This window comes from Actinophytocola gossypii, assembly GCF_025165815.1.
Taxonomy (GTDB): Bacteria; Actinomycetota; Actinomycetes; order Mycobacteriales; family Pseudonocardiaceae; genus Actinophytocola; species Actinophytocola gossypii.
Map to the genome: position 1 here is coordinate 1 of NZ_JAFFZE010000034.1, position 41,955 is coordinate 41,955.

The following is a 41,955-nucleotide window of genomic DNA, read 5'->3' on the forward strand; positions in this document are numbered from 1 at the left end:
TTTGCCACAGGCCCCCCGGTTTCGCCGGGGGGCCTGTTGGCTTTTCGGGGCTTCTGCGGAAGGGTGGGCGCGTGGCGACCTACGTACTCATCCACGGAGCTTCCGACGCGTTCTACTGGCATCGGGTGATCCCGTTGCTCACCGAGCTCGGTCACGACGTCGTCGCGCCCGATCTGCCGATCGGGGACGAGAAGGCGACCTTCGCCGACTACGCGGACACCGTCGTGCAGGCCGTGGCGGACACGGTGGGACACCGGTCGGACCTGGTCGTCGTCGGGCAGTCGATGGGTGCCTACACCGCGCCGATCGTGTGCCAGCGGCTCTCGGTCGCCCAGCTGGTGCTGGTCGCGCCGATGATCCCGGCGCCGGGCGAGACGCCGGCCGAGTGGTGGGACAACACCGGGCAGCCGCGGGCCCAGCGCGAACTGGACGAGCGTGCGGGACGTGACCCGAACGCCACCTTCGACGTGCTGACCACGTTCATGCATGACGTGCCGCGCGAGGTCGTCGTCGCGGTGCTCGACCACGGGGTGCCGGCGCAGGCCGAGAGCATCTTCGGGCAGCCGTGGCCGCTGGAGGCGTGGCCGGACGTGCCGACCCGCGTGGTGGTGGGCCGGGACGACCGGCTGTTCCCGCTGGAACTCGCCCGCCGGGTCGCCAAGGACCGGCTCGGCGTCGTCCCGGACGAGATGCCCGGCGGGCACCTGCTGGCCCTCGGCCACCCGGACGCGCTCGTCGACTGGTTCGAGTCGTACCGCCGTGACCAGGAGCAGGCCGGCTAATTCGCTGGACCGGTCACCGGTGGGCGGGCCACCGTATGGCCATGGACGTCCAGGTGTACGACGACCCGCGCCAGTTCCGCGCCGCGTACGGCGACCTGTACTCGGCCGACCCGGTGCGGCACACGCTCGCGCTCACCGTGATCCGGCGGTTCGTGGAGGACGACAACAACCTGGACGGCGACCGGCCGGTCCCGGTCATGCTCACCGCCCACCACGACGGCCGCCTGCACGGTGTGGCGCTGCGGACTCCGCCCTGGCCGCTGATCGTCAGCGGTCTGCCGGCCGACGCCGCCCCGGCAGCGGCCGCGCGCCTGCACCAGGTCGACCCGGACCTGCCGGGCGTCAACGGCCCGCGCGAACTGTCCGAGGCGTTCGCCGCGGCCTGGGCCGCGCACACCGGTGCCGCCACCCGCGAGGTGATGGCCGGCCGGCTCTACGGCCTCGGCGACCTGCGTCCGCCCGGTGTGCCCGGCCGCGCGCGCCTGGCCACGGAGGCGGACCTCCCGCTGCTGGTCGAGTGGCGGCGCGCGTTCCTGCGCGAGGCGGTCGGCCACGAGCATCCACACGACTTCGAACGCCAGCTGCGCCGGTACCTGGAGATCGGCGACGCCCTGGTGCTGTGGGAGCACGACGACCGGACCGTGTCGTGGGCCGGGGCGAGCGCACCCGTCGCGGGCATGTCCCGCATCGGACCCGTCTACACCCCGCACGACCAGCGCGGCCACGGCTACGGCTCGGCGGTGACCGCGGCCGCGTCCCGCTGGGCGCTCGACGCCGGTGCCGAGCACGTGCTGCTGTTCACGGATCTGGCGAACCCGACGTCCAACTCGATCTACCAGAAGATCGGCTACCGCCCGGTGTCCGACATCGCGGAGATCGCGTTCACCGCCCCGTTCCGACTCGGCGGCGCGTGACTACCCTGGAGCCGTGACCAGCGTGCTCGTGATCCAGCCGGACCCGTCGGACCCGCTCGGCCCGCTCGGCGACTGGCTCACCGCGGCCGGCGCCGAGCCGCGGGTCGTCACCCCCGGCGGCAACGGCGACGGCGGCGGCGACGGCGACGGCGACGGCAACGACGGCAACGGCAACGGCAACGACGGCAACGACGGCAACGGCAACGGCATCTACGGCGACCGGCTGCCGGCCGACCTCGACGGCTATGCCGGGCTCGTCGTGCTCGGCGGCGCCATGGGCGCCAACGACGACTTCGACCATCCGTGGCTCGCCGACGTCCGGCGGCTGCTGGCGAACGCCGTCACCCGGCAGGTCCCCACGCTCGCGATCTGCCTCGGCGCCCAGCTGCTCGCGGTCGCCGCCGGCGGCGGGGTGAGCGTCGGCGACGAGGGCCCCGAGGTCGGCCCGGACGTGGTCGCCAAGCGGGACGCGGCCTGGACCGACCCGCTGCTCGCCGAACTGCCGCTGATGCCGGACGTGCTGCACTTCCACTCCGACGTCGTCGACCGGCTGCCGCCGAACACCGAGCTGCTGGCCTCCGCCGCCCGCTACCCGAACCAGGCGTTCCGGGTCGGCCGGTGCGGCTACGGCTTCCAGTTCCACATCGAGACCACCACCGACACCGTGCTCGCCTGGGCGCGCGACAACCCGGAGCCGGTCGAGTTCGCACGCCCGGACGCGCTGACCGTCGAGCGGCTCGACCGGCTGCACGCCGACCTCGAGGAGACCTGGCGACCGGTGGCCGAGCGGTTCGTCCGCCTCGCGGCCGGTGAGCTGGACGCGGCCGCGCGCCCGCAGCTGCCGCTGCTCGGGCACTGAGCGCCGGCATGGCCGACCCCGTCCGCTCGACGCCCTCGATCGCCAGGTACGGGCTCACCGACGACCGCGCCGCCGAGTACCTGCGCGCCGCTGGCTGGTGGTCCGACACCGGGCCGGCGCCGGACCACGAGGCCAGCATGGTCGGCCTGTCCCGCGCGCCCGACCCGGACCTGGCGCTGCTCGCGATCGACCGGCTGCGTGCCGCCGAGGAGGACGGCTGGTCGGCCGTCGACCGCGCGGTCGCGACCGACCGGGGGCTGCGCGGCCGGCTGCTCGCCGTGTTCGGGGCGTCCAGCGCGCTGGCCGACTTCGTCATCGCCCGGCCGGGGGAGTGGCGGCGGCTGCTCACCGACCGGCAGCACTCGGTTGCCGACTACACCAGGGTGCTGTTGGAGGCCGTCGAGGCCGACGAGCACGGCACCGCGGCGCTGACGGGCTCGGACGCGGTCCGCGCGCTGCGCGCCGCCTACCGGGGGCTGCTGCTGGAGATCGCCGCCGACGACCTCGGCCACCTGGTCGAGCGGGACCTGCCGGCTCCCGGCTACACCGCGACCACCACCCGGCTGACCACGCTCGCGGAGGCCGGGATCCGGGCCGCGCTCGCGGTGGCCGCCACCGAGGTGGGTGACGCCAGGAAGGCGTGCCGGCTGGCCGTGATCGCCATGGGCAAGTGCGGCGGCCACGAGCTGAACTACGTCAGCGACGTCGACGTGCTGTTCGTCGGCGACGGCGACCTGGACGTCGCGACCCGCCTGGCCAGCACCATGCTGCGGGTCGCGGGCCAGGCGTGTTTCGAGGTCGACGCGGCCCTGCGGCCCGAGGGCAAGGCCGGTCCGCTGGTCCGCACGCTCGACGGGCACGCCGCCTACTACGAGCGCTGGGCCCGCACCTGGGAGTTCCAGGCGTTGCTCAAGGCTCGCCCGCTCGCCGGTGACGCCGAGTTGGGTCAGGAGTACCTGGACGTGGTCGAACCACACGTCTGGGCGGCGGCCGACCGGGACAACTTCGTCGACGACGTGCGGGCGATGCGCCGCCGCGTCGAGGACCACGTGCCAGCGGAGCTGGCTGACCGGGAGCTCAAGCTGGGCCGGGGTGGCCTGCGCGACGTCGAGTTCGCCGTTCAGCTGCTGCAGCTCGTGCACGGCCGCAACGACGAGTCGCTGCGGCACCGCTCCACCGTCGACACCCTGGCCGCGCTCGGCGGGGGCGGCTACGTCGGCCGCACCGACGCCGCCGAGCTGGGGGAGTCCTACCGCTTCCTGCGCATGCTGGAGCACCGCCTGCAGCTGCAGAAGCTGCGCCGCACGCACGTGTTCCCCGCCGAGTCCGACCGCGACGAGCTGCGCCGGCTCGCCCGTGCCGCCGGCATCCGGCCGGACCGGGGCCGGGGCGCGGACCAGATCCTGCTCGAGGAGTACCGCCGGCACGTGCGGCGGGTCCGCAGGCTGCACGAGAAGCTGTTCTACCGCCCGCTGCTGGAGGCCGTGGCCCGGGTGCCGGGCGAGGCGTTGCGGCTGTCGCCGTCGGCCGCGCAGGCCCGGCTGGCCGCGCTCGGCTACGCCGCGCCGGACGGCGCGCTGCGGCACATCGCGGCGCTGACCACCGGGGTGTCCCGGCGCGCGGCGATCCAGGGCACGCTGCTGCCGGCGCTGCTGGAGATGCTGGCCGAGACCCCCGACCCGGACGGCGGGCTGCTGGCCTACCGGCGGGTGTCCGAGGCGCTGGCGGGCACCGACTGGTACCTGCGGGTGCTGCGCGACGAGGCGGCCGTCGCCGAGCGGCTCGCGGTGCTGCTCGGCACGTCGAAGCTGGTGCCGGACCTGGTGGTGCGGGCCCCCGAGGTGCTGCGGCTGCTCGGCGACCCGGACCGGCTCGCCGGCCGGGACACCGCCGAGGTGGCCACCTCGCTGCGCCAGGCGGTGGCCAGGCACAGCCACCTCGGCGAGGCGGTCGCCGCGGCCCGGTCGCTGCGCCGGCACGAGCTGCTGCGGGTGGCGTCGGCGGACCTGCTGGGGTTCATGGACGTGCTGACCGTGTGCCACGCGCTGTCGAGCGTGTGGGTGGCGGTGCTGCGCGCGACGCTGGCGGCGGCCGAGCGGGCGGAGAGCGTGGCCGCCGGCCGGCAGGCGCGGATCGCGGTCGTCGGCATGGGCCGGCTGGGCGGCGCCGAGCTGGGCTACGGCTCCGACGCCGACGTGCTGTTCGTGTGCGAGCCGGTCGACGGTGTGGCGGACTCCGACGCGGTGAAGTACGCGTCGCGGGTGGCGCAGAGCGTGCGCAAGCTGCTCGGCGCGCCGAGCCAGGACCCGCCGTTGCAGGTGGACGTCGACCTGCGGCCGGAGGGTCGGCAGGGCCCGATCGTGCGCACGCTGGAGTCCTACCGGTCCTACTACGGCCAGTGGGCCGAGGTGTGGGAGGCCCAGGCGCTGCTGCGGGCCCGCCCGATCGCCGGCGACGAGGACCTCGGCGCGCGGTTCGTCGAGCTGGTCGACCCGCTGCGCTACCCCGACGGCGGGCTGGACGCCGACCGGGTGCGGGAGATCCGCCGCATCAAGGCCAGGGTGGACACCGAGCGGCTGCCGCGCGGGGCCGACCCGGCGCTGCACACCAAGCTCGGGCGGGGCGGCCTGGCCGACGTCGAGTGGACGTTGCAGCTGTTGCAGCTGCGGCACGCCTCGGCGGTGCCCGCGCTGCGCACGACGTCGACGATCGAGGGGCTCGGCGCGGCCGAGGACGCCGGCCTGGTCGACCCGGTCGACGCGACCGCGCTGCGGGAGGCGTGGCTGCTGGCGACCAGGACCCGCAACGCGCTGACCGTGGTGCGCGGCAAGGTCACCGACCAGCTGCCGACCTCGGGCCGCGACCTGGTCGCGGTGGCCGGCGTGCTGTGGCAGACGACGGACCCGGACCCGGGGCAGTTCGTCGACTCCTACCGGCGGACCACCCGGCGCGCGCGGAGCGTGGTGGAGCGGCTGTTCACGGAGGACTGAGCCGGGACTGAGCCGTCGGTCACGAACGCGCGGAACTGTCGGGCCACGCTCATACAGTGGGCGGGTGACGTATCGGATCCCTCTCACCGTGCGCAGCTACGAGCTGGACTCGCTCGGGCACGTGAACCACGCGGTGTACCACCAGTACGCCGAGGTGGCCAGGATGTCGGGCTTCCAGGCGGCCGGCTGCGAGTGGGAGGACATGCGCGGCGGGCGGGCGGCACCGGTCCTGCTGTCCACGACGGTGCACTTCCGCCGGGAGCTGCGGGCCAACGAGTCGATCGAGGTGTCCTGCGAGGCGAAGTTCGGCACCGGCAAGACGTTCGCCGTCGACTCGCTGATCACCAAGGCGGACGGCACGGTCGCGGCCGAGGTCACCTGCGTCCTCGGGGTCATGGACCTCGACGCGCGCAAGCTGGTCGCCGACCCGAGGGCGGTCCTCGAAGCGGCCGGTTTCCGCGCCGAGGTCCTCGCCGCGGGCGACTAGCCCCGACGAAACGGGCCGGCGGCCGGGCTGCCCCAGGACCGCCGGCCCGAGGCCGGTGACGTGCGGTCACACGTCGTAGTAGAGCGCGAACTCGTACGGGTGCGGGCGCAGCCGCAGCGGGTCGATCTCGTGCTCGCGCTTGAAGTCGATCCAGGTCTGGATGACGTCGGGGGTGAACACGCCGCCCTCGAGCAGGAATTCGTGGTCGGCCTCCAGGCTGTCCAGCACCGCGTTCAGCGAGCCGGGCACGGTGGCGACGTTCTTGGCCTCCTCGGGCGGCAGCTCGTAGAGGTCCTTGTCGATCGGGGTCGGCGGCTCGATCTTGTTCTTGATGCCGTCGAGGCCGGCCATGACCATCGCGGAGAACGCGAGGTACGGGTTGCCGGAGGAGTCGGGGCAGCGGAACTCGATGCGCTTGGCCTTGGCGTTGTCGCCGGTGATCGGGATGCGGACGCAGGCCGAGCGGTTGCGCTGCGAGTACACCAGGTTGATCGGCGCCTCGTAGCCGGGCACCAGGCGGTGGTAGGAGTTCACCGTCGGGTTGGTGAACGCGAGCAGGCTGGGCGCGTGGTGCAGCAGGCCGCCGATGTAGTGGCGGGCGGAGTCGGACAGTCCCGCGTAGCCGGACTCGTCGTAGAACAGCGGCTCGCCGTCCCGCCACAGCGACTGGTGGCAGTGCATGCCGGAGCCGTTGTCGCCGAAGAGGGGCTTGGGCATGAACGTCGCGGTCTTGCCGGCGGCCCACGCGGTGTTCTTGACGATGTACTTGAACAGCTGCAGGTCGTCGGCGGCGTGCAGCAGCGTGTTGAACTTGTAGTTGATCTCGGCCTGGCCGGCGGTGCCGACCTCGTGGTGCGCGCGCTCCACGGTGAAGCCCGCCTCGGCGAGCTTCAGCGAGATGTCGGCGCGCAGGTCGGCGAAGTGGTCGACCGGGGCGACCGGGAAGTAGCCGCTCTTGTACTTGGTCTTGTAGCCGCGGTTGCCGCCCGGCTCGTCGGCGCCGGTGTTCCACCAGCCCTCGACGGAGTCGATCTCGTGAAAGGAGCCGTTCTCGGCGGAGTCGAAGCGCACCGAGTCGAAGATGTAGAACTCGGCCTCTGGCCCGAAGTAGGCGGTGTCGGCGACGCCGGACTCGGTCAGGTACTCCTCGGCCTTGCGCGCGATGTTGCGCGGGTCGCGGCTGTACGCCTCGCGGGTCAGCGGGTCGTGCACGAAGAAGTTGATGTTGAGGGTCTTGTTCTTGACGAACGGGTCCAGCCGCGCGGTGGCCAGGTCCGGGAGCAGGAGCATGTCCGACTCGTGGATCTCCTGGAAGCCGCGCACGGAGGAGCCGTCGAAGGCCAGGCCCTCGTTGATCGTGTCCTCGTCGAACGACTGCACCGGCACGGTGAAGTGCTGCATGATGCCCGGGAGGTCACAGAACCGGACGTCGACGAACTTCACCTCTTCGTCGGAGATGAAGCTCAGGACCTCGTCGGAAGTGTTGAACACGCTCGTTGGCTCCTTAACTCGCTGGCCGGCTACGCCGTCGCGGCCAAGTTATGAGTGCGGTGTTGCCCGACCATCACCCGCGTGTTTCGCGGATGTTAACGACCGCGTGCGAACCCCTGAGCATGCCAGTTGGCGGGCGGTGGCGCACCCGGCCGTACGCTGGAGGGGTGAGCGAGAGGTGGACCGGAACGTGGTTGTCGGGGCCGGGCTCGGCCAACGGCCCGGACGACGAGTCGCAGCGGTGGCCGGGGGAGCGCTTCGGCCTGCCCCAGGAGGGGGTCGGCTCGGTGGCCGGCCGGGGGGTGCGGCTGGGCGCGTTCCTGCTGGATCTCGTGGTCGCGGCCCTGCTGACCAGCCTGTTCGTGGAGATGGACGTGCAGCGCCCGGAGGTCATGCAGACGTTCAACTACTGGGCGCTGCTGGTGTGGTTCGTGGTGTCGGCGGTGGCCGTGTCGCTGTTCGGGTTCACGGTGGGCAAGTTCGCCCTCGGCCTGCGCGTCGTCCGCCTCGACGGCACACCGATGGTCGGCCCCCTGCGCGCGATCCCCAGGACCCTGCTGACCGCGATCATCCTCCCGGCCGCCCTCGCCGACGCCAACGGCCGCGGCCTCCACGACCGCGCCGTCGGCACGATCGTGGTCCGAACCCGCTAGCGCAGCCGTCCGAGGTCGACCTCGAACGAAAACGGCGACCGGGTCCGGAAGATCCCGGTCGTGACCTGGTCGTCCTGGTAGCCGAACTCTTCGGTCCAGTGGCACGCGGTGATAGCAGGCGGGTAGTCGATGTCGAGCATCCAGTAGTGCGGGATGCCGGCGTCCGCGTATTCGCGACGTTTGTCGACGTGATCCGTGCGTCGGGAACCGGGCGAGACGATCTCGACAACGAGGATCACCTCGGACGCGCGAACGAGCCCACCTTCGTCCGCGATCCGCTTGCCGGCTTCCTCCTTCACCACCATGATGTCGGGCCTGCGGCTGTGCCCTGGCTCATCGGGCGCGGTCAGTTCGAGGTCGACGTCGAGTTCGGGAATCGCTTCGAGGTCGGCGGGGAGTTGCTGCGACAGCTGCACGTGGAGGCGCCCGAGTGCGCGGTTGTGGTGAAACGTGGGACTGGGCGACATGAGCAGGCGGCCTTCTACGAGCTCGGTGTAACCGTGCTCGGTCTCACCCAGCTCGGCGTACTCCGCGATGGTCAGCGGATGGAGCGAATGGGCTGGCTCAGGTGCGGGCCTGGGCATGGCGATCACGGCTCCTCCTTTTCGATGCTGGCCAATGCTGGCACGAAGTACGGATCTTTGATTGTGTCCGCTGGTCAACGCCGGCGCATGGCGCGCTGGACGCTGCGCATCTTGGCGCCCTGCGGCATCGGACCCTTCGGCATCTGCGGACCGGCGGCGCGCTGCGCGAGGGCCGACATCCGCTTCTCCAGGGTGTCGATCTGCACCGGCTTGAGGTTGTTCGGGAGCTTCATCAGCCGGTTCTGCAGACGGCGCAGCGGGACCTGGTCCTCGTCGTTGCCGACGACGAAGTCGTAGATCGGGGTGTCGCCGACGACCCGGGACACCCGCTTCTTCTCCTGCGCGAGCAGGGACTTCACCCGGTGCGGCGCGCCCTCGGCGACCAGGATCACGCCCGGGCGCCCGAGCACGCGGTGCACGAAGTCGCCCTGGGTGGTGCCGGCCACGGCCGAGGTGACGCGCCAGCGGCCGCGCATGTTGTCCAGCGCCCAGCCGGCGGCACCTGGCTGGCCGTCGGCCTTGGCGTAGACGTTGCGCTGCACCCGGCGCCCGAACAGGATCACCGCCGCGAGCAGGCCGAACGCGATGCCGACCGGCAGCAGGAACCACTGCACGCCGAGCAGCCAGCCGATGCCGAACACCACGCCGGTCACCACGAGGAACGCGGCGACCATCAGCGGGATGAGCGCCTTGTCCTCCTTGCGTTGCATGTTGAACGCCTGGAAGAGCTGCTGCCGCTTGGCCTTCGACGCCGCCTTCCGAGCCTTCTTCGCCTCGGCGGCGGCCGCCTTGTCCTGCTTCTGCGCCATAAGTACAGGATACGGGCCCCGCCTACCCCTCGGTCGGGCCGTGTCCGTGTCCGTCCCCGACTCGATCACCTCGGTCTGTCAGGATGCCCTCCATGGTTGGGCGGCAGGTAGCGCATGGGGAACCGGCGGACACTCTGCTCGCCGGTCTGGACCCGGAGCAGCTCGCCGCGGTGCGGGCACCCCGCGGCCCGGTCTGCGTGCTGGCCGGCGCGGGCACCGGCAAGACCCGCACGATCGTGCACCGGGTCGCGCAGCTCATCCACTCCGGGCACGTCGCCCCCGGGCAGGTGCTCGCGGTGACGTTCACCGCGCGTGCCGCCGGGGAGATGCGGACCCGGCTGCGCGGGCTCGGCGTGCACGGCGCGCAGGCCCGCACCTTCCACGCGGCGGCGCTGCGGCAGCTGCGGTACTTCTGGCCGAGGGTGGTCGGCGGTCCGCAGTGGGACCTGCTCGACGGCAAGCTGCGGATCGTCAGCCAGGCCGCGCACCGGGCCGGGGTCGGGACCGAGTCCGAGGTGCTGCGTGACCTGGCCACCGAGATCGAGTGGGCCAAGGCGTCGCTGGTCGCCCCGGACGACTACGTCGCGGAGGCTGGGCGGGCCGGGCGCGCGTCGCCGGCGCCGGCGGAGCAGGTGGCGAGCGTGTACCGGTGGTACGAGTCGCTGAAGGCCAAGGCGAACCTGCTGGACTTCGACGACCTGCTGCTGCACACGGCGGCCGCGCTGGACGAGCACGCGGCGGTGGCCGAGGAGTTCCGCGACCGGTACCGGTGTTTCGTGGTCGACGAATACCAGGACGTCACCCCGCTGCAGCAGCGGGTGCTGGACGCCTGGCTCGGCGACCGGGACGACCTGACCGTGGTCGGCGACGCGAACCAGACGATCTACTCGTTCGCCGGTGCGTCGCCGCGGCCGCTGCTCGGCTTCACCCGCCGGTTCCCGCACGCCGCGGTGGTGCGGCTGGAGCGGGACTACCGGTCGACGCCGGAGGTGGTGTCGCTCGCCAACCGGGTGATCGGGGCCGCGCGGGACCGGCCGGCTGGGTCGCGGCTCAAGCTCGTCGGCCAGCGGGAGTCCGGCCCGGAGCCGTCGTTCGCCGAGTTCGAGGACGAGCCGACCGAGGCGGCGGCGGTGGCCCGCCGGATCGGGGAGCTGATCGACGCGGGGACGCCAGCCAGCGAAATCGCGGTGCTCTACCGGGTGAACGCGCAGTCGGAGGCCTACGAGCAGGCGCTGTCCGAGCTGGACATCCCGTACCTGGTGCGCGGCGGCGAGCGGTTCTTCGCGCGGGTGGAGGTGCGGCAGGCGATGGCCGCGCTGCGTACCGCGGCCGGGTCGGCGCCGACGGGGGAGCTGCCGAAGGTCGTGCGTGAGCTGCTGGAGCCGCTCGGGTTGTCGCCGGAGCCGCCGGCCGGGGGCGCGGCGCGGGAGCGGTGGGAGTCGCTGCTGGCGCTGGTCGAGCTGGCGGAGGAGCTGGCGAGCCACGTCGAGGGCGCGGACCTGGCGCAGTACGTCGTCGAGCTGGACGTACGGGCGCGGGCGCAGCACCCGCCGACGGTCGAGGGGGTGACGCTGGCGTCGCTGCACGCGGCGAAGGGGCTGGAGTGGGACGCGGTGTTCCTGGTCGGGCTGGTCGAGGGGACCATGCCGATCCAGCACGCGGACGGCAACGACGCGGCGGTCGAGGAGGAGCGGCGGTTGTTGTACGTGGGGGTGACGCGGGCGCGCCGGCACCTGGCGCTGTCGTGGTCGCTGTCCCGGGGTGACGGCAACCGGCGGCCGCGTAGGCGGAGCCGGTTCCTCTACGGCCTGATTCCGGAGGAGCACCCGACCGCGCGGTTGACCAGGGCCCGCCGGGCGGGCGGTGCGGCGACCGGGCCCGCGGCGGCCGCGCGCTGCCGGGTGTGCGGTGCGGCGCTGATCAACGCGGTGGCGACGAAGCTCGGCCGGTGCGCGACCTGCCCGGCCGACCTGGACGAGGAGCTGCTGGCCAGGCTCAGGGAGTGGCGCGCGAAGCGGGCGCGGGCGCTGAAGGTGCCCGCGTACGTGGTGTTCACCGACGCGACGCTGATGGCGATCGCCGAGCAGCGGCCGGCGGACGCGTCGGCTTTGGTGTCGATTGCCGGGATCGGGGCGACCAAACTGGACAAGTTCGGCAGCGAGGTGCTCGCGTTGCTGCGTCCTGGGGTGTGACCCGTAACGCTCCAGAGGGAAGTACCGAAAAACCTGTTGCACGCCTGTGGTGTGGGCGAATAGCCTGCACAGGCAGGACAGAAGCGCCCGAGATCTTCGGAGGAGGTGGCCAGTCGTGGAGAACATCACGTTGATGCGGACCCCTGGCCTCCCCGTGTCCGGGGCCACTGGTGCGTTCCCGGTGAGTGGAGCGTTTCTCGCGCAGATGCCGCAGGTGAAGTGTGTCCACGCGATGAAGCCGGTGCGCCGCGAGCGCATCTCCGCCGTCGTCACCATCACCGCCGCCACCACCGTCCGCGTCCAGGCGCCGATCGCCGCCGTCGATTACCTGTCCGACCCGTCCGCTTTAACTCGCGAGCGCAGAACTTGACGCCACGTCAAGTCGCCAGGCTCACGAAGGCCGCGGACCCGTAATCGGATCCGCGGCCTTCGTGTTTTTTGAGGTATGGCAAGAAAAACCGCGATGAGAGAACTGGAGTTCCCACTGATGAGTACCGCGACTGTCCCGCTGCAAGGTGGGGCACCTCCGGAACTGCTCGGCCAGGGGCCCGGCGTGAGCGACCTGCTCGACGTCGCGCCGTCGGCCGGCCTCGACCTGCCCTGCCGGTCGAGCGACAACCCCGACCTGTGGTTCGCCGACACCCCCGCCGACCTCGAGCAGGCGAAGCGGCTCTGCCTGGACTGCCCGGTCCGGAACGAGTGCCTCGCCGGCGCGTTGGCCAGGCAGGAGCCGTGGGGTGTCTGGGGCGGCGAGATCTTCGAGCGCGGCGTGGTGATCGCCCGCAAGCGGCCGAGGGGCCGCCCGCGCAAGGAGGACGTTGCTCGTGAGGCGGCCGAGCGGGCCGCACGCGCCCAGGAGGCAGCCGCATGAACCCGGCCGTGTTCGACCAGCACAACAACCACATGAACGACATCCGCCCGAAGGGTTCGAAGACAATGTTGATCTACGAAAATCTCGCCAGAGAACGAATGCGCGAGGCGGAACAGGCTGCGCGAGAGTACCGCCTGGTCCGCCGCTTGAGCTCCGTCAGGCGCTGGGAACGGCTGTCCGCCTGGGCCGCCCGCCGCGCCGAACGAGCCCAAGAACTGGCCTGAGCCCCAACCGAACGGCGAACCGCCCGTCACCCCGCCCCGGGGAGGCGGGCGGTTCGCCGTTCCGCATCCGGCCCGGAGCCGTGCCAAGCTGCCTCCATGGGCAGAGCAGAAAGCGAGAACCTCGACGAGGCGTTCCTTGCCGGCGCCGCCGTGGCGGCGGACCTCCTCCGCACCGACCCGGTGAGCGGAGGCTGGACGGAGCCCAGCGCGCTACCCGAGATGTCGGTCGGAGCCCTGGCCTGTCACCTGGCCCGCCAGGTCACCCGCGTTGCCGAGCTGCTCGTCACACCCACGACACTGCCCGTCCTCACCTCGGTCGACGAGCACTACGCGCGCGCCGCCTGGGTCACCGCCTCCTCTCTCGCCGACCCCGCCAACGACCGCCACGACGATGACGCCGAAGCAAGCCTCAGCCGTGCCTGGATGCTCGACCGTCTGGACGACGACCTGTCCAGGGCGACGCGCTGCCTGCGCAACGGCAGCGCCCAGGAGATCGTCCCCGTCCCGTGGCAGGGCTGGGCTCTCCGTCGCCACGACTTCCTGCACACACGGTTGCTCGAGATCGTCGTCCACTCCACCGACCTCGCCGTGAGCCTCACGCTGCCGCCCCCCGAGTTCCCCGAGCCGGCCTTCGCGCCGGTTCGCGACCTGCTCGTGCGCCTTGCCGTCCGCCGGCACGGCCAGGCAGCGGTGGTCAGCGCCCTCACCCGTCGCGAACGCGCCAAGAACATCAGCGCCTTCTAGCCGTGTTCGTGACACCCGCCTCCGGTACCGGTGACGATCGGGTCATCACGTTCTCGAGGTGATCACCTCCTCCGCATCTTGTCGGCGAGCGTTTAGGCTCGCGGGAATGGCGCACACGCACGACGGGATCGACTGGGACGAGCGGCTCACCGCGCTTCGACGGGCCGACGAGGTTTCGGCGGCGGTTGACCGGCGGGTCGCCGAGCGATTGGTCGGGATGTTGGCTTCTCGTGCTGAGCCTCCTGTCGTGGTGGACGTGGGGTCGGGTGCCGGCGGCATGGGTGCCGCCTTCGCCGCCGTGCTCGCTGAGCGTGGTGGCGGGCGGGTGGTACTGGCCGACGCGGTGGACGCGTTGCTGTCGGCCGCCAGTGAGCACGTCCGTGCGGTCGCCGGTGAGCGGGTGCGGGTCGACGCCGTGTCGGTCGACGCGGCCGACGAGGGGTTGGCCTCGGTGTTGCCGTCGGCGGATCTGGTGTGGGCGTCACGCGTCGTGCATCACCTGCCTGACCAGCAGCGGGCGATCAACCGGTTGGCGACCACGTTGGCGCCGGGCGGGTGGCTGGCGCTGTCCGAGGGCGGGTTGCGGACCGAGTGCCTGCCGTGGGACGTCGGACTCGGCGAGCCGGGGCTCGGCGATCGGCTGACCGCCGCCGGCAACGCGTGGTTCGCCCGGATGCGGGCGGAGATGCCGGGCGCGGTACGCCTGCCCGTCGGATGGACCAGAGCGCTCGACGGCGCCGGGCTGGTCGACACGTCGTCGTTCAGCTACCTCACGGACCTGCCGGCACCGGCGGACGAACTGGTGCGTCTGTCCGTTGTGGACTGGCTGAACCGCGTGTCGAGCGCCGCCGAGGAGTACCTCGACGAGCCGGACCGCGCCGTGGTGCGGCGGCTGTTGGACCCGGCCGACGAGGCGTACGTCGCCAGGCGCGACGACGTGTTCCTGCTCTCCGCCACGACCGTCCATCTGGGACGGAGAAGTGCCTGACGTACGATGACGCGTCATGGCGGACCGCTCCCAGGAACCCCCGATATGTGAACGCTGCGGACGATCGCGAGCCGACTCGCCACCGGCCGAGGCGCTCGCGTGGAGCATGGAGAACGACCGGCGAGGCCCGCGCTGGCTGTGCCCGGGATGCGCTCGGACGCATGTTCGTGACATCGAGGGGAAACTGCCTTCCGAGTACTGGTGATCATGCTGACTCCGTGGTTCGGGTTCGACCGGATCGGTGTTGTCGACGGTCCTTGGTGATCGACGCGCAGAGCAATTACGCCGAGCTGTGGCGCGAGGAAATCCGACTCGCTGGGCTCGCGCGGCGGCCATCGCGTCCGCACTGATCGAGACCGGCGGGTGTCCTCAACGACCTCGTCGTCGACAAATGCGAGCCGTGCGGGTTCTCGAGCTGCGCCCCTGGCCAGAGGACGGCAAACTCCGTGATGGTGGAGGCCGGCCTAATGGCGTAGCGGCCGAAGCCTGACCACCCCCGATTTCAGAAAATGCGCACCAGCAGCGACGGCGGCGCGTTCGGCAAAGCGGCCCTGTGGCGTGGCCGTGGCCTCCACCACGGCGAGGCCATCGATCTTGCCGTTTGAATCAGCGACGGGTGCGTCGGTCGGAGCGGTGAAGCTTTGTTACCTGGGTCGTGTCGATGGGTCCTTTGCTGGTGACGCGATGGATCGGGGTGGCCGCTGGGCGCGTGAGCCTGGTGCCGACGTGTGTGGTGGACGGTGGATGTCATCGGCTTCTTCGTGACCTTTCGTGAAGGAGGTGCGGAGGCCAGTGCGGAGGGAGGTGGTCGGTTGTTGGGATGAGGTTGAAGTTGTTCATTCGATTCGGGGGGCTGGCGTCTATTGGAATGGTGGCAGTTGGGGAATCGTGTTCATGGATCGCAATCCGTGGGGTTTTGATCAATCGTGGACATCGTGTTGAGTGGTTGTCAGGCTTTGCCACGCGGACCCATCTTTGGGTTTGGTGTGGGTCTCTTGTATCGATGACGAAGTTTGCTGGGCGGGCGCTTTCTGGGTGGAGATGGGCTTGATTTGTTGGTAGCTCGGTTGTCGGTGTGGTGTCGGGGGATGGTTGGCGAATCTGGCCTCGGAGTGGTGGGAACTGGTGGTCGTGAGGGCGGTTATCGGCGGTGGGGGTTCTTGCTGGCGTAGGTGAAGGCGTCGACCAGTTCTGCGACGACGTCGGTGGGGTGGGTACTCAGGCGGGCCGGGTCGGTGTGGAGGACGGTGATGCCGGCGGCCGCCAGGAGCGGTTTCGCTTGTTCGGTGGTCGGGAGGGGGTGGTGCTGGGCGCCGAGGTTCCAGGCCAGACCCGCTTCCGGCCACCATGCGTCCGCTACGCCCAGTTTCGTTCCTTTCGCGGTGTGGAGGGGGACCTGCCAGCGTGGCGGGGGGAGTGGGGCGGAACGGAGCAGCCGGGTGGCCAGGGCCTGAATGAAGGGGACCACCTCGTGGTCCTTGTCGGCGAGTAGGGCTCGGGGGCCCGCGCTGCCGCGTTGGTTGCCGACGTTCAGCTCCTGTCGCAGGTCGGCGATGGTGCAGCTGCCGGCTTGGACGGGAGCGAACAGGGTGGTTCTCAGGCGCTCGCGGTCGCGTTCGTGGCGGGCGGCGTCGGTGGTGGCCCGGGCCAGGGGAGCGGTGGGTAGGCCGTTGCGGCGGACGGGCGTGGGGAGGCGGGTGGTGCGTTCGACCGTCACGTACGAGCGGCTGGTTGCTCGGCGGGCGGCGGGCACGAGGACCAGGACCTCGTCGCTCTGGGGCACGGGGACGCCGTGGGCGGTGATGGCGTCGGTGCCGGTGAGGACGGCCTCCGCACCCGCGTACGTGAGGGCGGCGCGAACGCGCTGGCGTCGGGTCGGCGGGGTGTTGGAGAGCAGGACCACGCCGGGTAGCAGGCGTTGCCAGGGGCCGGAGGGACGGCATCTGACGGCGATGGCGTGCTGGGTGAGTCCGGAGGCGCGGAGGTCGGCGCTGCGGATCACCGCGTCGGGGGCGGCGGGGCGGTGTCGGGCATGGGCGGGGTTTGTCATGCCTCGATCATCGGCCGGGTTCTGGGGTGGGGCCAGGGTGGGCGCGAGGCTGTGGACAACTCGGCGGAGCGAATGTACCGATTGGTTGGGGAGACCCCTGTCTACGTGCTGAAACCTGGTTGCCAGCGGGCCATGAGATCGCGGACGGGGAGCTCGGCGTCCAGTTGGCAGAGGATGCCGGTCGAGCCGCCGAGCACGCGGTGGAGCAGCAGGTACTGCGGCGGGAGGTTCAGCGACCGGCCGGTGCGGAAGTCCTGGCCGCGCGTGTCACCGACCCGCAGCGCCTGCTTCTGCATCCACCTGCGGGTGAAGTGGAACGTCTCGGTGCGCACCGGCTCCACGAACGGCGCCAGGTACGCGTACACGTGATCGGCGTTCAGCTCCTGGTCGGGCCGCACGAACTGCTCGGCGCGCAGCAGGTCGAGCAGCGCGCACGACTCGCCGTCGAGCGCGAGCCGGAGCATCCGGCCGTGTGCCTCGGGGAGGCCCTCGGGCAGGCGCGCCACCGCGCCGAAGTCGATCACGCACAGGCGGCCGTCGTCGGTCAGCATGAAGTTGCCGGGGTGCGGGTCGGAGTGCAGCATGCCGACCCGCGCGGGCGACGAGTAGTGGAACTCCGCCAGCAGGTACCCGGCGCGGTCGCGTTCGGCCCGGCTGCCGTCGCGGATGACCGACGCCAGCGGGCGACCGTCCACCCACTCGCTGACCAGCACCTTCGGTGCGCTCGCCACGACCCTGGGCACGAGCGTGTGCGGGTCGCCGGCGAACTCCTTGGCGAACGCGCGCTGGCTCGCCGCCTCCGACCGGTAGTCGAGCTCCTCGCTCATCCGGTCCGACAGCTCCTGCAGCAGCGGCTTGACCTCGGTGCCCGGCACCAGCATCTGGAACAGCCGGCTGAACCGCTGCAGCTGCCGCAGGTCGGACAGCAGCGCCTCGTCCGCGCCCGGGTACTGCACCTTCACCGCGACCTCGCGGCCGTCGTGCCAAACCGCGCGGTGCACCTGGCCGATGCTGGCGGCCGCGGCCGGGGTCTCGTCGAACGAGGAGAACCGGTCGCGCCAGGAGCGGCCCAGCTGCTCGGTGAGCACCCGGCGGGTGGTCTGGCCGCTCATCGGCGGGGCGGCGGACTGCAGCTTCGTCAGCGCCTCGCGGTACGGCTCGGCCATCTCGTTCGGCACCGCGGCCTCGAACACCGACAGGGCCTGGCCGAACTTCATCGCGCCGCCCTTGAGCTGCCCGAGCACGGCGAACAGCTGCTCGGCGGTCCGCGCGGACAGTTCGGCGCTCACCTGCTCGGCGTTCTGCCCGGCCAGGCGTTTACCCCAGCCGCCGACCGCTCGGCCGGCGACTCCGAGCGGGATGCTGGCGAGCCGCGCCGTGCGGGCCGCGGTCTTTCGAGGCATCTCCGTCACGCCCTCGATTGTCTCAACTCCTCGTTGGTGTTCGCAGCAACATCGGAGCAGCATCGTGAGGAACCGCACGAACACGAAGGGTGTGGGATCCAGCTGCGGTGTCGGACCGCGGCGGCTCCCAGGTCGAGCTCGACGGTCGCCTCGCAGGTGCGCGGCGCTGTGGCCGAGCCGCTGAGCCAGCTCAGCCCGTCCAACGCCTGGGTGGCCGCGAACGCGGCGGTCGCCTGGGTGCTCGCCAGGTCGGCCAGCTGCACCTGCCCGGCCAGCTGCAGCGCGACCCTCGGCCAGTACTCGTCGAGGTCGCACCGGTGCAGGTCGGCGCACAACAGGCAGCTGGTGTGGCCGGGCACGACGAACGGACCGACGATGCCGATGCCGTCGCGCATCCGCGCGTTCAGGTGCGGCACGTTCGCCTCGTTGAGCGCGGTGACCCAGGCCGGTTCGTGCACCAGCGTGTCGGTAAGGATCACCAGGTCGGGGCGGCGATCGGCGCGGAACGCCGTGGTGCGCACGCCGGCGTCCACCCGCGCGACCGCGTTCCTGGCGGCGGTGCCGCGCCGACGGCCGACATCCTCGGGCCGGTACCCGGTGCCGGTGTCCTCGGGGCGGACCGTGCCGGTGGCCTCCACGTGCACCCAGCCGACACCGGCCGCGGCGAGCAGGCAGGCGACCGACACCGCCAGCCGCCCGTCGCCGCGCACGGTGACCGCGTACCCGCGCCGAACGGCCGGTTCGTCATGGCGGACCGGAGCCGTCCTCGGGGCGTCCGGACCGTGATCCAGGTCGGCGGCTGCCCGCATCGCGGCGGCGGCCCGGTCGCCCGCCAGCCGCCCCGGTAGCGGAACCGGCTGTCTGGACGCGTCCTCGACCAGGCCGCGAGTGGTCAGCGCGATGAGCGCGTTGCGCATCGTGGGGCCGTGCTCGGCGACGAGCTCGTCGACGTCGCGGTTGCCGGCGAGCCGCTGCAGGGCGGCGACCACGGGTTCGGTCAGTGCGGTGAGCACGGCGGCGAGCCGAGGGTCGAGGCCGACCTGCACCTCGTGCGGGCCGCGGCGGAGTATCCGCAGGTCAGGGATGGCGCGTGGGCGCCTGGGCAGAGTGGATTCCATGCTTCGAGGCTGCCCGTCCGGCGGTCCGTCCCCAAACGGTTGTCCACAGGCTCGACACGTTCCCGCAAATCTGTGGATCGGTGCTCCCGCGATGTCGGTGCTTGGTCGTAACGTGACTACCGTGTCCAAAACCCGCGTCGAGGTGCGGAGGAGCAAGCGCCGCACCCGCACCGTCACCGCGTATCGCGAAGGCGACACGCTGGTAGTGCTGATCCCCGCTCGGCTGTCGAAGGCCGAGGAGGCGCATTGGGTCGCCGAGATGCAGCGGAAGCTGTTACGCGGCGAGACCAAGCGCCGGCCACCGACGAAGCAGTCCGACGCGACCCTGCTTCGCCGGTGCCGTGAGCTGTCCGCGAAACACCTGAACGGCCGGGCCGAGCCGACGAGCGTGCGGTGGGTGGCGCCGATGCGCACCCGCTGGGCGTCGTGCACGCCCTCCGACGGCTCCATCCGGGTCAGCGAGCACCTGCGCGAGGTGCCGTCCTGGGTGCTGGACTATGTGCTCGTGCACGAACTCGCCCACCTGCTGGTGCCCGCGCACAACGCCAGGTTCTGGGAGTTGGTGCGGGACTACCCGAGGACCGACCGGGCCATCGGCTACCTCGAGGGCCTGTCCGCGGCGGCCGGCTGGGGGATCACCGGAGAGGACTGAGTCCAGCGCGGGGTGCGGTACGAGGCCCGCACCCCCGCCAAGGAGCTACTTGTCGTCGTCCTCGCGCTCGGCCCGTTCGGTGCGCTCGATCGCCGCGATCGGGTCGTCGATCGGGTCGCCGCCGGCGGACGCACCGGCGAGACGGTCGGCGAAGTCCATCGGCTCGTCCAGGTCGTCGGCCGTCGGCACCAGGTCGGGGTGCGCCCACACGCCGTCGCGGACCTCCAGGCCGTGCCGGTCGCCGACCAGGCGCCACAGCGACGCGGCCGCCCGCAACCGCCGGGGCCGCAGCTCGAGGCCGACGAGCGTGGCGAACGTCTGCTCCGCCGGACCTCCGCTGGCGCGGCGGCGGCGCAGGGTCTCGCGCATGGCCTCCGCGCCGGGCAGGCGGTTGGTCACCGCGTCCCCGACGACGACGTCGACCCAACCCTCGACCAGGGCCAACAGCGTCTCCAGACGCTTGAGGGCCGCCTGCTGCTCGGGCGTGGTCTCCGGCTCGAGCATGCCCGACTTCATGGCCTCCTCGATGGACGCCGGGTTGGTCGGGTCGACCTGGGTGGCCAGCTGCTCCAGCGCGGACGTGTCCACCCGGATGCCGCTCGCGAACTCCTCGACGGTGGCGAGCAGGCGCTGCCGCAGCCACGGCACGTGTGCGAACAACCGCTGGTGGGCGGCCTCCCGCGCGGCGAGGAACACCATCACCTCGCTGCTCGGGCGCTCCAGGCCCTTGGTGAACTCCTCGATGTTGGCCGGCACCAGCGCCGCCGTGGCCGGCGGGCCGAGCGGCAGGCCGATGTCGGTGGAGGTCAGCACCTCGGACCCGAGCTGGGCCAGCGCGTTGCCCAGCTGCGAGCCGAACGCCATGCCGCCCATCTGGCCGACCATCGACAGCAGCGGGCCGGCGGCTTCCTTGGCCTCCGCTGGCAGCGCCTCCACCCACGCGCCGGACACCTGCCTGGCCACCGGGTCACACAGTCGCTGCCAGGTGGGCAGGGTGTGCTCGACCCAGTCACGCGCGGTCCACGAGCGGGAGCTGGTGGCACCGGCCGGCAGGATGGTCACCGGATCGAGCCACATCTCGGCCAGGTGCACCGCGTCCTTGACCGCGTTCACCGAGTCGGGCGGCGGCCCGAAGCCGGGCTGGCCGGCGAGCTTCTGCAGGGCGATCTGCTTGGCCAGGTCGTAGTTGACCGGGCCGGCGGAGTTCCCCGCCTGGCTCAGCATCTGGCCCAGCTGGCTCAGCATCTGGCCGAGCTGGTTGAACGCCTCGGCCGGGTTCTCCTGCCCGCCCTGGCCGGACGAGTCCTTCTTGTCACGGTCCTCAGGGTTCGGCGGTCCGAAGCCGAAGGGAAACTCGGTCATACCTCACACGGTACGCGGCACGGGCCGATCGGTGACGCGCGGTGATTCGCTCGGCGAGAACAGGCCGTACCCTCTCGATCGTGAGCGACGCACCGACCACGCAGTCCCCCGCCGCACCCGAACAGCGATCCGGCCCGCGCCTGACCAGGCGGGGCTGGACGATCGTGCTCAGCTTCACGATCGCGGCGGTGCTCGGCCTGGTCGGTGGGCTCGTGCGGGTGCCGTACGTCTCGATCGGTCCCGGTCCGACCTACGACACCCTCGGCCGGGTGAACGACCAGGCCGTGGTGCAGGTCGACGGCGAGGAGACCTACGAGACCAGCGGCCAGCTGCGGATGACCACGGTGTCGGTGAGCGACGACATCAGCCTGTTCGGCGCGCTCGGCCTGTGGGTCAGCGGCCGGTACGCGCTCCAGCCGAGGGACGTCTACTTCGGCCCCGGGCAGACCGAGGAGGAGCTGGAGCAGGAGAACACGAAGATGTTCCAGAACTCGCAGAGCGCCGCCGAGGTGGCCGCCCTGCGGTACCTGGACTACCCGGTGCAGGTGGTCGCGCAGGAGATCACTCGTGGTGCGCCGGTCGACGGCGTGCTCGAACCGGGTGACCAGTTGCTCAGCGTGAACGGCAGCCAGATCGCCGTGCAGGAGGACGTGTCGGAGGCGCTGCGGGACACCAAGCCGGGGGACCAGGTGGCGATCACGTTCCAGCGCGGTGACGAGCCGCCCCGGACCAGCACGATCGAGCTCGGCAACGCGTCGGACTTCGGCGCGGGGGAGCGGTCGGAGGGCTTCCTGGGGTTGGCCCCGGTGGACCGCGCGGACGTGGAGTTCGAGACGACGATCCACCTGGAGGACGTCGGCGGGCCGTCCGCCGGCCTGATCTTCGCGCTGGCGATCGTGGACAAGCTGACCCCGGGGCAGCTGGAGGACGGCCGGACGGTCGCGGGCACCGGGGAGATCGACGTCAAGGGCAACGTGGGGCCGATCGGGGGGATCTCGTTCAAGCTGGTGGCGGCGAGCGAGGCCGGTGCCGACACGTTCCTGGTGCCGGCGAGCAACTGCGCCGAGGCGAAGGCGGACGCGCCGGACGGGTTGCGGCTGGTGAAGGTCGACACGCTGGCGTCGGCGGTGGAGGCGTTGGAGGACCTCGAGGCGGGTCGGACCCCGCCGAGCTGCTGAGTCGCCGCCCCGCGGCCGCGTCTCGCGGGTGAACGGCTCGCGGCCCGACCACGTCCCGGCCGCGATGGCCGGGACAGGACGTTGTGCGATCGCAAACGCCGAGGATCAGACCTGTCCGTGCCGGCAAGGGGGACCCCAAGATTCACACTATCCCGTGATGGCCGTCGGGTGGGGGTGCGCGGGCGTGGGCTGTGGACAACTTCGACGACCTCCGAAGCCTGTGGATGACTCCGGCTCGGAACGAGTGCTGGGCGGGTGGGTCAGCGTAGGGTCGTCAGCAGGGCATCGGTGAGGTTCGGGGCGAGTTCGGGGTGTTCGACGATGTCGTCGTCGTCCTGGTCGGGACCGCCGCGGAGGCGGAGCACGCAGGCGGTCGTGCCGTCCCGCAGCACCGCGGCGACCAGGCGGGCCTCCCGGCGGCGGGGGTGCTCGGCGGCGATGCGGCGCATGGCGTCCGACTCGGCGGTGGTGTCACCGGTCGGCAGGGTCGCCTCCGCCTCCGGGGGCAGCACGACGATCTCCTGCGCCAACGCACAGCCGTGCACGGCCTCCGGCCACATGATGCCGGCCAGCGCGTCGGCCAGGTCGCCGTCGGGCAGGGCGTCCTGGGCCACGGGGGTCAGCGGCGCGCCCTGGTCCACCTGGTCGGCCAGCTCGGGTTCCCGCTCCACCAACTCCGCTGTCGGAACCAGGGCGAACAGCTGGGGCGGCTGGTTCCACCCGGCCGAGGACACGAACTCCTCGACCTCACGGGTGAGCGCGGACAGGTGCTGGGTGGGGCTGACGGACATGGGCACCATCCTCACCTATCCTCGCCATCACCAAATCAGCACACCCGAACGGGAACCTGACAGGGCCGGAATAGAGTTGGACATCTAGGACAGCCTTGTGCCGTCCGCTCGGAGCTGACGAACGCGATCCAGGAGAGTGCACCGTGGCCACACGGCCCCCGATCGGGATGCCAAAACTTTCCCGACGCGCCAAGATATTGCTCAGCATCGCGGGTGCACTCATCCTGCTGCTGCTCGTGGGCGCCCGACTGCTCGACACCTACGTCGACTGGTTGTGGTTCGGCGAGGTGGGGTTCCGGTCGGTGTTCACCACGGTCCTGCTCACCAGGATCGTGTTGTTCTTCGCCATAGCCGTGCTGGTCGGCGGACTGCTCGCGGTCAGCCTGACCATCGCCTACCGCAGCCGGCCGGTGTTCGTGCCGGTCTCCGGCGCGGACGACCCGCTGGCCAGGTACCGCTCGACGATCGTGCAGCGGGTGCGGTTGTTCGGCATCGGCATCCCGGTGGTCGTCGGCCTGATCGCCGGCGCGACCGGCCAGGCGGACTGGCAGCCGGTGCAGCTGATGCTCAACGGCACCGCGTTCGGCACCACCGACCCGGAGTTCGGCAAGGACATCGGCTTCTACGCCTTCTCCCTGCCGTTCATCACCTGGCTGATCACCTGGCTCTACGTCGCGGTGATCATCTCGCTGATCGGCGCCGTGGTCACCCACTACGTGTTCGGCGGCATCCGCCTCGGCACCAGGGGTGACAACTTCTCGGTACCGGCACGGGTGCAGCTGTCGATCACCGCTGGCGTGTTCGTCGTGATCCTCGGCATCGACTACTTCTTCGACCGGTACGAGTTGCTGTTCTCCAACCGCAACGAACTGTTCGACGGCGCCACCTACACCGACCTCAACGCGGTGCTGCCGGCGAAGCTCATCCTGATGTTCATCGCCGGGTTCTGCGCGGTGGCCTTCTTCGTCGGCGCGTTCGTGCGCAACCTGCAGCTGCCCGCGATCGCGATCGTGCTGCTGATCCTGTCCAGCATCCTCGTCGGATGGGCCTGGCCCGCGGTGCTCGAGCAGTTCTCGGTGAAGCCGAACGCCGCGGAGAAGGAAGAGGAGTCGATCGAACGAAACCTCGTGGCGACCAGGAACGCGTTCGGGTTGACCGAGGAGCACGTCGAGTACACCGACTACGACGGCAGGCCGGACGGAACCGCGGACGAGACCGCACAGCTCGTCCGCGAAGACACGGGCACGGTGCCGAACCTCCGACTGCTCGACCCGAACATCCTGTCCCCGACCTTCACCCAGCGCGTCAGTGGCGAGAACTTCTACGGCTTCCCGGAGAAGCTCGACATCGACCGGTACGAGGTCGACGGCAAGGTGCAGGACTACATCGTCGCCGTCCGCGAGATCAACACCAACGGTCTGGCGGAGAACCAGCGGTCGTGGATCAACCAGCGGATGGTCTACACCCACGGCAACGGCTTCGTCGCGGCGCCGGCCAACAAGATCGACCGGGCGTTCAACACGGAGGACTCGGAGAGCGCCGGTAGCGGCAACCAGGGCGGATACCCGGTCTTCGAGGTCAGCGACGTGCAGGCGCTCGAGCGGGACGCCGAGATGAACATCCCGGTGGAACAACCCCGGGTCTACTACGGCGAGTTGTTCGCCGATCCCGACTACGCCATCGTCAACGCCCGGGGTGAGTACGACACCCCGACCGACAGCAACTACAGCTACGAGGGCGCGGGCGGGGTGCCTCTCGACAACTTCTTCGACAGGTTCGTGTTCTTCGCGCACTACGGTGAGCGGAACATCCTCTTCAACGGGGACATCGACGAGAACTCGAAGATCATGTACGACCGGGACCCGCGGCACCGGGTGGAGAAGGTCGCCCCCTGGCTGACCGTGGACGGGGACCCCTACCCGGCGGTGGTCGACGGACGCATCAAGTGGATCGTCGACGGGTACACGACGCTGGACAACTACCCGTACTCCAAGCAGACACCGCTCGGCGAGGCGACCGCGGACGCACTCACCGGCGTGGCCAGGCAGGAAGACCGGGACATCAGCTACATCCGCAACTCGGTCAAGGCGGTCGTGGACGCCTACGACGGCACCGTGACGCTGCACGCGATCGACGACAAGGACCCGGTGCTCAGGGCGTGGGAGAACGTCTTTCCCGGCACGGTCAGCCACGAGCTGCTGAACGACACGACCGGCAAGTTCGACGAGCTGAAGAGTCACTTCCGCTATCCGGAGGACATGTTCAAGGTCCAGCGGGAACTGCTCCAGCGGTACCACGTGGACAACGCGCAGGAGTTCTACCGCACGCAGACCTTCTGGGACGTCGCCCCCGACCCGACGGCGGGGAACGCGTCGGACGCCAACGCGGCGAAGCAGCCGCCGTACTACGTGCTGGCGCAGGCGCCCGGCCAGGAGGAACCCACCTTCCAGTTGCAGAGCGCGATGACGCTGCTGCAACGACAGTTCCTGGCCGCATGGGTCTCGGTGTCATCGGACTGGGATGAGTACGGGAAGATCAGCGTGCTGAGACTTCCCACGACACAGGGTCAAACCGAGGGCCCGGTGCAGGTGCAGAACACGTTCCAGACGACTGACGAGTTCACCCAGGACAGAACGCTGTTCGGTAACACGGATGTCGACGTGCGAAACGGCAATCTGCTGACACTGCCGGTGGCGGGCGGATTACTGTACGTGGAGCCGATCTATATCCAGCGAAGTGACGAGAACGCGTTCCCGCAGCTGGCGAGGGTGCTCGTGTACTTCAACGATCAGGTCGGGTACGGGTCGACCATCCAGGAGGCGTTGGCCGACATCTTCGGTGAGGGAGCCGGGCAGACCGCACCCGCGCCGGAGGAGGAGGAACAGCAGCCACCGGAGGACGGCGAGTCACCCCCGCCGACCCAGGGCCAGCCACCGCCGCCGGGTGGCGGTGGTACCGACTCCGAGCTGGACCAGGCGCTGCAGGAGGCGTCTGACGCGTGGGATCGCTGGCTGGCCGCGCGGGATGCCGATAACTACGCCGCCGAAGGCGAGGCGCTGGCCGACCTCGAAGCGGCGATGGCGGCTATCGACCAGGCCCGAGGCAACGGCGGAGGCTGACGACACCCGGCGAAGCCGATCTCGAGGAGTCTGACTGACGAGGTCCTGACGTCGATGCCCGGCATCGACGTCAGGACCTTGGCATGTGGGTGCGCATGCAGGACGCCTCGACGCGCTTGCGCTGCCTTCAGCGCCCACCGCAGGGGGGTGGCTGAACATGGGGGCTGGTGGCGCGTTCGGCCGCACTGTGGATGCCGGTGGGTTGGCCCCGTTCGACCGTGGGGTGGGTTGCTGGGGTTGGCGCCGTTCGATGGTGGAGTGGGTGTCGCTGGGTAGGCGTGGTTCGTCGGTGGGTGGGTCGCTGGGTAGGCGTGGTTCGTCGGTGGGTGGGTCGCTGGGCTGGCCCCGTCCATCGCTGGGGTGGATGCCGGTGAGTAGGCCGCGGACCGCGTTGACCTCGCCGGCCAGGTCGTTATCGAGCCGGGTCAGCACGTTCAGCTCGGGCACGGCTTCGTTGTCGACGTCGACCGGTGCAGCGTGTGGGGCGGGCGTCGTCGACGATGCTGATGGGGTCGGTCTTGGCGCGGCGTGGGTGGATGTCGGCGGTCTAGCGCATCGCCAGTCGGGCGGACGGGCATGTGGTGGCGCGCCGCGCGGGCGAACGGGACCGGTAGCGCTCGGACCGTCGCGCCGGTTGGACGACCGTGACCAGCAGCTGGCTGGCCACTGGGCGGGCTTGTCGAACACGGTCCGCGGTCGGGTCGCTCCTCAGTAGCGGCAGCGCGTCGTGCAGCCGTCGCTGTCCGGGTCGGGATTGACCGCGTGGTGCGTGCACGCTACGGGTGGCTCAGCGACGCTTGGACGGACGCTTGCGATCCCCCCGGGAGGCTGGGAGCCGGGGGCCCCGGAACGCGCATCAGGCGTGGAACGAACGGGCTCGGACACGAGCGGGCGAGTGGCCGAGGGGGGCGCTCCGGCGAGCCGGTTGGGGGCTATTCGGGGTGGGGGTCGTGGCGGCGGCGCATGCGCATTCTTCGATTTGTGACGGCCGCCGTGGTCGAGTGCGCGGTCGGTGTTGGTTCGAGAAATGGTCGAACATCGGCCGGGGTCACGGACAAGCGAAGAACGGCCCCTCGGGGGACGAGAGGCCGTTCTCACTTATCGAGAACTCGCACCCTACGGGCGCTGGCGGGCAGGGCGCCTGTTATCTACTGTGGACACTCGAGCCGATCGGCCGGGTCCACGGCGGGCGTGCGGTCGAACGCGCCCGAGGAGTCAGCCCTTCTTCGCCCGGGTGCGCCGCTTGGTCGCCGGCGAGGTCGCCTTCGGCTTGGTCTCCGCCTGGGCGGCCTTGTACGCCTCGACCACGTGCGAGGGGATCCGGCCACGGCCGGCCAGCTCGAAGCCGTTCTCCTGTGCCCACTCCCTGACCTGCGCAGCCTCGTTGGCACTCGCTGCCTTGCTGCCGGCAGCCGGGCGGGTACCGCGCTTGATCCGACCGCCGACCCGCCGCGCCGACTCGACGTACTCCGACAGGCTCTCGCGCAGTCGCTCGGCGTTCGCCTCGGTCAGGTCGATCTCGTAGGTGACGCCGTCGAGACCGAAGAGGACGGTCGTCACGTCCTGCGAGCTCGTCCCGTCGAGATCGTCAACGAGCTGAACCAATACCTTCTGTGCCATTCGGTTGCTCCCTCGACCGCCGCGCACGAACAATCGTGCACACCCGTTGGTTTGTGACGGAACAGTAGCAAATATCTTCCTCGACCCTGGAACGAACGTCTGACGTGCGGTGTTCCCGCTAGTCCAGATGTCCAGACTCGAGCCGGCTGTCCCGTAAGTGATAGCGCCCGGGGGCGCTTTTGTTCGCCGATATCCTGCCTGGCTTCGTCCCGACCGTCCACACCGGAGCCGCCTTAGGGCAGAATTCTGTGGTGTGACGTCGGTTACCCGGAGCCGGCTCTGGTCCGGGGTGGACGTGGGTGCGTCGTCACCGGTGAGGTTCTGAGGAAGGTGCCCATGTATGACAACAGCCGGACCGACGTATCATCGGTCCGGCTGTCGCCATCTCTTGGTAGCGGGGACAGGATTCGAACCTGCGACCTCTGGGTTATGAGCCCAGCGAGCTACCGAGCTGCTCCACCCCGCGCTGTTGTGTCACTAACTATACATGCCTTCGGAGGGCCGTGTACGGGGCCCCCTGTTTGGGGTCTGACCTGCGGGTTTCCGCTCTGGCGAGGTCTGCGGTGTCCGAGTTCGGCGCTCGCGGGAACGGGGGGCGTCGTCCGATGTCGAAGCGATGGCCGTTCGGCGCATGGATCGGATCGGCTCGACGGCCGTCGCGAGGGGGGGGGTGGGGTTCATCCCGGAGCCTGTCCACACAGGACCACCTCGGCGCTTGGCGCACCGCGTTGGTGCGAATGCCGTACACAGGTGACTGTCCGCCTCGCACGCACCTCCTGTCGCGGCGGGACGATGCGCGTGCATCCGCACGGGCGTTTTCCGCTCCGGAGGGCGGAAGCCGGTTCCGGAGAGCCTCGCCGTCACATTTGTACCCGGATGGAGTAGTGCCCGTTTCCGCCGTGATCGTGGCCGTCGGGCGGTGTCGGTCGGGGCCGAGTGCGGGGCGCGATCACGGTTGCGGCAAGGGCGATCCCCGGCGATTTCGGTGCCACGACTGGCCCGGACGCGCGCGCGCTCGTGACCGTTCTCGCTGGTACGGGGATCGTCGCCGTGTTTCCGGGTGACATGTCTTTTGCGCGGCTAAGAATTTTTGGGCCACGCAACGGGGTCGGCGAAACTCGGCGTACAGTTCGACTGGACTCCCGCTCAACAGTCCCAAAAGCCCCCGTCGCGCCACAGTGGACAGATGCTCGGCCACTGTGGACACCGACGCCTGTTCGTGGCACGGTGGAGTGGTGTCTGAACTGAATGCAACCGCCGCCGCCCTACTGGGGCTGCTGCACGACGGCCCGGCAACCGGTGGACAGCTGGTCTCGGCCGCCCGTGACCGATTCGGCTCCTTTTTCAGCGTCACCCGGAGCCAGGTTTACCGGGAACTCCCGGCGTTGGCCGACGCGGGCCTCGTCCGGCTGGGGAAGCAAGGCCCGCGTTCGAGCCAGCAGTACGTCGTGACGGCTGCCGGCAAGAAGGCGTTCAAGAGCTGGCTCGCCAGCGAGCCGGGCCCGGACCACCTCCGCAGCCCGCTGATCCTGCGCCTCGTGCACGCGAACGCACTGACCGTCCGCCAGCGCACCGCCCTGATCGACTCGGCGAAGCGGATCTACGCCGAGGAGCAGGACGCGCACAAGGCAGCGGTGAAGGCCGCGGAGGACCCCTACGCCAAGGCCATCGCCGAGTTCGGGGTCGCCCGCGCGAAGGCGGTGCTCAAGCTGCTGGACGCCATTCCCATCTCCTGAGTCGGTCGGCGCCCGGGTTCACGACTTCGCCGAGTAACCTCTTGAGACGTGAACCCGGACGTCGCAGCTGACCTCAACGATCTGTCCGACACCCTCGCCGGAGTCGAGCAGGTGTCGGACCTGGCCGCGCTGCGCTCGCAGATCGCCGATCTCGAGCAGCAGGCCGCCCGGCCGGACCTCTGGGACGACCCGGAGTCCGCGCAGCAGGTCACCAGCGCGCTCTCGCACAAGCAGGCCGAGCTCCGCCGTCTCGAGGAGCTGCGGCAGCGGCTGGACGACCTCGGGGTGATGTACGAGCTCGCCGAGGAGGAGGGCTCAGCCGAGGAGTCGGCCGAGGCAGACGAGGAGCGCGCCCGGCTCCGCGCCGACATCGCCTCCCTCGAGGTCCGCACCCTGCTCTCCGGCGACTACGACGAGCGTGACGCCCTGGTCACCATCCGTTCCGAGGCGGGCGGGGTGGACGCCGCGGACTGGGCCGAGATGCTCATGCGCATGTACCTGCGCTGGGCCGAGCGGCACGGCTACCCGGTCGAGGTCTACGACACCTCCTACGCCGAGGAGGCCGGCATCAAGTCGGCCACCTTCAAGGTCACCGCGCCCTACGCCTACGGCACCCTCTCGGTCGAGCAGGGCACCCACCGGCTCGTGCGCATCTCCCCGTTCGACAACCAGGGCCGCCGGCAGACCTCGTTCGCCGGCGTCGAGGTGCTGCCGTTCGTGGAGGCCGTCGACCACGTCGACATCCCGGAGAAGGACATCCGCATCGACGTGTTCCGCTCCTCCGGCCCCGGCGGGCAGAGCGTGAACACCACCGACTCCGCGGTGCGCATCACACACATCCCGACCGGCATCGTCGTGTCCTGTCAGAACGAGAAGTCGCAGATCCAGAACCGGGCCGCGGCCCTGCGCGTCCTCCAGGCCAAGCTGCTCGAGCGCAAGCGCCAGGAGGAGCGGGTCGAGATGGACGCGCTCAAGGGCGACGGCGGCTCCAGCTGGGGCAACCAGATGCGCTCCTACGTCCTGCACCCGTACCAGATGGTCAAGGACCTGCGCACCGAGTTCGAGGTCGGCAATCCGGGCAGTGTCCTCGACGGCGACCTCGACGGCTTCATCGAGGCCGGCATCCGCTGGCGCCGGACCCAGGTGGCGTGACCGGGCGCCCTGGCCCGACATCTGATCGCCAAACGGGTGCCGCGGGCCGCTGACCGCCGGAAACGTACCGCTGGCCGCCTGATCTCGCCTTCACAACAGCCTGATAACGGGCGGAGGTAGACTCGCGCCTCGTGATCCGGCTCGAGCACGTATCGAAGGTGTACAAGACCTCGACGCGTCCCGCGTTGCAGGACGTGTCCGTCGGGGTGGACAAGGGCGAGTTCGTCTTCCTCATCGGGGCATCCGGCTCAGGAAAATCCACGTTCCTGCGCCTACTGCTCCGCGAGGAGGTGCCCAGCCGAGGCCGGGTGTACGTGGCGAACTTCGACGTCGCCAGGATGGCCCGGCGCAGGGTCCCCCGCCTGCGCCAGTCCATCGGCTGCGTGTTCCAGGACTTCCGGCTGCTGAACAACAAGACCGTCCACGAGAACGTGGCGTTCGCGCTCGAGGTCATCGGCAAGCCGAGGAACACCATCCGCAAGGTGGTGCCCGAGGTGCTGGAGCTGGTCGGCCTCGAGGGCAAGTCGGCGCGGATGCCGCACGAGCTCTCCGGTGGCGAGCAGCAGCGGGTGGCGATCGCCCGCGCGTTCGTGAACCGGCCGCTGATGCTGCTGGCCGACGAGCCGACCGGAAACCTGGACCCGGACACCAGCCAGGACATCATGCTGCTGCTGGAGCGGATCAACCGCACCGGCACCACGGTGCTCATGGCCACGCACGACCACTCGATCGTCGACTCGATGCGCCGCCGCGTCGTCGAGCTCGACCTCGGCCAGGTCGTCCGCGACGACTCACGCGGCGTCTACGGCGTCGGCCGCTAGGCTCCCGCCCCCGAGTCCCCACTCGGCCACCCCCGACCGTCCAACCCCGAGGACACTTTCCCCCGATGCGTGCCAGCTTTGTGTTCAGTGAGGTGCTGACCGGCCTCCGGCGCAACGTGACGATGACCGTGGCGATGATTCTCACCACGATGATCTCCCTCGCGCTGCTCGGCCTCGGCCTTCTGGTCGTCCGGATGGTCGACAACACCCAGGACGTGTACGAGGACGAGGTCGACGTCAACGTCTACCTCACCAACGACATCAGCGCGAACGACCCCGAGTGCGCGCAGGACCCCTGTGCCGGCCTGCGCGCGCAGCTGGAGTCGGACCCGGCTGTCGAGGTGGTCAGCTTCGAGAACCGGCAGCAGGCCTACGACCGCTTCCAGCAGATCTTCGAGGCCCAGCCGGAGCTGCTCAAGCTCGTGCGGCCCGAGTCGCTGCCGGCGTCGTTCAACGTCCAGTTGAAGGACCCGAGCCGCGCGGACGTGATCACGCAGACCTACTCCGGCAGCGTGGGCGTCGACTCGATCGTCGACGAGAGCGAGTTCCTCGAACGGTTGTTCAACGTGTTCAACGGTGTACGGGACGTGACCTTCGCGGTCGCGCTGGTGCAGGCCGTGGCCGCGTTGCTGCTGATCTCCAACACCGTGCAGGTGTCCGCGTTCACCAGACGCACGGAGGTCAACATCATGCGGCTGGTGGGCGCGACCAGGTGGTACACCCAGCTACCGTTCCTGCTCGAGGCGGTGGTCGCCGGCCTGATCGGCGCGATCCTGGCCATCGGGCTGCTGGTGGCGTTCAAGGCGTGGTTCTTCGACAGCGTGCTCAGCGGAGTGTTCTCCACCGGGGTGATCAGTCCGGTCAGCGGGTTGGACATCCTACTGGTGTCCCCATGGCTGCTGTTGACCTCGATCGGCATCTCCGCGACCACCGGATACGTGACGCTACGGCTGTACGTGCGGCAATAACCGGGTGCGCGGGCACGTAGAGTTGTCGTCATGTCCAAGGAACGCGGCCAGAAGGTCATCGCGCAGAACCGCAAGGCGCGGCACGACTACGCGATCCTGGACACCTACGAGGCCGGGGTCGCGCTGGTCGGCACCGAGGTGAAGTCGCTGCGGCTCGGCCGGGCCTCCCTGGTGGACGCCTTCGCCACGGTCGACGACGGCGAGGTGTGGCTGCGCAACCTGCACATCCCGGAGTACGTGCTCGGCACGTGGACCAACCACACGCCGCGGCGCACCCGCAAGCTGCTGCTGCACCGCAAGGAGATCGAGCGGCTGATCGGCAAGACCAGGGAGAGCGGGCTGTCGCTGGTCCCGCTGTCGCTGTACTTCAAGGACGGCAAGGTCAAGGTCGAACTGGCGCTGGCCAAGGGCAAGAAGGCCTACGACAAGCGCCAGGCGCTGGCCAAGCGGGACGCGGAGCGGGAGATCGCCAAGGTCGCCGGGCGGCGGGCGAAGGGCCGCCTGTGAACGATTCCGACGTCCCCGGGTTCGTCGCCTCGCTGGGGCTGCCCGGGCTCGTCGACCTGCACGTGCACTTCCTGCCGGAGCAGGTGGAGCGCAAGGTGTGGGCGTTCTTCGACCGCGCCGTCGAGGAGTACGGCACGCCGTGGCCGATCCGGTACCGGCTACCGGCCGACGAGCGGCTCGCGGTGCTGCGCGGGCTGGGCGTGCTGGCGTTCGCGCCGCTGGTCTACCCGCACAAGCCGGGCATGGCGGCGTGGCTGAACGACTGGGTGCTCGACTTCGCGGCCCGCACGCCAGGCGCGGTGCCGACGGCGACCATCCACCCCGAACCGGACGTCGCCGACTACCTGGCCAAGGCGCTCGCCGCGGGGGCGCGGTGCGTGAAGGCCCACGTGCAGGTCGGCGCGTACGACCCGCGTGACCCGGTGCTCGACCCGGCGTGGGGGCTGCTGGCCGAGGCCGGGGTGCCGGTCGTGGTGCACTGCGGGCACGGGCCGCTGCGTGGCGAGTTCACCGGCCTGGACGTGTTCGCCCAGGTCCTGGCCCGGCACCCGCGGCTGGTCGCGGTCCTCGCGCACGCCGGGGCGCCGGACTTCGCCGGCGCGCTGGACCTGCTGGCCCGGTACCCGAGGGCGCACCTCGACACGACGATGGTCGGCGTGCCGTTCAACGCGGCGGACCGGAGCCTGCCGGCGGACTGGGCGGCGCGGCTGGTGGACGTCGCCGACCGGGTGGCGCTGGGCACGGACTTCCCGAACATCCCGTACGACTACGCGGTACAGCTGGACGCGATCGCGTCCTGGGCGCGGGCCGACGACCGGCTCGGCGACGCGTTCCTGCGGTCCGTGCTGTACGAGACGCCGCGACGGCTGCTCGCTCTGGGCGAACGCTAGCCGGAAACAACCGGACCCCACCGTGGGTTGAGTAGGACAAGCTCAACTTTGGAGGGTGTTCTCATGGCAGAGTCGATGACGCTCCCGGTGTTGCCCCTGGACGACACGGTGCTGCTGCCGGGCATGGTGGTGCCGATCCGGCTCGCCGGGACCGATGGGGCGGAGGTCCGCGCGGCGGTCGAGGCCGCCCAGGCGGTCGCCGAAGGGGACAAGCCGAGGGTCGTGATGGTGCCCCGGCTGGACGGCAAGTACGCCAGGGTCGGTGCGCTCGGCGTGGTCGAGCAGGTCGGTCGGCTGCCCGCCGGTCAGCTCGCCGCCGTGGTGCGCGGCACCGAGCGGGTGCGCATCGGCGCCGGTACCACCGGGCCGGGCGCGGCGCTGTGGGTGCAGGCCGAGGTGGCGGAGGTGCCGCCGGCCGACGAGCGGACCCGGGAGCTGGCCAGGGAGTACAAGTCGCTGGTCATCACCATGCTCCAGCAGCGCAGCGCCTGGCAGGTCGTCGACTCCGTGCAGCAGGAGGACGACCCGTCCGCGCTCGCCGACATGGCCGGCTACGCGCCCTACCTGACCGACGAGCAGAAGGTCTGGCTGCTGGAGACCGCGGACGTGACCGAGCGCCTGGAGAAGCTGCTCGAGTGGGGCCGCGAGCACCTGGCCGAGCTCGACGTCGCCGAGACCATCCGCAAGGACGTCCAGGAGGGCATGGAGCGCCAGCAGCGCGAGTTCCTGCTGCGCCAGCAGCTCGCCGCGATCCGCAAGGAGCTGGCCGAGCTGGACGGCAGGCCGGAGTCCGAGGAGCAGGACTACCGCGCCCGGGTCGAGGCCGCCGCGCTGCCGGAAGCGGTGCACGAGGCGGCGATGGCCGAGGTCGACAAGCTGGAGCGGACCTCCGACCAGTCGCCCGAGGTCGGCTGGATCCGGACCTGGCTGGACACGGTGCTGGAGATGCCGTGGAACACCCGCACCGAGGACGCCTACGACATCACCGGCGCCCGCGAGGTGCTGGACGCCGACCACGCCGGGCTCGAGGACGTGAAGGACCGGATCGTCGAGTACCTGGCCGTGCGCAAGCGCCGCGACGAGCGGGGGCTCGGGGTCGTCGGCGGCCGGCGCAGCGGGGCCGTGCTGGCGCTCGCCGGTCCGCCCGGGGTCGGCAAGACCTCGCTCGGCGAGTCGGTCGCCCGCGCGATGGGGCGGAAGTTCGTCCGGGTCGCGCTCGGCGGCGTGCGGGACGAGGCGGAGATCCGGGGGCACCGGCGCACCTACGTCGGCGCGCTGCCCGGCCGGCTGGTCCGGGCGATCAAGGAGGCCGGCTCGATGAACCCGGTCGTGCTGCTCGACGAGATCGACAAGGTCGGCGCCGACTACCGGGGCGACCCGACCGCGGCACTGCTCGAGGTGCTGGACCCGGCGCAGAACCACACGTTCCGGGACCACTACCTGGAGGTCGAGCTGGACCTGTCGGACGTGGTGTTCCTGGCCACGGCGAACGTGGTCGAGCAGATCCCGGCGCCGCTGCTGGACCGGATGGAGCTGGTCACCCTCGACGGGTACACCGAGGAGGAGAAGGTCACCATCGCGCGCGACCACCTGCTGCCCCGGCAGCTGGAGCGCGCCGGCCTGACCGCCGAGGAGGTGACCGTCACCGACGACGCGCTGCGGCTGATGGCCGGCGAGTACACCCGTGAGGCCGGGGTGCGGCAGCTGGAGCGGGCGATCGCGCGGGTGCTGCGGAAGATCACCGCGCAGCTGGCGGTCTCGGCGGTGACGCTGCCGCTGACCGTCGACGTCGGCGACCTGCGCGGGTACCTGGGCCAGCCGAAGCACACGCCGGAGTCGGCGGAGCGGACGGCCGTGCCCGGCGTCGCGACCGGCCTCGCGGTCACCGGCGCGGGCGGCGACGTGCTGTTCGTCGAGGCGTCGGTGGCGCCGTCCGAGTCCGGGGCGACGGGTGTGACGCTGACCGGGCAACTGGGCGACGTGATGAAGGAGTCGGCGCAGATCGCGCTGTCGTACCTGCGCTCGCACGGCGCCGACCTGGACGTGCCGGTGGACTCGCTGTCCGAGCAGGGTGTGCACGTGCACGTTCCGGCCGGTGCGGTGCCGAAGGACGGCCCGTCCGCCGGCGTCACGATGACGACCGCGCTGGCGTCGCTGCTGTCCGGGCGCCCGGTACGCGCGGACGTGGCGATGACCGGGGAGGTGTCGCTGACCGGCCGGGTGCTGCCGATCGGCGGGGTGAAGCAGAAGCTGCTCGCCGCGCACCGGGCCGGGATCACCACGGTCGTGCTGCCCAAGCGCAACGAGCCCGACCTGGACGACGTGCCGGCGTCGGTGCTGGACGAGCTGACCGTGCACCTGGCCGCCGACGTCCGCGAGGTGCTGGACGTCGCCCTTGCCCCGGCCCCCGCGATGGCGACCGCCGCCGCGTGACGACTCGGGGGGCCGGGCGCGTCCCGGCCCTCCCGGCGCGGCGGGCGTGCAGCAGGATGGTCCGGTGGGCGCACCGTTGAGCCGACCGACCGCCGACAGCACGGCCGTCGCCGAGTCGTGGCTGCACTCCCAGCGGGACCTGCACGCCCTGCTCGAGGAGGCGCTGACCGACCCGGACATCGCCGAGGCGCTGGAAGAGGAGGGGATTCCCCCGGCCGAGGCGCGCAGCACCACCATCGAGGACCCGAACGTCCTCGCCGCACTGCGTGACATCCGCGAATGGCGACGGGTGTGGACCGACGACGTGTCGGTCCGGAACTGGGGCCTGCGCTCCGGGCGGCTGGCCGGGCTCCGGCCCGGTGTCCGGCTCGTCATCGCCACGCTCGTGGTCGTGGCGTATCTCGGGCTGACCTTCGCGTCGGTGCCGGTCATGCCGTTCTGGGCGAACCTGCTCAGCCTCGCCGGGTTCGTGGCCACCGTCGGGTTCGCGGTCGGCCTCGCCGGCGAGGAGGTGTGGAGCGTGGTCATCGCCGTACGCAACGCTCGCGACTGGCGGAACTGGCGCCGGTACGCGCTCGACGAGGTCGTGCTGCCACGGCTGCGCCAGTTCATCGACGAGCGGCGTGCGCCCGATTACGACACCACGCTGGCGATCGAGCACGTGTACAGCCTGTACCAGGAGGAGGACGACGCTCCGGTCATCGTCACCTCGGCCGGGCAGCGGCTGCGGCGGATCATGGCGCGTCCCACCTCGGACGCCGTGGCCATCGCCGGCTACCGGGGCGTGGGCAAGACCACCGCGATCCGTGCGGCCGCGCGGGGGATGTTCAGCGACCCCGGGGTGGCCGTGCCGCTGGGTGTGGTCGTTTCGGCGCCGTCCCGGTACGAGGCCCGGGACTTCGTGCTCCACCTGCACGCGGTACTCGCGAAGCGGGTGCTCGCGCTGACCGGATCGCTGCTCGACCTGCCGCGCGACGGGGACCAGCCCAGGGCCGGCCGGCTGATCCGCCTCGGCCGGGCGGCGGTGAACCGGCTGGTGCGGCTCGTCGTCGTGACCGCCCCGCTACTCGGCGCGGCGTACCTGGCCGATCCCGCGGGGGTGCGGCACCTCGGTGCCGCTGTGATCGCGGACTTCCCGGGATACCTGCTGGACCTGTTGTGGGTCTTCGACGACCGGCCAGTGGGCCTGCGGGTGAACACGGTCGCCGGCATCCTCCTCACCGGCGCCGCGGCGGCGCCGGTGATAGTGGTGCTCACGACGCTGTCCCGGCTGGTGGACTGGCTGCGGCGGCTCTCCCGGTCGGCTCGGCAGCCGGAGGTGGCCGCGCTGCGCGCCGAGGCGGTGCGGCAGCTCGACCGCATCCGGTTCCTGCAGACCTACACCAGCGGCTGGTCCGGCAAGGTCGGCATCCCGCTGCCCGGTTCCGATCTGGGCTGGACGCGGGGCAGCCAGCGCGCCGAGCAGCAGCTCACCCACCCCGAGGTCGTCGAGGCGTTCCGCGAGTTCGCCGGCCAGGCGGCCGCCGTGCTCATCCGCCGCCGTGCGATCGAGCGGATCCTGGTCGCCGTCGACGAACTGGACAAGATCGCCGAGCCGGAGAAGGCGCACGAGTTCGTCAACGACATCAAGGGGATCTTCGGGGTCGAGGGGTGCCTGTTCCTGGTCGCGGTGTCCGAGGACGCGATCTCCGCGTTCGAGCGGCGCGGGCTGCCGGTCCGGGACGCCTTCGACAGCGCGTTCTCCGAGATGATCCGGATGGACCCGTTCACGCTCGAGGAGAGCCGTCGCTGGATGGGGCGGCGGCTGCTCGGGGTGCCGGTGCCGTTCAGCTGCCTGTGCCACTGCCTGTCCGGCGGTCTGCCGCGGGACCTTCGGCGCAGCACCGTCGACATGATCAACATCTCGCAGGCGACCGACTCGCGCGACCTCGAGTCGATCACCGCGGCGATGGTCGGTCTGGAGCTGGACCGCAAGGCACACGCGTTCGCAGCGGCCGCGCGTCGGCTCGACGACAGCGCGGAGGCCACCGAGCATCTCGCGGACCTGCTGCTGATCCCCTTGACCAGGACGCCGGCCGAACTGCTCGAACTCGCCGGACGGCTCGCACCCGGTGCGGAGTCGGCGATGCCCGGGTTGCGGTGGCAGAGCGCGTGCTTCGTGCTGTTCTGCGCGACCGTCCGCCAGGTGTTCACCAACGACCTCACCGAGTCCGGCCTGGCCCTCGGGGTCGAGCTGCTGGGCACCGCCCGGGTGCAGCTCGCCGTCGATCCTCGGGTGGCGTGGCGGGTGGTGTGCGACGTCCGGGAACGCTACGGCCTGCCGGCGCCAGGCTGAGTCAGGCGCGTTCCAGGAAGGTCAGGACCGCGCGGACCCTGCGGTGTTCCTCCGAACTCGGTTCCAGGCCGAGCTTGGAGAAGATGTTGCCGACGTGCTTCTCCACGGCGCCGTCCGAGACGGTCAGGGACTTGGCGATCGCGACGTTCGTCAGGCCCTGGGCCATCAGGCCGAGGACCTCGCGCTCGCGCGGGGTCAGGACGTCGATCGGGTTGCGTCGGCCTCGTGCCATCAGCTGCGCGATCACCTCCTGGTCGATGCACGTGCCGCCGCCGGCGACCCGGTGCACCGCGTCCACGAACTCCGCCACGTCGGCCACCCGTTCCTTGAGCAGGTAGCCGACGCCGCCCGCCCCGCCGGACAGGAGTTCGACCGCGTAGCGCTCCTCGACGTACTGCGAGAGCACCAGCACCGGCAGGCCGGGCAGCTGCTCGCGCGCCCGCAGCGCCGCCCGCAGGCCCTCGTCGGTGAACGTCGGCGGCATCCGCACGTCGACGATCGCCAGGTCGGGGCGGTGCTCGCTGACCGCGACCAGCAGGCCCTCACCGTCCTCGACCGCGGCCACGGTCTCGATCTTCTCGTCGGCCAGCAGGCGCTGGATCCCGGCACGCAGCAGTACGGAGTCCTCCGCGATCACCACGTGCACGGAAGGTCCGCCCTGATCACTGTCGGCCCACCCACGGGGCTCACCACGGTCATCACGCCGTCAATCGTCGCAGCCCGGTCGGCGAGGCCGGCGAGCCCACCTCCCGTCCGCATCGACGCGCCGCCCCCGCCGTTGTCGGTGATCTCGACGACGACCAGGTCACCGGTGGGACGTTCCTCGCGCCAGGCGTTGACCTTGGCCTCGGTGGCGCCCGAGTGCTTGGCCAGGTTGGTCAGCGACTCGCCCACGATGAAGTACGCCGTGCTCTCCACCGCGGCCGGCGGGCGGGGGTCGATCGCCACGTGCACCTCGACCGGGACCGGGCACTTCGCGGCCAGTGACGACAGCGCCGCGTCGAGCCCCCGGTCGCCGAGCACGGCCGGGTAGATGCCGCGGGCCAGGTCGCGCAGCTCGGACACCGCGAGCTTGGCGTCCGCGTGCGCCTCGTCGATCAGCTCGCGGGCGCTGGCCGGGTCGGCGTCGAGCTTGGACTTCGCCCGGCCGAGACCCATGGCGACCGCGACCAACCGCTGCTGGGCGCCGTCGTGCAGGTCGCGCTCGATCCGTCGCCGCTCGGCCTCGGCCGCGTCGACGCCCCTGGCCCGGGACGCCTGCAGATGCTCTGCCTTCTCGGTGAGCTGCTCGGTCTCGTTCGGTCCGAGCAGGGCCTTGGCCAGCATGACGTGCAGCGCGGCGACCACCGGCAGCACGAACAGGCCGATCGGCAGCAGCACGATGCCGGCGATCGCCAGCCCGAACTCGAAGCAGTGCAGCGGGAACGACGCGACCAGGTACAGCACGTTGCGCCACACCTGCGGGTGCAGCAGCCGGGCGCGGTAGCGGCGCCAGAACGAGCCGGACTTGTCGAGCTCGATCCTCGGGGTCGGGATGTCGACGCCGAGCGTGCCGCGGATCAGTCCGCGGTTCGCGGCGGCGAACCCGGAGACCAGCTGGGTGGCGATCAGCAGGATGCCCAGGCCGACCCAGATGACCAGGGTGCCGACGCCGACCGTCAGCAGCACGACGGTGAGGACGAACGCGACCAGGCTCAGCGGGAAGCCGGCCAGCATGAACAGGGCCGAGCCTGCCCCTCGGCGCAGCAGCGACTGCTCGGTTTCGGGAGCGGGGGGTGGTGGTGCCACGGGGACAGGATCCCGCTCCGGCGGGTCCGGCACCAGGTACAGGGGCTCAGCGCTGGTCATCGCCCCACCGCCGCGGACGTGTTCCAGTCGATGGCGCCCGCGGTGTCGAGCTTGGCCAGGCGGTCGATCCGCTGCTGGCTCGGGCCCAGCACGGCGCGGGCGTAGCGGGCGTGCGCCCGGCCGAGCACCTTGGTCAGCGTGAGCGTGACGGCCAGCACGAGCAGCCCGGCGGCGGCCCACGGCAGCGTCTCGAACCAGGAGTCGACGTCGAAGGCGCCGCCGTCCCAGGTGACCGGGTGCCAGTCGCCGGGCAGCCACGGGTAGTAGACCGGCATGAGCACCAGCCACAGGCTCGTTGCCCAGGTGGTGACCATGATCGTGAACTCAGCGACGCCGATCGGCAACAGGAGCAGGTGGTAGGCCATGTCCTTGTAGGTGGCCGGGTCCTTGAACCGCGCGCCGACCCGCTTGGTGACGCCGTCGGGCAGCGGGCGGTACGGGGTGGCGACGTAGGTGCCGAGCATGGCGTGCACGCGCATCCGTTCCAGCTGGGCCGCGCCGCGCCAGACCACCGCCGCGACGGCGAGGACGACGAGCCCGACCCAGATGACGACCGTGCTCAGCCCGACCGAGGTCATCGTGACGACGAACACGAACGAGGCGATGCCGATGGGCAGGTTCAGCACCAGGTAGGCGAGCGAGCCCCACAGGGGCGGATCGGGCTGGGTACCGTCGCGGTCGGTGGTCATCGAGGTCTCCTTCGTCGTGTCGCCCTTCCAGGATGTCGGTGCGGGGGTGTGCGGAACCATGGGGTGATCCGCACACTTCGGGGTGGGGTTTTCCCTACCTCCGATATCGGGATGATCCGGAGCGCCCGGCGCGTTAGACTGGGTGTGGAAGTTCCCACGACTAGGGGGTGAACGGTTTCGACTCTGGACGTTGAGTCAGGGGAAGCGTGCAGGTGCAGGCGGATGGCCACCTCAAGCGTCGCCGCAAACCAATAAGCGCCAAGGTTAATCACCAGCGCGACGTCGCACTCGCCGCCTGAGCGAGTAGCGATGTCTGTCGGCCCGGGGTCGCCTCCGACCCGGTTCGCCGGCATCAGCTAGGAGGCTTACCGCCGCGGATCGGCCGCGGAGCCGCGGCGGGACATCTTCAGCGGCTGGGCCCGTCACACCGGCTTGTTCACGTGACCGGTGGGGCCGAGTAGAGGCACAGTGAACTGCGCACGGAGAAGCCCTGTCGAGGCGACAGAGGACCCGGGTTCGATTCCCGGCACCTCCACTCGGCGTACGTATGCTCGCGGAACGCGCTCGCCGGCTCGTTTCGGATCACGTTGGGGGCCGAGCCCCCCAAGCCCCCCACGGTGCGAGCTCCACCGGAACCAGCGTGGGGGCGTTTGCGGTTGACCAGCGGCGGCCGGCGGCTCTTCGAGCCGCCGGCC

Annotated in this window: 35 protein-coding genes, 1 tRNA gene and 1 other RNA gene; 24 read left to right on the forward strand and 13 right to left on the reverse strand. The window is 70.8% G+C overall.

The genetic code is table 11. The features are described from left to right. The first annotated feature begins 71 nt into the window (after window positions 1-71). From JT362_RS34435 to JT362_RS34455, 5 genes are all read left to right on the forward strand, one after another. Entirely contained in the window at window positions 72-782 is a 711-nt protein-coding gene (locus JT362_RS34435; protein ID WP_260196130.1) for an alpha/beta fold hydrolase, read from the forward strand. Between the two features lie 41 nt (window positions 783-823). Further along, window positions 824-1,696, forward strand: a complete 873-nt coding sequence (locus JT362_RS34440) for a GNAT family N-acetyltransferase (RefSeq protein WP_260196131.1) — start codon at window positions 824-826, stop codon at window positions 1,694-1,696. Window positions 1,697-1,709: 13 nt separating this feature from the next. Then, entirely contained in the window at window positions 1,710-2,555 is an 846-nt protein-coding gene (locus JT362_RS34445) for a type 1 glutamine amidotransferase (protein WP_260196132.1), read from the forward strand. Window positions 2,556-2,563: 8 nt separating this feature from the next. Continuing rightward, a complete protein-coding gene (locus tag JT362_RS34450) occupies window positions 2,564-5,545 on the forward strand; it encodes a bifunctional [glutamine synthetase] adenylyltransferase/[glutamine synthetase]-adenylyl-L-tyrosine phosphorylase (protein WP_260196134.1) in 2,982 nt (993 codons plus the stop codon). A gap of 64 nt (window positions 5,546-5,609) precedes the next feature. Beyond that, window positions 5,610-6,032: an acyl-CoA thioesterase gene (locus tag JT362_RS34455; protein ID WP_260196135.1), complete on the forward strand. Its 423-nt coding sequence runs from the start codon at window positions 5,610-5,612 to the stop codon at window positions 6,030-6,032. 66 nt (window positions 6,033-6,098) lie between these two features. Here the strand turns inward: JT362_RS34455 and glnA are convergent, their stop codons facing one another. Then, the gene (glnA, locus tag JT362_RS34460) at window positions 6,099-7,523 is read right to left on the reverse strand and encodes a type I glutamate--ammonia ligase (RefSeq protein WP_260196136.1); all 1,425 of its coding nucleotides are present in this window, start codon (window positions 7,521-7,523) and stop codon (window positions 6,099-6,101) included. A gap of 167 nt (window positions 7,524-7,690) precedes the next feature. Here glnA and JT362_RS34465 point away from each other — a divergent pair, with 167 nt between their 5' ends. Beyond that, window positions 7,691-8,176: an RDD family protein gene (locus JT362_RS34465; protein ID WP_260196137.1), complete on the forward strand. Its 486-nt coding sequence runs from the start codon at window positions 7,691-7,693 to the stop codon at window positions 8,174-8,176. On the opposite strand, the gene JT362_RS34470 is transcribed toward JT362_RS34465, so the two are convergent. Together JT362_RS34470 and JT362_RS34475 are read right to left on the reverse strand one after the other, a co-directional pair. After that, the gene (locus JT362_RS34470) at window positions 8,173-8,760 is read right to left on the reverse strand and encodes a Uma2 family endonuclease (RefSeq protein WP_260196167.1); all 588 of its coding nucleotides are present in this window, start codon (window positions 8,758-8,760) and stop codon (window positions 8,173-8,175) included. The genes JT362_RS34465 and JT362_RS34470 overlap by 4 nt on opposite strands. Before the next feature lie 74 nt (window positions 8,761-8,834). Continuing rightward, window positions 8,835-9,569: a DUF4191 domain-containing protein gene (locus tag JT362_RS34475; RefSeq protein ID WP_260196138.1), complete on the reverse strand. Its 735-nt coding sequence runs from the start codon at window positions 9,567-9,569 to the stop codon at window positions 8,835-8,837. 92 nt (window positions 9,570-9,661) lie between these two features. Here JT362_RS34475 and JT362_RS34480 point away from each other — a divergent pair, with 92 nt between their 5' ends. The 6 genes from JT362_RS34480 to JT362_RS34505 all read left to right on the forward strand — a co-directional run bounded on the left by JT362_RS34480 (window position 9,662) and on the right by JT362_RS34505 (window position 14,588). After that, the gene (locus JT362_RS34480) at window positions 9,662-11,761 is read left to right on the forward strand and encodes an ATP-dependent DNA helicase UvrD2 (protein WP_260196139.1); all 2,100 of its coding nucleotides are present in this window, start codon (window positions 9,662-9,664) and stop codon (window positions 11,759-11,761) included. 115 nt (window positions 11,762-11,876) lie between these two features. Further along, window positions 11,877-12,131 (forward strand): hypothetical protein, encoded by a 255-nt coding sequence (locus tag JT362_RS34485; RefSeq protein WP_260196140.1) that lies wholly within the window; start codon window positions 11,877-11,879, stop codon window positions 12,129-12,131. Between the two features lie 117 nt (window positions 12,132-12,248). Continuing rightward, window positions 12,249-12,632 (forward strand): WhiB family transcriptional regulator, encoded by a 384-nt coding sequence (locus JT362_RS34490; protein ID WP_260196141.1) that lies wholly within the window; start codon window positions 12,249-12,251, stop codon window positions 12,630-12,632. Further along, window positions 12,629-12,856 (forward strand): hypothetical protein, encoded by a 228-nt coding sequence (locus JT362_RS34495; protein WP_260196142.1) that lies wholly within the window; start codon window positions 12,629-12,631, stop codon window positions 12,854-12,856. The genes JT362_RS34490 and JT362_RS34495 overlap by 4 nt, the downstream gene beginning before the upstream one ends. Before the next feature lie 96 nt (window positions 12,857-12,952). Further along, window positions 12,953-13,600, forward strand: coding sequence for a maleylpyruvate isomerase N-terminal domain-containing protein (locus tag JT362_RS34500; RefSeq protein ID WP_260196143.1), 648 nt, complete (start codon window positions 12,953-12,955; stop codon window positions 13,598-13,600). Window positions 13,601-13,706: 106 nt separating this feature from the next. After that, complete coding sequence (locus JT362_RS34505; protein ID WP_260196144.1) at window positions 13,707-14,588, forward strand: class I SAM-dependent methyltransferase; 882 nt, start codon at window positions 13,707-13,709, stop codon at window positions 14,586-14,588. Window positions 14,589-15,729: 1,141 nt separating this feature from the next. Here JT362_RS34505 and JT362_RS34515 read toward each other — a convergent pair. The 3 genes from JT362_RS34515 to JT362_RS34525 all read right to left on the reverse strand — a co-directional run bounded on the left by JT362_RS34515 (window position 15,730) and on the right by JT362_RS34525 (window position 19,159). Continuing rightward, complete coding sequence (locus JT362_RS34515) at window positions 15,730-16,638, reverse strand: hypothetical protein (protein WP_260196146.1); 909 nt, start codon at window positions 16,636-16,638, stop codon at window positions 15,730-15,732. Between the two features lie 101 nt (window positions 16,639-16,739). Further along, window positions 16,740-18,041 carry an ABC1 kinase family protein gene (locus JT362_RS34520; RefSeq protein ID WP_260196168.1) on the reverse strand — a complete coding sequence of 434 codons (1,302 nt, stop codon included), beginning with the start codon at window positions 18,039-18,041 and terminating at the stop codon, window positions 16,740-16,742. Window positions 18,042-18,046: 5 nt separating this feature from the next. Continuing rightward, the gene (locus tag JT362_RS34525; RefSeq protein WP_260196147.1) at window positions 18,047-19,159 is read right to left on the reverse strand and encodes a ThiF family adenylyltransferase; all 1,113 of its coding nucleotides are present in this window, start codon (window positions 19,157-19,159) and stop codon (window positions 18,047-18,049) included. A gap of 91 nt (window positions 19,160-19,250) precedes the next feature. On the opposite strand from JT362_RS34525, the gene JT362_RS34530 reads away from it, so the two are divergent. Then, window positions 19,251-19,811: a M48 metallopeptidase family protein gene (locus JT362_RS34530; protein WP_260196148.1), complete on the forward strand. Its 561-nt coding sequence runs from the start codon at window positions 19,251-19,253 to the stop codon at window positions 19,809-19,811. A 45-nt stretch (window positions 19,812-19,856) separates the two neighbouring features. Here the strand turns inward: JT362_RS34530 and JT362_RS34535 are convergent, their stop codons facing one another. Continuing rightward, window positions 19,857-21,173: a zinc-dependent metalloprotease gene (locus tag JT362_RS34535; protein ID WP_260196150.1), complete on the reverse strand. Its 1,317-nt coding sequence runs from the start codon at window positions 21,171-21,173 to the stop codon at window positions 19,857-19,859. Window positions 21,174-21,253: 80 nt separating this feature from the next. Here JT362_RS34535 and JT362_RS34540 point away from each other — a divergent pair, with 80 nt between their 5' ends. Continuing rightward, window positions 21,254-22,351, forward strand: coding sequence for a YlbL family protein (locus JT362_RS34540; RefSeq protein ID WP_260196151.1), 1,098 nt, complete (start codon window positions 21,254-21,256; stop codon window positions 22,349-22,351). A 260-nt stretch (window positions 22,352-22,611) separates the two neighbouring features. Here the strand turns inward: JT362_RS34540 and JT362_RS34545 are convergent, their stop codons facing one another. Next, on the reverse strand, window positions 22,612-23,142 hold the full coding sequence (locus tag JT362_RS34545) for a PPA1309 family protein (protein WP_260196152.1): 531 nt from the start codon (window positions 23,140-23,142) through the stop codon (window positions 22,612-22,614). Window positions 23,143-23,285: 143 nt separating this feature from the next. Between JT362_RS34545 and JT362_RS34550 the strand changes: the two genes are divergently transcribed. After that, window positions 23,286-26,261 carry a UPF0182 family protein gene (locus JT362_RS34550; RefSeq protein WP_260196153.1) on the forward strand — a complete coding sequence of 992 codons (2,976 nt, stop codon included), beginning with the start codon at window positions 23,286-23,288 and terminating at the stop codon, window positions 26,259-26,261. A 1,215-nt stretch (window positions 26,262-27,476) separates the two neighbouring features. On the opposite strand, the gene JT362_RS34555 is transcribed toward JT362_RS34550, so the two are convergent. Both JT362_RS34555 and JT362_RS34560 read right to left on the reverse strand, forming a co-directional pair. After that, window positions 27,477-27,881, reverse strand: coding sequence for a histone-like nucleoid-structuring protein Lsr2 (locus JT362_RS34555; protein WP_311202791.1), 405 nt, complete (start codon window positions 27,879-27,881; stop codon window positions 27,477-27,479). 389 nt (window positions 27,882-28,270) lie between these two features. Further along, window positions 28,271-28,347 (reverse strand) — tRNA-Met (locus JT362_RS34560). A 769-nt stretch (window positions 28,348-29,116) separates the two neighbouring features. Between JT362_RS34560 and JT362_RS34565 the strand changes: the two genes are divergently transcribed. The 8 genes from JT362_RS34565 to JT362_RS34600 all read left to right on the forward strand — a co-directional run bounded on the left by JT362_RS34565 (window position 29,117) and on the right by JT362_RS34600 (window position 38,723). After that, window positions 29,117-29,617, forward strand: coding sequence for a PadR family transcriptional regulator (locus JT362_RS34565; protein ID WP_260196154.1), 501 nt, complete (start codon window positions 29,117-29,119; stop codon window positions 29,615-29,617). Window positions 29,618-29,665: 48 nt separating this feature from the next. After that, window positions 29,666-30,769, forward strand: coding sequence for a peptide chain release factor 2 (gene prfB / locus JT362_RS34570; protein WP_260196156.1), 1,104 nt, complete (start codon window positions 29,666-29,668; stop codon window positions 30,767-30,769). Between the two features lie 131 nt (window positions 30,770-30,900). Beyond that, the gene (ftsE, locus tag JT362_RS34575; protein WP_260196158.1) at window positions 30,901-31,590 is read left to right on the forward strand and encodes a cell division ATP-binding protein FtsE; all 690 of its coding nucleotides are present in this window, start codon (window positions 30,901-30,903) and stop codon (window positions 31,588-31,590) included. Window positions 31,591-31,655: 65 nt separating this feature from the next. Beyond that, on the forward strand, window positions 31,656-32,558 hold the full coding sequence (gene ftsX, locus JT362_RS34580) for a permease-like cell division protein FtsX (RefSeq protein ID WP_260196159.1): 903 nt from the start codon (window positions 31,656-31,658) through the stop codon (window positions 32,556-32,558). Window positions 32,559-32,588: 30 nt separating this feature from the next. Further along, window positions 32,589-33,065, forward strand: coding sequence for an SsrA-binding protein SmpB (gene smpB, locus JT362_RS34585; protein WP_260196160.1), 477 nt, complete (start codon window positions 32,589-32,591; stop codon window positions 33,063-33,065). Continuing rightward, complete coding sequence (locus JT362_RS34590; protein WP_260196161.1) at window positions 33,062-33,955, forward strand: amidohydrolase family protein; 894 nt, start codon at window positions 33,062-33,064, stop codon at window positions 33,953-33,955. The genes smpB and JT362_RS34590 overlap by 4 nt, the downstream gene beginning before the upstream one ends. A gap of 63 nt (window positions 33,956-34,018) precedes the next feature. Further along, a complete protein-coding gene (gene lon, locus JT362_RS34595; protein ID WP_260196163.1) occupies window positions 34,019-36,388 on the forward strand; it encodes an endopeptidase La in 2,370 nt (789 codons plus the stop codon). Between the two features lie 64 nt (window positions 36,389-36,452). After that, window positions 36,453-38,723, forward strand: coding sequence for a hypothetical protein (locus JT362_RS34600; RefSeq protein ID WP_260196164.1), 2,271 nt, complete (start codon window positions 36,453-36,455; stop codon window positions 38,721-38,723). 1 nt (window position 38,724) lies between these two features. On the opposite strand, the gene JT362_RS34605 is transcribed toward JT362_RS34600, so the two are convergent. The 3 genes from JT362_RS34605 to JT362_RS34615 all read right to left on the reverse strand — a co-directional run bounded on the left by JT362_RS34605 (window position 38,725) and on the right by JT362_RS34615 (window position 41,260). Continuing rightward, a complete protein-coding gene (locus tag JT362_RS34605; protein WP_260196165.1) occupies window positions 38,725-39,369 on the reverse strand; it encodes a response regulator transcription factor in 645 nt (214 codons plus the stop codon). Beyond that, window positions 39,357-40,439, reverse strand: a complete 1,083-nt coding sequence (locus JT362_RS34610; protein ID WP_260196169.1) for a sensor histidine kinase — start codon at window positions 40,437-40,439, stop codon at window positions 39,357-39,359. Before JT362_RS34610 ends, JT362_RS34605 begins: the two co-directional genes overlap by 13 nt. Before the next feature lie 128 nt (window positions 40,440-40,567). Beyond that, complete coding sequence (locus JT362_RS34615; protein ID WP_260196166.1) at window positions 40,568-41,260, reverse strand: sensor domain-containing protein; 693 nt, start codon at window positions 41,258-41,260, stop codon at window positions 40,568-40,570. 163 nt (window positions 41,261-41,423) lie between these two features. On the opposite strand from JT362_RS34615, the gene ssrA reads away from it, so the two are divergent. After that, window positions 41,424-41,798, forward strand: a transfer-messenger RNA (tmRNA) gene (gene ssrA / locus JT362_RS34620). Window positions 41,799-41,955: the final 157 nt, after the last annotated feature.

What these genes read in the sequence shown, in the direction of transcription:
- JT362_RS34440 (WP_260196131.1), top strand. Translation starts at nt 824, where the DNA reads ATGGACGTCCAGGTGTACGACGACCCGCGCCAGTTCCGCGCCGCGTAC.
- JT362_RS34450 (WP_260196134.1), top strand. Translation starts at nt 2,564, where the DNA reads ATGGCCGACCCCGTCCGCTCGACGCCCTCGATCGCCAGGTACGGGCTC.
- JT362_RS34470 (WP_260196167.1), bottom strand. Translation starts at nt 8,760, where the DNA reads ATGCCCAGGCCCGCACCTGAGCCAGCCCATTCGCTCCATCCGCTGACC.
- JT362_RS34475 (WP_260196138.1), bottom strand. Translation starts at nt 9,569, where the DNA reads ATGGCGCAGAAGCAGGACAAGGCGGCCGCCGCCGAGGCGAAGAAGGCT.
- JT362_RS34480 (WP_260196139.1), top strand. Translation starts at nt 9,662, where the DNA reads ATGGTTGGGCGGCAGGTAGCGCATGGGGAACCGGCGGACACTCTGCTC.
- JT362_RS34490 (WP_260196141.1), top strand. Translation starts at nt 12,249, where the DNA reads ATGAGTACCGCGACTGTCCCGCTGCAAGGTGGGGCACCTCCGGAACTG.
- JT362_RS34495 (WP_260196142.1), top strand. Translation starts at nt 12,629, where the DNA reads ATGAACCCGGCCGTGTTCGACCAGCACAACAACCACATGAACGACATC.
- JT362_RS34500 (WP_260196143.1), top strand. Translation starts at nt 12,953, where the DNA reads ATGGGCAGAGCAGAAAGCGAGAACCTCGACGAGGCGTTCCTTGCCGGC.
- JT362_RS34505 (WP_260196144.1), top strand. Translation starts at nt 13,707, where the DNA reads ATGGCGCACACGCACGACGGGATCGACTGGGACGAGCGGCTCACCGCG.
- JT362_RS34515 (WP_260196146.1), bottom strand. Translation starts at nt 16,638, where the DNA reads ATGACAAACCCCGCCCATGCCCGACACCGCCCCGCCGCCCCCGACGCG.
- JT362_RS34520 (WP_260196168.1), bottom strand. Translation starts at nt 18,041, where the DNA reads ATGCCTCGAAAGACCGCGGCCCGCACGGCGCGGCTCGCCAGCATCCCG.
- JT362_RS34525 (WP_260196147.1), bottom strand. Translation starts at nt 19,159, where the DNA reads ATGGAATCCACTCTGCCCAGGCGCCCACGCGCCATCCCTGACCTGCGG.
- JT362_RS34530 (WP_260196148.1), top strand. Translation starts at nt 19,251, where the DNA reads ATGTCGGTGCTTGGTCGTAACGTGACTACCGTGTCCAAAACCCGCGTC.
- JT362_RS34535 (WP_260196150.1), bottom strand. Translation starts at nt 21,173, where the DNA reads ATGACCGAGTTTCCCTTCGGCTTCGGACCGCCGAACCCTGAGGACCGT.
- JT362_RS34545 (WP_260196152.1), bottom strand. Translation starts at nt 23,142, where the DNA reads ATGTCCGTCAGCCCCACCCAGCACCTGTCCGCGCTCACCCGTGAGGTC.
- JT362_RS34555 (WP_311202791.1), bottom strand. Translation starts at nt 27,881, where the DNA reads ATGGCACAGAAGGTATTGGTTCAGCTCGTTGACGATCTCGACGGGACG.
- ftsX (WP_260196159.1), top strand. Translation starts at nt 31,656, where the DNA reads ATGCGTGCCAGCTTTGTGTTCAGTGAGGTGCTGACCGGCCTCCGGCGC.
- smpB (WP_260196160.1), top strand. Translation starts at nt 32,589, where the DNA reads ATGTCCAAGGAACGCGGCCAGAAGGTCATCGCGCAGAACCGCAAGGCG.
- lon (WP_260196163.1), top strand. Translation starts at nt 34,019, where the DNA reads ATGGCAGAGTCGATGACGCTCCCGGTGTTGCCCCTGGACGACACGGTG.
- JT362_RS34610 (WP_260196169.1), bottom strand. Translation starts at nt 40,439, where the DNA reads ATGCTGGCCGGCTTCCCGCTGAGCCTGGTCGCGTTCGTCCTCACCGTC.
- JT362_RS34615 (WP_260196166.1), bottom strand. Translation starts at nt 41,260, where the DNA reads ATGACCACCGACCGCGACGGTACCCAGCCCGATCCGCCCCTGTGGGGC.